The organism is Candidatus Avelusimicrobium sp., from assembly GCF_051874775.1.
Classification (GTDB): Bacteria; Elusimicrobiota; Elusimicrobia; order Elusimicrobiales; family Elusimicrobiaceae; genus Avelusimicrobium.
On record NZ_JBJEGE010000024.1, the window covers coordinates 6,995 to 48,220 of the forward strand.

At 49.1% G+C, this 41,226-nt stretch carries 52 protein-coding genes, 1 tRNA gene and 1 pseudogene; 48 read left to right on the forward strand and 6 right to left on the reverse strand.

Annotation, left to right across the window (positions count from 1 at the left end):
• The 29 genes from rpmC to ACI351_RS04780 all read left to right on the forward strand — a co-directional run.
• The coding region (gene rpmC, locus ACI351_RS04640; protein WP_439734127.1) for a 50S ribosomal protein L29 at positions 1-130 on the forward strand (130 nt) is incomplete at its 5' end.
• A gap of 11 nt (positions 131-141) precedes the next feature.
• Positions 142-411, forward strand: coding sequence for a 30S ribosomal protein S17 (gene rpsQ, locus ACI351_RS04645; protein ID WP_439727006.1), 270 nt, complete (start codon positions 142-144; stop codon positions 409-411).
• Positions 412-439: 28 nt separating this feature from the next.
• Positions 440-808, forward strand: a complete 369-nt coding sequence (gene rplN / locus ACI351_RS04650; RefSeq protein WP_428048667.1) for a 50S ribosomal protein L14 — start codon at positions 440-442, stop codon at positions 806-808.
• A gap of 1 nt (position 809) precedes the next feature.
• Positions 810-1,118 carry a 50S ribosomal protein L24 gene (gene rplX, locus ACI351_RS04655; protein ID WP_439734084.1) on the forward strand — a complete coding sequence of 103 codons (309 nt, stop codon included), beginning with the start codon at positions 810-812 and terminating at the stop codon, positions 1,116-1,118.
• 63 nt (positions 1,119-1,181) lie between these two features.
• A complete protein-coding gene (gene rplE, locus ACI351_RS04660) occupies positions 1,182-1,727 on the forward strand; it encodes a 50S ribosomal protein L5 (protein WP_439734128.1) in 546 nt (181 codons plus the stop codon).
• 18 nt (positions 1,728-1,745) lie between these two features.
• Positions 1,746-1,931, forward strand: coding sequence for a type Z 30S ribosomal protein S14 (locus ACI351_RS04665; RefSeq protein WP_087289315.1), 186 nt, complete (start codon positions 1,746-1,748; stop codon positions 1,929-1,931).
• A gap of 73 nt (positions 1,932-2,004) precedes the next feature.
• Positions 2,005-2,397, forward strand: coding sequence for a 30S ribosomal protein S8 (gene rpsH / locus ACI351_RS04670; protein WP_439727009.1), 393 nt, complete (start codon positions 2,005-2,007; stop codon positions 2,395-2,397).
• Between the two features lie 9 nt (positions 2,398-2,406).
• A complete protein-coding gene (gene rplF, locus ACI351_RS04675) occupies positions 2,407-2,958 on the forward strand; it encodes a 50S ribosomal protein L6 (RefSeq protein WP_439734085.1) in 552 nt (183 codons plus the stop codon).
• Positions 2,959-2,960: 2 nt separating this feature from the next.
• Positions 2,961-3,326, forward strand: coding sequence for a 50S ribosomal protein L18 (gene rplR / locus ACI351_RS04680; protein ID WP_439727011.1), 366 nt, complete (start codon positions 2,961-2,963; stop codon positions 3,324-3,326).
• Positions 3,327-3,343: 17 nt separating this feature from the next.
• Entirely contained in the window at positions 3,344-3,943 is a 600-nt protein-coding gene (gene rpsE, locus ACI351_RS04685; protein WP_439734086.1) for a 30S ribosomal protein S5, read from the forward strand.
• Between the two features lie 19 nt (positions 3,944-3,962).
• Positions 3,963-4,424 (forward strand): 50S ribosomal protein L15, encoded by a 462-nt coding sequence (rplO, locus tag ACI351_RS04690; RefSeq protein WP_439734087.1) that lies wholly within the window; start codon positions 3,963-3,965, stop codon positions 4,422-4,424.
• A complete protein-coding gene (gene secY, locus ACI351_RS04695; protein ID WP_439734088.1) occupies positions 4,424-5,761 on the forward strand; it encodes a preprotein translocase subunit SecY in 1,338 nt (445 codons plus the stop codon). The genes rplO and secY overlap by 1 nt, the downstream gene beginning before the upstream one ends.
• A 237-nt stretch (positions 5,762-5,998) precedes the next feature.
• A complete protein-coding gene (locus ACI351_RS04700) occupies positions 5,999-6,637 on the forward strand; it encodes an adenylate kinase (protein WP_439734089.1) in 639 nt (212 codons plus the stop codon).
• Positions 6,634-7,386, forward strand: a complete 753-nt coding sequence (gene map / locus ACI351_RS04705) for a type I methionyl aminopeptidase (protein ID WP_439734090.1) — start codon at positions 6,634-6,636, stop codon at positions 7,384-7,386. The genes ACI351_RS04700 and map overlap by 4 nt, the downstream gene beginning before the upstream one ends.
• A gap of 71 nt (positions 7,387-7,457) precedes the next feature.
• Positions 7,458-7,670 carry a translation initiation factor IF-1 gene (gene infA / locus ACI351_RS04710; protein ID WP_439734091.1) on the forward strand — a complete coding sequence of 71 codons (213 nt, stop codon included), beginning with the start codon at positions 7,458-7,460 and terminating at the stop codon, positions 7,668-7,670.
• Complete coding sequence (gene rpmJ / locus ACI351_RS04715) at positions 7,671-7,784, forward strand: 50S ribosomal protein L36 (protein ID WP_177746066.1); 114 nt, start codon at positions 7,671-7,673, stop codon at positions 7,782-7,784. It begins immediately after the preceding gene.
• 21 nt (positions 7,785-7,805) lie between these two features.
• A complete protein-coding gene (gene rpsM / locus ACI351_RS04720; protein ID WP_439727017.1) occupies positions 7,806-8,180 on the forward strand; it encodes a 30S ribosomal protein S13 in 375 nt (124 codons plus the stop codon).
• A gap of 22 nt (positions 8,181-8,202) precedes the next feature.
• Positions 8,203-8,625 (forward strand): 30S ribosomal protein S11, encoded by a 423-nt coding sequence (gene rpsK / locus ACI351_RS04725; protein ID WP_439734092.1) that lies wholly within the window; start codon positions 8,203-8,205, stop codon positions 8,623-8,625.
• Positions 8,626-8,630: 5 nt separating this feature from the next.
• Entirely contained in the window at positions 8,631-9,260 is a 630-nt protein-coding gene (rpsD, locus tag ACI351_RS04730; RefSeq protein ID WP_439734093.1) for a 30S ribosomal protein S4, read from the forward strand.
• A 15-nt stretch (positions 9,261-9,275) separates the two neighbouring features.
• Entirely contained in the window at positions 9,276-10,274 is a 999-nt protein-coding gene (locus ACI351_RS04735; protein WP_439734094.1) for a DNA-directed RNA polymerase subunit alpha, read from the forward strand.
• A gap of 34 nt (positions 10,275-10,308) precedes the next feature.
• The gene (rplQ, locus tag ACI351_RS04740; protein ID WP_439734095.1) at positions 10,309-10,653 is read left to right on the forward strand and encodes a 50S ribosomal protein L17; all 345 of its coding nucleotides are present in this window, start codon (positions 10,309-10,311) and stop codon (positions 10,651-10,653) included.
• 14 nt (positions 10,654-10,667) lie between these two features.
• Positions 10,668-11,711, forward strand: coding sequence for a rod shape-determining protein (locus ACI351_RS04745; protein ID WP_439734096.1), 1,044 nt, complete (start codon positions 10,668-10,670; stop codon positions 11,709-11,711).
• Between the two features lie 190 nt (positions 11,712-11,901).
• On the forward strand, positions 11,902-12,756 hold the full coding sequence (gene mreC / locus ACI351_RS04750; RefSeq protein ID WP_439734097.1) for a rod shape-determining protein MreC: 855 nt from the start codon (positions 11,902-11,904) through the stop codon (positions 12,754-12,756).
• 6 nt (positions 12,757-12,762) lie between these two features.
• The gene (mreD, locus tag ACI351_RS04755) at positions 12,763-13,257 is read left to right on the forward strand and encodes a rod shape-determining protein MreD (RefSeq protein WP_439734098.1); all 495 of its coding nucleotides are present in this window, start codon (positions 12,763-12,765) and stop codon (positions 13,255-13,257) included.
• A gap of 8 nt (positions 13,258-13,265) precedes the next feature.
• The gene (mrdA, locus tag ACI351_RS04760) at positions 13,266-15,098 is read left to right on the forward strand and encodes a penicillin-binding protein 2 (RefSeq protein WP_439734099.1); all 1,833 of its coding nucleotides are present in this window, start codon (positions 13,266-13,268) and stop codon (positions 15,096-15,098) included.
• The gene (locus ACI351_RS04765) at positions 15,085-16,425 is read left to right on the forward strand and encodes an FtsW/RodA/SpoVE family cell cycle protein (RefSeq protein WP_439734100.1); all 1,341 of its coding nucleotides are present in this window, start codon (positions 15,085-15,087) and stop codon (positions 16,423-16,425) included. The genes mrdA and ACI351_RS04765 overlap by 14 nt, the downstream gene beginning before the upstream one ends.
• Positions 16,426-16,458: 33 nt before the next feature.
• The gene (locus ACI351_RS04770; RefSeq protein ID WP_439734101.1) at positions 16,459-17,127 is read left to right on the forward strand and encodes a DUF2344 domain-containing protein; all 669 of its coding nucleotides are present in this window, start codon (positions 16,459-16,461) and stop codon (positions 17,125-17,127) included.
• A 39-nt stretch (positions 17,128-17,166) separates the two neighbouring features.
• Positions 17,167-18,621, forward strand: coding sequence for an Rne/Rng family ribonuclease (locus ACI351_RS04775; protein WP_439734102.1), 1,455 nt, complete (start codon positions 17,167-17,169; stop codon positions 18,619-18,621).
• Positions 18,622-18,663: 42 nt separating this feature from the next.
• On the forward strand, positions 18,664-20,358 hold the full coding sequence (locus ACI351_RS04780) for an N-acetylmuramoyl-L-alanine amidase (protein WP_439734103.1): 1,695 nt from the start codon (positions 18,664-18,666) through the stop codon (positions 20,356-20,358).
• Between the two features lie 75 nt (positions 20,359-20,433).
• Here ACI351_RS04780 and ACI351_RS04785 read toward each other — a convergent pair whose 3' ends face one another.
• Entirely contained in the window at positions 20,434-20,886 is a 453-nt protein-coding gene (locus tag ACI351_RS04785; protein ID WP_439734104.1) for a hypothetical protein, read from the reverse strand.
• Positions 20,887-21,083: 197 nt separating this feature from the next.
• On the opposite strand from ACI351_RS04785, the gene ACI351_RS04790 reads away from it, so the two are divergent.
• The 3 genes from ACI351_RS04790 to ACI351_RS04800 all read left to right on the forward strand — a co-directional run bounded on the left by ACI351_RS04790 (position 21,084) and on the right by ACI351_RS04800 (position 22,992).
• Positions 21,084-21,629, forward strand: coding sequence for a chromate transporter (locus ACI351_RS04790; RefSeq protein ID WP_439734105.1), 546 nt, complete (start codon positions 21,084-21,086; stop codon positions 21,627-21,629).
• Positions 21,626-22,150 (forward strand): chromate transporter, encoded by a 525-nt coding sequence (locus ACI351_RS04795; protein WP_439734106.1) that lies wholly within the window; start codon positions 21,626-21,628, stop codon positions 22,148-22,150. The genes ACI351_RS04790 and ACI351_RS04795 overlap by 4 nt, the downstream gene beginning before the upstream one ends.
• Positions 22,151-22,284: 134 nt before the next feature.
• Positions 22,285-22,992, forward strand: a complete 708-nt coding sequence (locus tag ACI351_RS04800) for a hypothetical protein (RefSeq protein ID WP_439734107.1) — start codon at positions 22,285-22,287, stop codon at positions 22,990-22,992.
• A gap of 138 nt (positions 22,993-23,130) precedes the next feature.
• Here the strand turns inward: ACI351_RS04800 and ACI351_RS04805 are convergent, their stop codons facing one another.
• Positions 23,131-23,772, reverse strand: coding sequence for a M48 family metallopeptidase (locus tag ACI351_RS04805; RefSeq protein ID WP_439734108.1), 642 nt, complete (start codon positions 23,770-23,772; stop codon positions 23,131-23,133).
• A 31-nt stretch (positions 23,773-23,803) separates the two neighbouring features.
• Positions 23,804-24,322 (reverse strand): type IV pilin protein, encoded by a 519-nt coding sequence (locus ACI351_RS04810; RefSeq protein WP_439734109.1) that lies wholly within the window; start codon positions 24,320-24,322, stop codon positions 23,804-23,806.
• Between the two features lie 355 nt (positions 24,323-24,677).
• Between ACI351_RS04810 and gcvT the strand changes: the two genes are divergently transcribed.
• The 10 genes from gcvT (at position 24,678) to ACI351_RS04860 (ending at position 35,504) form a co-directional block, all read left to right on the forward strand.
• Positions 24,678-25,757, forward strand: a complete 1,080-nt coding sequence (gene gcvT / locus ACI351_RS04815) for a glycine cleavage system aminomethyltransferase GcvT (RefSeq protein WP_439734110.1) — start codon at positions 24,678-24,680, stop codon at positions 25,755-25,757.
• A gap of 24 nt (positions 25,758-25,781) precedes the next feature.
• Complete coding sequence (gene gcvH / locus ACI351_RS04820) at positions 25,782-26,162, forward strand: glycine cleavage system protein GcvH (RefSeq protein ID WP_439734111.1); 381 nt, start codon at positions 25,782-25,784, stop codon at positions 26,160-26,162.
• A gap of 63 nt (positions 26,163-26,225) precedes the next feature.
• Positions 26,226-27,554: an aminomethyl-transferring glycine dehydrogenase subunit GcvPA gene (gcvPA, locus tag ACI351_RS04825; RefSeq protein WP_439734112.1), complete on the forward strand. Its 1,329-nt coding sequence runs from the start codon at positions 26,226-26,228 to the stop codon at positions 27,552-27,554.
• 1 nt (position 27,555) lies between these two features.
• Positions 27,556-29,004, forward strand: coding sequence for an aminomethyl-transferring glycine dehydrogenase subunit GcvPB (gene gcvPB, locus ACI351_RS04830; protein ID WP_439734113.1), 1,449 nt, complete (start codon positions 27,556-27,558; stop codon positions 29,002-29,004).
• A gap of 326 nt (positions 29,005-29,330) precedes the next feature.
• Positions 29,331-30,029 (forward strand): lipoate--protein ligase family protein, encoded by a 699-nt coding sequence (locus ACI351_RS04835; RefSeq protein WP_439734114.1) that lies wholly within the window; start codon positions 29,331-29,333, stop codon positions 30,027-30,029.
• Entirely contained in the window at positions 30,029-30,712 is a 684-nt protein-coding gene (locus tag ACI351_RS04840; protein WP_439734115.1) for a M50 family metallopeptidase, read from the forward strand. The genes ACI351_RS04835 and ACI351_RS04840 overlap by 1 nt, the downstream gene beginning before the upstream one ends.
• A gap of 3 nt (positions 30,713-30,715) precedes the next feature.
• Complete coding sequence (locus ACI351_RS04845; protein ID WP_439734116.1) at positions 30,716-33,010, forward strand: DUF748 domain-containing protein; 2,295 nt, start codon at positions 30,716-30,718, stop codon at positions 33,008-33,010.
• Positions 32,997-33,575 carry a phosphoribosyltransferase family protein gene (locus ACI351_RS04850; protein WP_439734117.1) on the forward strand — a complete coding sequence of 193 codons (579 nt, stop codon included), beginning with the start codon at positions 32,997-32,999 and terminating at the stop codon, positions 33,573-33,575. The genes ACI351_RS04845 and ACI351_RS04850 overlap by 14 nt, the downstream gene beginning before the upstream one ends.
• A gap of 4 nt (positions 33,576-33,579) precedes the next feature.
• Positions 33,580-34,752: a class I SAM-dependent rRNA methyltransferase gene (locus ACI351_RS04855; protein ID WP_439734118.1), complete on the forward strand. Its 1,173-nt coding sequence runs from the start codon at positions 33,580-33,582 to the stop codon at positions 34,750-34,752.
• A 275-nt stretch (positions 34,753-35,027) separates the two neighbouring features.
• On the forward strand, positions 35,028-35,504 hold the full coding sequence (locus tag ACI351_RS04860; RefSeq protein ID WP_439734119.1) for a pilin: 477 nt from the start codon (positions 35,028-35,030) through the stop codon (positions 35,502-35,504).
• A gap of 225 nt (positions 35,505-35,729) precedes the next feature.
• On the opposite strand, the gene ACI351_RS04865 is transcribed toward ACI351_RS04860, so the two are convergent.
• Positions 35,730-35,801: transfer RNA gene (locus ACI351_RS04865), tRNA-Phe, on the reverse strand.
• 168 nt (positions 35,802-35,969) lie between these two features.
• Between ACI351_RS04865 and ACI351_RS04870 the strand changes: the two genes are divergently transcribed.
• The 5 genes from ACI351_RS04870 (at position 35,970) to ACI351_RS04890 (ending at position 39,336) form a co-directional block, all read left to right on the forward strand.
• Positions 35,970-36,176 (forward strand): 4Fe-4S binding protein, encoded by a 207-nt coding sequence (locus ACI351_RS04870; RefSeq protein ID WP_439734120.1) that lies wholly within the window; start codon positions 35,970-35,972, stop codon positions 36,174-36,176.
• A gap of 21 nt (positions 36,177-36,197) precedes the next feature.
• On the forward strand, positions 36,198-37,361 hold the full coding sequence (vorB, locus tag ACI351_RS04875; RefSeq protein ID WP_439734121.1) for a 3-methyl-2-oxobutanoate dehydrogenase subunit VorB: 1,164 nt from the start codon (positions 36,198-36,200) through the stop codon (positions 37,359-37,361).
• Positions 37,362-37,364: 3 nt separating this feature from the next.
• Positions 37,365-38,108: a thiamine pyrophosphate-dependent enzyme gene (locus ACI351_RS04880; RefSeq protein WP_439734122.1), complete on the forward strand. Its 744-nt coding sequence runs from the start codon at positions 37,365-37,367 to the stop codon at positions 38,106-38,108.
• Positions 38,108-38,641, forward strand: coding sequence for a 2-oxoacid:acceptor oxidoreductase family protein (locus ACI351_RS04885; RefSeq protein ID WP_439734123.1), 534 nt, complete (start codon positions 38,108-38,110; stop codon positions 38,639-38,641). Before ACI351_RS04880 ends, ACI351_RS04885 begins: the two co-directional genes overlap by 1 nt.
• Positions 38,642-38,841: 200 nt before the next feature.
• Positions 38,842-39,336 (forward strand): type IV pilin protein, encoded by a 495-nt coding sequence (locus ACI351_RS04890; protein WP_439734124.1) that lies wholly within the window; start codon positions 38,842-38,844, stop codon positions 39,334-39,336.
• On the opposite strand, the gene ACI351_RS04895 is transcribed toward ACI351_RS04890, so the two are convergent.
• On the reverse strand, positions 39,333-40,526 hold the full coding sequence (locus tag ACI351_RS04895) for a spinster family MFS transporter (RefSeq protein ID WP_439734125.1): 1,194 nt from the start codon (positions 40,524-40,526) through the stop codon (positions 39,333-39,335). The genes ACI351_RS04890 and ACI351_RS04895 overlap by 4 nt on opposite strands.
• Positions 40,527-40,609: 83 nt before the next feature.
• On the opposite strand from ACI351_RS04895, the gene ACI351_RS04900 reads away from it, so the two are divergent.
• Entirely contained in the window at positions 40,610-41,071 is a 462-nt protein-coding gene (locus tag ACI351_RS04900; RefSeq protein ID WP_439734126.1) for a type IV pilin protein, read from the forward strand.
• Between the two features lie 51 nt (positions 41,072-41,122).
• Here the strand turns inward: ACI351_RS04900 and ACI351_RS04905 are convergent.
• Positions 41,123-41,226, reverse strand: a pseudogene (locus tag ACI351_RS04905) (tRNA (uridine(34)/cytosine(34)/5-carboxymethylaminomethyluridine(34)-2'-O)-methyltransferase TrmL); the annotation flags it as partial.

Below are 41,226 nucleotides of genomic sequence, written 5' to 3' on the forward strand. Positions count from 1 at the left end.
GGAAAAGAAATTTAATCTTCTTTTCAAACACAGCACCACCCCCATCGCCAACCCGATGGAAATCAGAGCTGTAAGACGCGAAATTGCTCTTTTGCAAACGCTAATCAACCAGAAGAAAGAGCAAAAATAGAGGTTTGAAAAATGGAAAATCAAGAAACCCGTGCCAAAAGAAAAGTTCTGAGCGGCGTAGTGGTGTCCGATAAAATGGACAAAACCCGCACCGTTAAAGTGGAACGCTTAGTTCACGATGAACGCTATGGCAAAACGCTCAAAAGAGCGGCCAAATTCCACGCTCACGACGAAGCCAACGAAACTAAAATTGGCGACAAAGTGGAAATTATGAGCACCCGTCCCGTTTCCAAAACGACGAAATGGCGCATTTCCAAAATCGTGGAAAAAGCCAGAGCTTAGTTTTTAAAAACTACGGAGTTACTAAAGTATGATTCAATTAAGAAGCATCGTTAATGTGGCCGACAATTCCGGCGCGCGTAAAGTGCAGTGCTTTAAAGTGCGCGGCGGCCACCATCGGGATATCGCGACTTTGGGAGATGTTATTATGTGCTCTGTTAGAGACGCGATCCCTACCTCCGCCATTAAAAAAGGCGACGTGGTCCGTGCGGTAGTTGTGCGTGTGGCCCGCGAAAAAAGAAGAAAAGACGGTTCCTATATTCGTTTTGATGACAATGCTGTTTGCATCATCAACGATAACGGAGAACCCAAAGGCACCCGTGTATTCGGCCCGATTGCCAGAGAGCTGCGCGAAAAGAATTTCTTGAAAATCATTTCCTTGGCTCCTGAGGTGGTATAGTATGAACATTAAGAAAAAAGACACCGTTTTAGTGTTGTCCGGCAAGGACAAAGGCAAGAAAGGCGAAGTGAAATCCATCAACCCGTCTAAAAACAAAGTAGTGGTAACGGGCGTGAATATGATTTCCAAACACGTGAAGCCTTCCCAAAACAAGCAGGGCGGCATTATACAGATGGAAGCCGCGTTGGACGCATCCAACGTAGCGGTAGTCTGCAGCAAATGCAAAAAAGCGATGACGCCCAAAGTGCAAATCTCGGCCGACGGCACCAAAACGCGCGTCTGCCGCAAATGCAACGAGCCGATCATTTAATCAGGTACCGTTAAAATGACTAAAAAAGAAACTAAAAACGAAACGAAAGTGCCCGCCGGCTATATGCCGAAACTGCAGGCTCTTTACAGAGAAAAAGTGCTTCCGGCCTTGCTTAAAGATATGAATGTTAAAAGCCCGATGGCTGTGCCGAAAATGACGAAAATTGTCATCAATATCGGTGTGAAAGAAGCCCGCGAAGACATCAAAGCGTTGGAAACGGCCAAAGAAGATTTGACCGCCATCGCCGGTCAGGCTGCCCAAGTGCGCCGCGCTAAAAAATCCATCTCTAACTTCAAACTTAGAGAAGGTATGCCGATTGGCGTGCGCGTGACACTGCGCGGTGCCAGAATGTATGAGTTTATGGAACGCTTCATCTGCATCGCCTGCCCGCGCATTCGCGACTTTCAGGGCTTTAACGCCAGCTTTGACGGCAAAGGCAACTTGAACTTGGGTATTAAAGAACATTATATTTTTCCGGAAATTGATGTTGAAAAATCTCCCAAAGCCCACGGTATGAACATTACGTTCGTTACCACCGCCGAAAACGACGAAAGCGGTCGTATGCTTATGAATTATATGGGTATGCCGTTCCGCAAATCGGCCAAATAATAGGAGTTAGAAAACTTTATGGCTACTAAAGCTTGGGTTGCAAAAATGGCGAAGGATCAAAAGTTCGCCGTGCGCTATCACAACAGATGCCAAATCTGTGGGCGCGCGAGAGGTTACTACCGCGACTTCGGCCTCTGCCGTATCTGCCTTAGAAAAATGGCACATCAGGGTCTCATCCCTGGTCTTAGAAAATCGAGCTGGTAATTTACAGGAGGAGGTACCTTTTTCGGGCCAACTCCGTTAAACGGAAAGTGGTTTGGAGAGGTTGCCTATATATATGGATCCAATTGCAGATTTCTTAACCAGAATAAGAAACGCCAATATGAAGAAAAAAGAAAAAGTGGATATTCCTTTTTCTAAAATCAAAACCGAAATTGCGCGCGTACTGAAAGAAGAAGGTTACATTGCCAATTTCAAAGCCGTCCATAACGAAACCAAAGGCGGCGTGGTAAGAGTGTTTTTGAAATATACGCCCGAAAACGAATGCGTCATCCAAGGTTTGAAACGTATTTCCAAACCAGGGTCCCGCGTTTACAGCGCCTATAACAACATTCCGAAAGTGCGCGGTGCCTTCGGCATTACCATTCTTTCCACATCTAAAGGTTTAATGACCGACGCGCAAGCCAAAGCCGAAAAAATCGGCGGCGAACTCTTGTGTCAGGTCTGGTAAGGGGGGAATATGAGCAGAATCGGTAAAAAGATTATCAACGTTCCCGCCAAAACCAAAGTGGAAATCAAAGACAGCGTCATTACCGCCACGGGCGCGCTTGGCACTTTGTCTTACTCTATTCCGGAAGGCATTACGCCCGAACTTAAAGACGGTGTGTTGACCTTCTCCGTCGCTGAAAACCGGATCAAAGAACTCAACGCTTTGCACGGAACGACCCGCGCCAATGTTTTCAACATTATTGAAGGCGTGACAAACGGTTTTTCCAAAGTGTTGGAAATCAACGGTTTGGGTTACCGCGCCAACGTGGCCGGCACCAAACTGAACCTGGAACTCGGTTTCTCCCATCCCGTGAATTTGGATATCCCCGCGGGCCTTACGGTCACGGTGGATCCGAAATCCGGCTGGGTAACGATTAAAGGCAGCGATAAGTTCAAAGTGGGCGATTTCGCGGCCAAAATCAGAAGAATCAGACCTCCGGAACCCTACAAAGGCAGCGGTATTAAATACCAGGGCGAACATATTGTTCGCAAAGCCGGTAAAACTGCGGCGGGAGGCAAATAATTATGGCCACTAAACAAGAAAGATATCAGTTCAGAAAAGACCGCAGCCGCGGGCACCTTTTGAAAAACGGTGCACACCGTCCGAGACTGTCCGTCTACAGAAGCTTGAAATATATTTATGCCCAAATTGTTGATGACAACACGCACAGCACGTTAGTGTCTGCGACTACGTTGTCCAAAGAATTTGAAGGCAAATTTGAAGCTTCCGCCAAGAGCATCGAAGCCGCTAAAGCTTTGGGCGCTGCGATTGCCAAGAAAGCGCTCGAAAAAGGCATCAGCGAAGTGATGTTTGACCGCGGCGGACGCGTCTACCACGGCAGAATCAAAGCGCTTGCGGATTCCGCCAGAGAAGCAGGATTGAAATTCTAAGGTCACAGGTGAATTTAATGTCCAATGAAACGCTAGTAAAAAGCGATAACAGAAAAGAAGCGAAAGGCAAAAGAGCCGAGTTTCAAAAAGCAAGACCGGCGGCTGAAGGCAAAACCACGGTTATCCACGTAGCCAGAACGGCCAAGGTGGTCAAAGGCGGTAAACGCTTTGGCTTCCGCGCGCTTGTTGTAGTCGGTAACGGTATGGGCAAAGTGGGCGTTGCTATTGGCAAGGCAAATCAGGTTCAGCTGGCTATCGCCAAAGCTGAATCTCACGCTCGCAAACATATGATCACGTTCCCGATCGTGGGCGAAACTATTCCGCACGAAGTCATCGGCAAATTTGGCGCCGCTTCCGTATGGATGAAACCCGCCGCCCCCGGTACCGGTGTAATCGCCGGCTCCGGTGCGCGCCTCTTGTTTGAAGCTGCGGGGATCAAAGACGTATTGGCCAAAAGCTTGGGAAGCAGCAATCCCTGCAACTTGGTTTACGCCACGATGGAAGCTTTCAAACAGCTGAAAGCCAAAGAAGCCGTGAACGTTATGCGCGGCAAAGCCGCTCCTGCGGCCGAAGCCCCTAAGGCGGAAGCGAAAGCCGAACCCGCCAAGGCCGAATAGTTTTGTGGAGAGATAAAAAATGGTAACTTTAAATAAACTTTTCCCTAAACACGGGTCCAGAAAAGAAAAAAGACGCTTGGGTCTTGGCCCGGGTTCCGGTTTGGGTAACTACTGCACCAAAGGTATGAAAGGGCAGACTTCCCGCTCCGGTAACTCCCGCAAAGAAAGCAAAGAAGGCGGCCAGATGCCCTTAATCCGCCACACGCCGAAAAGCGGTTTTTCCAATAAAGATTTTGCCAGACGTTTTGACTACGTTAACGTCGGCTCGTTGGAAAAAACTTTTGCGGCCGGTGCGGAAGTAACTCCCGAAGCTTTGAAAAAAGCCGGTATCATCCACGATGTTACCCGCGTCAAAGTGTTGGCTAACGGATCTTTGACCAAAGCTTTGAAAGTGTCTGCCCACGGTTTTTCTGCCACTGCCAAAGCGGCGATTGAAAAAGCCGGCGGCACCGTAACCGTGCTTGAACAGAAGACCAAATAATGGCTAACAACACAGTTGCAAATATCTTTAACGCCCCCGAACTCAAGAAGAGATTGCTCTTCTTGATCGGGGCGTTGGCTGTTTTCCGGATTGCGGCCGCAATCCCAATACCCGGCATTAATACGGAAGTCTTAAAGCAAATGTTTGCCGCGCATCAAAACGGTATTCTGGGATTCATGAATATCTTTTCGGGCGGTGCACTGGGCAGATTTTCGATTTTGGCCTTGGGTATTATGCCGTACATTAACGCTTCCATCATTATGGGGTTAGTGCGCGGTGCCCATATTTTCCCTGCGTTGGACCGTATGCATAAAGAAGGGGAATCCGGCAGAAGAAAAGAAAACCAGATCACCCGTATTTTTGCACTGTTCTTGGCATTGCTGCAAGGCTCGATGATGACGTTCGCGATTACGCGCATTGAAGGCGCGGGCGGCGTTTCTGCGGTGGTAAACCCGTCGTTTATGTTTTTTGTTACCACGGTGGTGACGTTGGCCGCCGGCACGATGTTTGTGATGTGGCTCGGTGAACAGATTACGGAAAAAGGGGTGGGTAATGGTATTTCGCTCATCATTTTTGCCGGTATTGTGGACCGCTTGCCCAGCGCGATTATGGAAGTGATTAAACGCGTACAGACAGACGAGATGGATTTCTTTATGGCGCTTGTTATCTTCGGCGCAGCGCTTGTTATTACGGCTTTAGTGGTGTGGTTGGAAACGGCGCAGCGCCAAATTCCGGTACAATACGCCAAACGTCAAGTGGGGAATAAAACCTACGGCGGGCAGGTTAGCTATTTGCCGCTTAAGATTGACCAGAGCGGTGTAATTGCGGTAATCTTTGCTTCATCCGTTATTTCCCTTCCGCTGACGATTGCCAGCTTCAATCAAGAAGCCCCTTGGGCGCAGAAACTGTTGGAGTCTATGAATCATAGCAGCATTCTTTATATGTTGCTGTTCTCGGCCCTGATTATTTTCTTCTGTTATTTCTACAATTCAATGACGATTAACCCGTCCGATTTGGCGGATAATATGAAGAAATGGGGTGGTTTTATCCCCGGTATTCGTCCCGGCGAACCCACAAAAAATTATATTGAGTGGGTAATGAACCGTTTGACGTTCTGCGGTGCGATTTTTGTCTGTTTAATCGCGGTCCTGCCGGACTTCTTCCGCGCGCAGTTCAACGTAGACTTTTACTTCGGCGGTACGGCTTTGCTGATCGTCGTGGGTGTTGCGTTGGATACCGTTGGCCAAGTACAGGCGCACCTGTTGGCCCGCAATTATGAGCCTTTGATGAAAGGCTCCAAACGGATTAAAGGCCGCTGGTTCAACGTCGGACAGTAATTTTTACGGATTTTGGGGGATTTCGTTGTTGCAGTTTTCCTCGCATAGCAAATAAGTATGCTTCGGAAACCTGCGCCTAGAAATCCCCACAAAATCCTAGAAAATTATTTCTACTGTGATAAATTAGTTTTCCTTAAACTTAAAGATTTTTGACAATTTGCACAAATTATTTTGCGTTTGAATCTTACGGGGGTCAAACGCAAAGTTGTTTGTATTTTGAAAGGTAGGTTTACAGAAGTGAACATTGTTTTAATGGGCTGCCCGGGGGCTGGAAAAGGCACCCAGTCGGCCAAATTGCAGCAGAAGTTTGATTTGTACCACATCTCCACGGGGGATGTTCTCCGGGCGGAAATCGCTTCCGGTTCGGAGTTAGGCAAAAAGATTGCCGCCATTATCAACGACGGTAACCTGGTGCCCGATGAACTGATGGTTTCCATGTTGGAAAAAATCGTCAGTGCGACAGATAAAGGCATCATTTTCGACGGTTTCCCGCGCACCGTTGCGCAGGCCGAAGCGTTGGACGCTATGATGAAACGCTTAAACCGCGAAATTACCGAAGTCGTAATGATTGATTTGCCGGAAAGCGAAGTCGTCAGCCGCATTTCTTCGCGCCGCCAATGCAAAAAGTGCGGAGCGATTTTACACGTAGATTTGAATGCGCCGCTGACTGCCTGTCCGGCGTGCGGAGGGGAACTCTATTCCCGTGCGGATGATACGCCCGAACGCGTTAAACACCGTTTAGAGGTGTATCACCACGATACGTTGCCGGTAAAGAATTATTATCAAAATAGCGGCAAGTATGTGGAAGTCAACGGGAATCAAAGCCCCGAACAAGTTTTTGAGGACATTTCAAAAGTCCTTGAGAAGGTAAAATGATTGAAGTAAAAAACGAACAAGAACTCCAACGGATGCGTGCAGCCGGAAAAGTTACTGCGGCGGTCCTCAAACTGATGACCGAAATGGTACGTCCCGGCATTTCCACGCTGGAGTTGGATTCTGCCGCGGAAAAAACGATTCGTTCCTTTGGGGCGACTCCGCTTTTTCTGGGGTATTACGGGTTTCCGGGTAGTATTTGTGCGTCGGTAAATGAAGAAGTTGTGCACGGAATCCCAAAAAAAGCTAGAATATTAAAGAGTGGTGATATTATCAGTATCGATACAGGGGCCCGCCTTGACGGCTTCTGTTCAGACGCCGCTGTCACCCTCGGCGTGGGAAAAGTTTCCGACGAAGCCCAAAGACTGATGGATGTAACCAAGAAGTCTTTATATAAGGCAATCGGGCAAGTCAAACCGGGCAAACGTCTTGGCGACGTGCAGCACGCGGTGGAAGCTTTTGCCAAGCTGCATAACGTAGGCGTCGTGCGCGATTATTGCGGGCACGGCATCGGACGCAATATGCACGAGGAACCCAGTATTCCGAATTTCGGCACGCCTGGGACCGGCCCCGTTTTAGAAGCGGGGATGGTGCTTGCGATTGAGCCTATGCTTACTGCGGGAAGTTATAGAGTCAGGGAGCTGGATGACGGTTGGACCGTAGTCACGCGTGACGGCAGTTACGCCGCGCATTTCGAACATACGGTGGCCGTAACGGCTAACGGCAGCGAAATTTTTACTGCCTTTGAATAAGATACCCCGCGCGTTGGAAGGATAGACGCAGAGGGTGTTTGTTCTGTGATTTAATCCGAACTCGGAGTTGTATGAGCGATAAAATCGAAATTGAAGGTAAAGTCTTGGAAGCCCTGCCCAATGCAATGTTTAAGATAGAAATCGCGGGCGGGAAAGTAATTCTGGGGCACATATCCGGCAAAATGAGAGTTCATCATATAAGAATTCTTCCGGGCGATAAAGTAAGATTGGAACTTTCCCCTTACGATTTGACCCGCGGCAGAATAACTTATAGGGAGAAATAAATGAAAGTTAGAGCCAGTGTTAAAAAGATATGTCAAAAATGCAAAATCATTAAACGCAACGGCGTAGTACGCGTGGTTTGCGAAGTCGCGAAACACAAACAACGCCAAGGTTAATTTACAGGAGTTTTATAAGATATGGCTAGAGTCGCAGGTATTGATTTACCGAAAAATAAAAGAATAGATGTCGCGTTGGAATACATTTATGGCATCGGCAAGAAAAATGCGAAAGAAGTGCTTGCCAAACTGGAAGGGCAGATTGACCCCGCCACCCGCGTCAAAGATTTGACCGAACAACAAGCCGGTTTGCTTAATACTCTTTTGCAAAAAGAATACAAAGTGGAAGGCGAACTTCGCCGCGAAGTGGCGCAGAATATTCACCGTGCCATTGAAATTGGTTCTTACAAAGGGCAGCGTCACCGCCGCAACCTGCCGGTCCGCGGCCAGCGCACCAAAACCAACAGCAGAACCCGCCGCGGCAGAAGAAAAACCGTGGGTTCCAAAACCAAATAAATTTTAGAAGGAATTTAACTATATGGCAGAAGAAAAAGTGACAACGACCGCGCCGGCCCAAACGCCCGCGGCGAAAGGCAAAAAGAAAAATTCAAAAGCGCCCGTTTTTGGCGTGGTGCACATTTACTGCTCGTTCAACAACACTATTGTAACAGTGTCGGACGACAAAGGCAACACGGTTGCTTGGTCCACGGCCGGTTCTCACGGCTTTAAAGGCACCAAGAAAAGCACCCCGTTCGCCGCGCAGATTACCAGCAACAAAGCGGCCGAAAAAGCCGTGGCAATGGGTATGCGCGAAGTGGCCGTAAAGGTCTGCGGACCCGGTCAGGGCCGCGAAACGGCCGTCAGAGCCGTACAGCAAGCCGGACTTACCGTGTCTTCCATTAAAGACATCACCCCCATCCCCCACAACGGATGCAGACCGCCTAAAGCCAGGAGAGTATAAGATTTATGTCTAGATATACAGGACCCAGCTGCAAAAAATGCAGAAAATTAGATTGCAAACTTTTCTTAAAAGGAACCAAGTGCTATACCAACTGTGTCATTGACAAGTTGGCTGCTGTTACCAAACGCGGCGGCAAAGTCAGAAAAGCCAAAGTGTCCGAATATGGCATCCGCTTGCAGGAAAAACAGAAAGCCAAATTACAGTCTGGTATGTCGGAAATTCCGTTCCGCAATATGTTTGACTCTGCAGCCAGAGCCGAAGGTCAGACGGGTGAAAACTTCTTGCGTAAATTGGAAACCCGCTTGGATAACATCGTGCGCCGCCTTGGTTTTGCGGTGTCTTTGAAAGCGGCCCGCCAAATTGTTTTGCACGGATATGTAACGGTCAACGGCAAAGCCGTCAATGTTCCTTCCTACCAGCTTCGTTTGGGCGATAAAGTAACTCTGAAAAAATCTTTGGCGGAAAACGTCCAAGTCAAACAGGGTCTTACGGAAGCCGAAAAACGCAACCAACGCCCCAGCTTTTTGGAATATGACGCGGAAAAGATGACCGGAAAACTCTTAAGATGGCCCGACAGAGCGGAAATGTCCTACCCTGTCAACGAGCAGCTCATCGTCGAATACTATTCTAAATAGTTTTGGAGGCTTATAATGGCTTTAACAGAGATTAAACTTCCCCAAGCGATTCAACTGGAAGAAAAAACCGCGTCCGACTTTTACGGCAAATTTATTGCCGAACCGTACGAAAGCGGTTATGGTCATACGGTGGGAAATTCCTTGCGCCGGATTTTGCTGTCCGGTATGGACGGTGCTGCCGTTACCGCAGTCAGAATCGCGGGGGCCGTGCACGAATTTAGTACTATTCCCAACGTTCGGGAAGACGTGATCAACATTTTGCTTAACCTGAAAAACCTTCGTGTGAAAATGGAAAGCAAAACCCGCGAATATCTGCAGCTGCACGCCGATAAACCCGGCGTAATTACCGCTGCGGATATTGAAGAAGTCGACGGTGTGGAAATTGTCAATAAAGACCTGGAACTGGCTACGCTCGAAGTGGGCGGCAGCTTGGAAATGGAGATTGAAATTTCCCGCGGCAAGGGTTACGGCCCCGCCGAAGAACAGGCCAAAGTTCAGCGTCCGGCCGGATTTATTCCGGTAGATGCGCTGTTTTCCCCGATCGTGAAGGTGCACTATGACGTGGAACCTGCGCGCGTCGGCCAGAAAACGGACTACGACCGCTTGATTTTGGAAATCACCACCGACGGCACGCTGGCTCCCGCCCGTGCGTTGCACCGCGCTGCTGTGTTGCTTTCCAACTCGCTCCATATTTTTACGATTGAAGGCGAAGAGGATTGCGTTGCTACCACGAGTGACGAAGTGCCAGAAGAACCTATTTCTTCCGCGGCCTCCGCACAAACCGGCGGTGCCAACGCTAAACAAGAGGAGCTTTTGAATCAGTCCATTGAGTTTATCGAGCTGTCCTCCCGCTCCATCAATTGCTTAAAGTCGGAGAACGTCAATACGGTGCGAGATTTGGTAAAAATGACCGAAGATGATTTGAAAATGATCAAAAATTTCGGTGCCAAATCGATGGATGAAATTAAAGAAAGACTTGCCGAGATGAATCTTTCCCTCGGTATGAAATTTTAAGGGCATTGCCCCCTTACAGGAGTAGTTTTAGAGTATGATTAAAAATACCGGATACAGAAAACTTGGCAAGACTGCGTCCCATCGCAAAGCTATGCTGAACAATATGGCCACCAGTATTATTCTTCACGAAGAAGTGAAGACCACGCTGCCCAAAGCCAAAGAAGTAAGACGCGTGGTGGAAGGCCTTATTACCTTGGCCAAAGCCAATAACGAACGCGCCGCTAAAGATACGGTGAAAGACGCGGCCGCCGTTAAAAAATTGTTTGAAGTGTTAGCCACCCGTTACGCTAACCGCGCCGGCGGCTTCTGCCGCATTTACCGCGCGGGCGTGCGTCAGGGGGACAATGCTGAAGTAGCCATCGTTAAATTGGTTGACTAATATAGGGGACTGAAATGGTAATAGACTATCTCGGAGGCCTGTTTTCTTCCGACTTGGGTATGGATCTTGGCACGGCCAACTGCCTTATCTACGTCAAAGACAAAGGCATCGTTCTGCGCGAACCTTCGGTGGTTGCGGTGGAAAGAGAGACCGGCGAAGTCAAAGCTGTGGGAGTCAAAGCTAAACAGATGTTGGGCCGTACTCCTGCTAACATCGTGGCCGTTCGCCCGATGAAAAATGGCGTTATCGCGGATTTTGAAGTAACACAGGAAATGATTCGTTACTTTATCCGTAAAGTACACAGCCGAAGCAGTCTGTTACGTCCTCGGATAGTCATTGGCATCCCTTCGGATATTACCGGCGTGGAACGCCGTGCGGTGGATGACGCTGCGCGTCAGGCCGGTGCACGGGAAGTATATTTAATCGAAGAGCCTATGGCTTCGGCTATGGGCGCGGATTTACCGATTGCGGAACCGCACGCTAGTATGATTGTAGATATTGGCGGCGGCACGACGGAAGTGGCAGTCATCTCGCTGGGCGGGATGGTTGTGGCGAAGTCTATTGATGTGGCCGGTGACGAGCTGACCGAGTGTATCGTGCAGTATTTCCGCAAGAAATACAATCTGATTATCGGTGAAACGACCGCCGAAGAAGTCAAGATTAACTTGGGTTCCGTTTACCCCTTGAAAGAAGAAAAATCTATGGAAGTGAAAGGACGCGATCAGACGCAAGGTCTGCCCCGCACACTGACGGTAACTTCGGAAGAAATCCGTCAGGCGCTGATGGAGCCTGTGCGTTTGATTATAGACGTTATCAAAAGCACTTTGGAGGAAACTCCGCCCGAATTGGCCGCGGACCTCGTGGACCGAGGTCTTGTGGTGGCCGGCGGCGGCAGTCTTTTAAGAGGAATTACCGAACTCATCCGCAAAGAAACGGACATTCCCGTCCACCGCGCCGCAGATCCCCTGAGCTGTGTGGCGTTGGGTACGGGTAAGTTCTTGGAACAATTAAACGAAAAAGGATCCCGCTTCTTCGGTTCCCGCGGTAAATCTTACTAATCTGGCTGCTGATTCTATTTGGCGGACATAGTTCTTGAAAAGGGACCGTGTCCGCTTTTTGTTTTTTACGGTCCGCGTGCGTTTGTGCGGAAGTGTCGTCCGGCTGTGCGGCCGGAAGGTCTATGGCCACTGGTTTTACACGGCCTGTTTATCGGAGCAAAACCAAGCCGTCAATCTATTTTTAAATTTTATGCTGCCCAACAGAACTAAACAACATAAAAAATACGCTGCAGGGACGAAAAGACGCTTTCTCTTGCCTGTTGTGTTCTTGTTGCTTGCTTTTTTGCTTATGATTTTGCCGCTTGAAGGGTTTGTATCCTCGGTTAAAGCGGTACTGTCATATATTTTTATTCCGCAGGTGCGTTTGGCGCACGGAACGGCCAAGTATGTGCAGAACGTCAACGAAACGGTGCGGGAACTTTTAGATACCCACCGAGAAAATCGCGAACTTAAACAGCAAATTGAGATGACCAAATTGCTCGCTTCACAGGCGGAATCTGTTTTAGATGAAAACGGCCGTTTGACAGAAATTTTACGTTTAAATCCGGCCCGCCGCTGGCAGGGTGTATGGGCCAAAGTGGCATATCGGGAACCTTCGCAGTGGAACTCGGTGATTATTGATAAGGGGAGCGCTGCCGGAATCCGAGAACGCAGTGCGGTGCTATCGTTGGAAGAAGGGACGGAAGGATTGGCCGGAGTAGTGACGGAAGTGACGGAAAACACCTCTAAAGTGTTGCTTATCAGCGATGAGGATTTTATGGCTGCTGTTTCGCTGGAACGCGGCGGAGAGGAAGGTTTGCTAACGGGCGGGGGACGCCGGCCGGTGCGTTTGAAATACATTCCGTTGCTGGCGGACGTACGCAAAGGAGACAAAGTGTATACGTCCTCAGCCAGCAGTATTTTCCCTGCCGGCATATTGGTGGGCAGCGTCAGCGGGGTGCGTAATGATGAGAGTTTCCAAACCGCACTTACGGTGGAGGTAGACCCACAGGTGCGTTCTTCGGCGGTAAAAGAACTTTTTGTAATTACGGACGGGAGGAAATAACCGTTTATGCTGGCGTTTATTAAACTCATTTTTTTATTTGTATTGGCGACGGTGTGCCATTGGTGTTTAGTGACGATGTGTTCTGTATGGGGCCTAAGTGTGAACATTATGTTGGCGTTTGTTGTGGCGTTTTGTACAGTATTAAAACCTGCGTTCGGGTATCCTGCGGTATTTTTGTGCGGGCTGTTTTTAGATTTTTTCGGTACTAAATTATTCGGCAACAACGCTTTTACGTTTACCGTGGCCGCGTGTGTGGTGTATGCGCTGGCGGAACGGTTTGATTTTGACGGTATTTTTCCGCAGATTTTTACGGTATTCGGGCTGACTTTTTTAGTCGGCGCGCTCAACAGCTTGCTTCTGGTGTGGTTTACCTCCGCTTCTATGTGGCCCGGATTTTTTAGTTTGCTAGGTGGTTCGTTGTTGGGGGCGGCACTGTCTCCTGTCGTATTTTGGGTAGTCCGCCGTGTATTGGGTAAGGGGGCTGTCTGCCGGCAGGCATAGGGTAAAAAATGGCCGTTACCAAGATTTTTTTTAACGCGCGTTTAAAAGCAATGATGGGACTAGCCGTCGCGGCCGGAGCCGTGATTGCACTTCGTTTGGTGGATATTCAGGTGCTTCGTCATAACGCATATTTGCAAATGGCGGAACGAAACCGCACGCAAGTGTTGTATCAGACAGCGCCGCGCGGCCGCGTATTTACGGCTGATGGCATAGCGGTAGCTTCTAACGAGCCGTCTTTCAGTTTGTATTATTTGGGCGGGAACCAAGATGCGGCATATCTGGAGCAGTTGGCGCACGATTTTGCCCCGCGGCTGCGTTTACCTGCCCCACAGTTGCTGGAAAAACTCCGCTTGGGTGCAAAAAGCGGGAAAGCGACGCTGCTGGCCGAAAATTTATCTACCAAAAGTACCGTTGCTCTTCAGGAACTGCAGTTGTATTATCCCGGGATTTATCTGATTGAAGAAACCAAACGCAGCTATCCGTATGGTGGTTTTGCCAGCCATTTGCTCGGTTATTTGGGCAGTATGGACGATCACACTTGGCGTACGCGCGATTTAAAAATGGGATACCGTTTAAACTCTAAATTGGGGAAGAACGGAATTGAAAAGAAGTTTGAAAAAGAACTCAAAGGCACAGACGGCGGCGTGTATCTGGAAGTGGACTACCGCGGCCGCGTAAAGAGCATTATTGAAGATAAAAAATGGGCCGCTGGAAGCGATGTTTATTTAACCCTTAATTTTGCGGTACAAAGCGCGGCCGAGGAAGGACTTAAAAAATCCAAAACGGGGCGCGGAGCGGCCGTGGCGCTTGATCCGCGTACGGGCGCTGTTCTTGCCTTGGCGAGTGCACCGTCCTTCGACCCGAATATCTTTGTGCCGTACAGCGATGCCGAAAATCCCGCCCATTCCAAGAAAATCAACGAATACAATTTGGCAGTACAGGGTATTTATCCGCCGGCTTCCACTTTTAAAATTATTACCGCGGCCGCAGCTCTTGAGGACGGACATCTAGATGTAAAACATAAAGTGAATTGCACCGGTCATTATGATTCGGGTCCGCGCGTGTTTAAATGCTGGGGAACGCACGGGCCCGTTGATTTTTTTGACGGAATGAGTAATTCCTGTGATGTTTATTATTATACCGTGGCGTCGCAGGTGGGGTCGGCAACTATTGAGCGTATTGAGCGCAAATTTATGTTTGGCCGCCAAACGGGGATTGACCTGCCAGGTGAAAAAGCGGGAAATCTCTACGGTCCCACACGACGCGCGCGTAACAAAACCTATTGGTTTATCGGGGACACGCTGAATTTGTCTATCGGGCAGGGAGAACTGCTTGTTACGCCTTTAAAAATGGCGCAGTTCGCGGCCGCCGTGGCCAGCCGTGGCAATGTGTACCGTCCGTATTATGTGGATAAAATTGTCAGCAACCAAACGGGTAAGACGCAACAGGTAGGCAAAACGGAGATTTTGCAACAAGCCGATTTAAAGCCCGAAACATACGATTTGCTTTTTAAAGCTTTAAAATATACTGTGGATAACGGTACGGCGCGCCGTGTCAAAATTAAAGGACTCGATGTTTATGGCAAAACAGGAACGGCCCAAAACCCGCACGGGCCGGACCACGGTTGGTTTATGGCATTTGCGGGCAGAGAGGGAGAGGAGCCGTCTATTGCTGTGGCCGTATTTGTGGAATTTGGCGAAGGCGGAAGCTCCGCCGCGGGACCGATTGCGCGTGCTATGCTGGAGGCTTATTTCGGCTTGGGAGCGTTTGCGCCCAAACCACGCCCAGACGAAGATTATAAAGAACTTTTACCGGAGGAGAGTGCACGTGGCGGCGTTTAAATTTGTTGCTTCATCCGGCCGCAGCCGGCTGGATTATTTATTGTTGGGGGCGATGATCGGCCTTGTGCTGTTGGGCGCACTGTGTGTAATGTCTGCCGTGAACAGTCTGTCGCTTTCCAGCAGCGTGGTGCGTACGCATTTGGTTGCACTTTTTGTGGGCGGTGCCGCATTTTTTGCAGGGTGGAGTTTTAACTACCAGATTTACGATGAGCAGTGGAAAGCCGTATACGGGTTTATTCTTCTCTTATTGGTAGGCGTTTTGTTGTTTGGATCGTACCAGCGCGGATCGCGTTCGTGGTTTGTTTTTCCGTTTTTTTCAATGCAGCCGTCCGAAATCTGTCGCGTATGTACGATTTTGGTAGCCGCCGCGTTTTTGGACCGCCGCGGACGGCGTATCCGCGACGTGTCCACCCTGTTCGGGTTAAGCTTGCTGCTTGTCCCTGTGTTCGGCCTGATTATGATGCAGCCGGACTTTTCGTCCGTGGTGGTGACGTTCCCCGCGCTGTTGGTACTTTTGTATTGCACGGGGGTAAACGTATTTTATTTGGGGTTAATCGGCCTATTTGCGGGGGTGACGGGCTTTTTTACCATTACGTGGACGTATATCTATCTTCATCCTGAGCTGGCTGATTATTGGCTTATTAAAGCGTTTTATGAACTAGCTCATAACGGGTGGTATATGGCGGGCTTTTCAGCGTTGGTTATTTTGGCGGGATACGGTGCGTGGTGGTTTTTTAAGCAGCTGCGTATTTTCTTGCCGTCGTTCTATTTTGTATTGGCAACGGTAGTAGTGCTGGCTGGGCTTTTCGGCGGGATTTTTGTAGATCATCAGATGAAATACCATCAGCGAAAACGTATTGAAACATTTCTGGCTCCTAAGTCTGACCCAAAAGGCGCTGGCTACAACGTACTTCAGGCGCAAATTGCAATGGGTGCCGGCGGGGTATTTGGCAAAGGGCTTTTTTCGGGGACGCAATCTCGTTTGGGTTTTGTGCCGGAAAGACATACGGACTTTATTTTAGCTGTTGTGGGCGAAGAACTCGGTTTGTGGGGTACGCTTTCAATACTGGGGCTGTATTTGCTGATGCTGTGGCGCATTATTGTAGTAGCGTACAGCTCAAGCGACCGGTATGGTTATCTGATATGCTCCGGCATTTTTGGAATGTTCTTTACATATATGTTGGTAAACTTTGGTATGCTTATCGGCATTGTACCGGTGGCGGGGATTCCGCTGCCGTTTATCTCCTACGGGGGATCAAATCTAGTGGCGAGTTTACTCGCCCTCGGAGTGGTGCAGTCTGTATATGCACGGCGCATCAAGGCGTAAAAAAGTATGATAAACCTTCCAAAAATTTATAAAATGCGTATAGTGTTCCGGTTCGCCAAAAAGACGGCCGGACAGCGTAATGTTTTTAACGCGGTAAGAAAGATGGTACTCGCGTCCGGTTTACCCTTTGAGCCGGCCAAAGTAAACGCAAATTGGCCGCGCCTTTCGTACGGCCCCGCTCCCGCACAGGGCCAGCGGGCGGAAAAGGAGTATCTGGACGTTTATCTGCATAAATCCGTTGTGGCGGAAGAAGTACGCCGCGCACTGTTGGCGGCAGCTCCTATAGGGCTGGAAATCACCAGTGTAGTGCGGGTGCCGTATCCGCTGCCTTCCGTGCAGAATCTGGCCGCCGCGGCCCGATACCGGATTCAGGGAGATTTCGCTTCCTTGGGAGCCGGACGGAAGTTGGAAGAATTTGTAAATGAAGCGCGGATAGATATTGTGCGCCGTGCAGAAAACGGGCTTGCGTGCATTACAGATGCAAAACCGTATATTCTGTCGGCCAAAACCGCCGCGCCGGACGAAGTGGTCCTGACGCTTCAAAGCGTGCAGAACAAATGGGTCAAGCCCGAGTGGATTGTGGCTTCTTGGCTAGGAATGGAAGTCCCTGCGGAAGAAGAAGCATTTTCGGTGGACGGCATAACCGTTACGCGGGAATGTTTGCTGTGGAAAGATTCACAAGGTTTGTTCCACCCGATTTGAGTTTTGAGGCTTTTTTAAAAGCCCAAGAGAGGATTTTATATGAGTAAGAATTTAGAAGAATTACCCAGCGTGGAAGTGCTGGTAAATACATCGTTTGAAGAAACACGTATCGCCATTTTGGAGGACAACCGCGTTAACGAACTGATTTGGCAGCGCCGCGGCGCCCTCAACATTGTAGGTAACATCTACAAAGGTACGGTGGAAAACGTACTGCCCGGTATTTCAAGCGCATTTTTGAATATTGGTTACGAAAAAAACGCCTACCTGTATATTTCCGATGTCATCGGCGGAGATAAGAAAAACATCGACAAAGTGCTTCATAAAGGGCAGGAAGTGATGGTGCAGGTAGTCAAGGACGCTATCAGCACCAAGGGAATGAAAGTGACGATGGACGTGACGCTGCCGGGCCGCTATTTAGTGCTTACGCCGCACCAGAGTTTTGTGGGCGTTTCTAAAAATATAGAAGATTCCGAGGCTCGTCATAAACTCAACGATATTATGCAGGAATTGGCCGCCAAACACTTAAACGGAATGGGGTGTATCGTCCGCACGGAAGCTGAAGAAGCCAGCAAAGACGAACTGGAACGCGAAGTAAAATACTTATACCGCCAGTGGCAATCTATTTTGAAAAAATTTGAAACGTCTCGTTCTCCGCGTCTGTTGCACGAAGATATGGACGCGGTGTTGCAGGTCGCGCGGGACGTGCTGTCTGAAAATGCAAAAGTCTATTTGCTCGATAATAAAAAAGATTATGAACGCGTGCTTGATTTCGTGGAAAAGAACTCGCCCGATTTGGCGGACCGCGTGAAACTCTACAAAGGCAAAACGCCGATTTTTGAGGCTTATAATATCGAGCCGGAAATTGATAATTTGCGTAAAACCAAACTGCCTCTTCCCAATGGCGGAAGTATTATTATTCAGGAAGCCGAATCACTTTGCGCTATTGATGTAAACACCGGTAAATTTACCGGTAATAAATCACAGGAAGAAACCGTTACGCAGACCAATATAGAAGCAGCGGGTGAAATTGCTCACCAGCTGCGTCTGCGCAACATCGGCGGGATTATTGTCATCGACTTTATTGATATGCGCAAAGCTTCCAGCCGCCACCGCGTGGTGGAGGCACTTGCCAAAGCCGTCCACGGAGACCGCGCCAAAATCCGTATTTTACCCATTACGCGTTTGGGCCTTGTGGAAATGACGCGCGAGAGAAAACGCGCCAGTACCGGTAGCTTTATCAGCGAGGAATGCCCGCAGTGCCACGGTTCCGGCCGCGTGCTTTCCACCGAGAGTATGCGTATTAAAATCCAACGCGAAATTTACGATCTTACAAACGGCCGCCCGGGTGGTAATTTGCGTGTAGTGCTTCATCCGGTATTGGCCGAGGCTATTAAACAGCGGCAGGATGACATTGAACAGAATATCCACCGCACGCTGAAAATCCAAGCCGATCCGCAGCTGGCTTGGGAAGATTACAAAATAGTTTTGGAGTAACCGTTTGCGCCCGCTTTTTATGGCGGGCGCATTCTCTCGCTTATGAAACGTGTGTGGGCGGCTGTTTTGGTTTTTGCCAGTATGCTTTTTTCCGGTGTGTTGTTTGCACAAGGAAAGGCGGAGGTTATTATCTCCGGCCGGAAAGCCGGCGTTGTGCCTGCGCTGGAGGTAAATGGCGTGATGTATGTGGATGTGCAGGCCGCCGCGCGCAAATTCGGCGCAGCGGTGGAGTTGTTTGCACAGTCCAAACAAGCCAAAATTACCGCCAAAGGTTTTTACGGTATTTTGACTGCGTCCCTGCCGGACATTATTATTAACGCCCGCGCACAGACGCTTTCTTCTCCCGTATTAGTTCACGGCGGGAAAATAATGGCTCCCACGGAGTTTTTTCTGCTTTCCTCCTTTCAAAAGGCTGTTGGTAAACGTATTTTGTTTCAAGACGGTGCGTTTTTGGTGGAGCGTCCGTTTGATTTTGCCCGTACGGAAAATCGTTTAAACAAGCAGGATACTCTTTTAGTGTTTGAAACGGAAAAGGAGATTGCATTTTCCGCCAAGCAGATTAATGCTCATACCGTTGAGGTTTCCTTTCCGTCTGCCACAGTAAAACGAGATGAATTTTTCCGCTTAAAAACGCCTTTTATTGCATCGGCGGAAATTCGCCAGTCGCGTGAAAATGCCGTGTTAAAAGTGATTTTGGGCAAAGATGCCAAAGACTGGAGTTTTACCAAAATTGACGGGCGGTTGGTCTTTCGCGCGGGCGCAAAAGCAGCCCCCGCTGTGCTTGAGGAGCCTAAACCTGTTTTATCGCCTGAACCGAAAGAAGCTTCGCGGATGCAGACGCAAGACGTGAATCCTGATCCTAATAGGGAGTCTCCCGTCAGCCAAAAACCTTCTGTTTTGACTGAGGACGACGGTTTTGTGGAAATGTTTCCCGAGCCGGGACCCGTTATCAAAGAAGCGCCCGCGCAGGATTCTAAACCCGCTGCGCCCGTAAAAACCTCGCCCGTTATCAAACAGGAACCGCACCCGTTGGCGGTCTCTCCCGCGCATAAAAAGATGCGGATTGTGGTGGACCCGGGGCACGGCGGTAAAGACCCGGGCGCCGTGCGCAGCCGTCTGCGCGAAAAAGATTGGAATCTGGCGGTGGGTAAGGAGTTGTCCATACTCTTAAAAAAAGCTGGATTTGAGGTAAAAATGACGCGCGATGACGATACGTTTATCCCGCTGTCTGACCGGTCTAAAATTTCCAATAATTTTAAAGCGGATTTGTTTATTTCTGTGCATACCAACGCGTCTAAAAACAAAAACGCGCACGGATTTCAGGTATATTTCCGCTCCGAAAAAGCTACCGACAAAGAAGCTGCCGATGTGGCCGCTATGGAAAACGAAGCGATGCAGTATGAAGAAGTCCACTACAATTTTGTGGACGCGCTCTTGCAATCCTTGGCCAAAAATGAATTTGTAAACGAAAGCTCAAAACTGGCCGGCTATGTGCGTAATGCCGTGTACAAACAACCCGGTATCGGCATTGCAGTCAACCAAAACAGCAGCGTGCGCCAAGCCAATTTCTACGTGTTAAAAGGCGTAAACAGTCCCGCCGTGTTGGTGGAAATGGGGTACATCAGCAGCCCCAAAGACCGCGCGCGGCTTTCGCAAAAAGCAGTGCAAAAGAAAATGGCACAGGGGATTTTTAACGGCGTGCGCGATTACGCCAAAAAAGAAGGCTGGATAAATTAGTATTTCGTCTGATTAAAACGGCCAAGGAATTTTGGTTCCGTGGCCGTTTTCATTTTGCCGTATTTAAAGCAAAGACTAAAGGTCGTTGGAACTATTTTCTTCTTCCGTTTCATCCTCGTATCTCGCTTGTTCCCATACTCCTTCGGGCAGAATCCAATTTTTCCGAGTACATAAGTCGTTAATTGCCTCCGTTGCAAGGATGCTGAAATCATCTTTTTTTGGCCTATGTTCTATATACATCATCCCCGTCGGTTTGCCATGAACAAGCACTTCAAGTAGTACCTTTTGCCTTTTCCCTTTTCTAAAAGTTTTAATAGTGGTTACATAAGTTTGATTGGAACATGTAAAAGTTTCTTTTTTAATTTCATATTTTGGAGATAGGGGTTTTTCTTTTGGAGATATGGCTTCTTCCAGCAAACTTGCAGGGTCTGTTTCGGGGTTTTCAATAAAAGGCTCTTTTTGGTCTTCAAAAAAGACTGCCTTTAGTTGCGGGCTTTTACAGCTATGGCATTCAGTTCCGTCGTCCATAATGTCTTTTTTGCAGCGCAAAGTGTGCCCCATAAAAGAAAAAGTTAGGTTTTCGCTGTCAGTATTTTTGGTTGCGTGCGCGCAGGGATCGCAACGTGGCCGTCCTCAATTTACGCAAAATCGCCGCAGGGCTTGGGGTGAGCGTAGGGGATTTATTTATGCAGCCTGCCAAAACGTCAAAATAGTAAAATATCCGTATGAAAACGTGTTTGTATTTATTTTGGGCGTTTGCCAAAATCGGCCTGTTTACGCTAGGAGGTGGTTACGCTATGCTGCCGCTTATCGAGCGGGAAATCGTCGACCGCGGAAAGCTGATTGGCCGCAAAGAGTTTTTGGATATGGTTGCCGTTGCGCAGGCCGCTCCCGGGGTAATGGCAATTAATTTATCCATTCTCTCCGGATACAAAGCGGGCGGTTTTTTGGGCTGTTTGTTCGCTGCTGCGGGAGCGGCTTTTCCGTCATTTATCATCATTTTGTTGATTGCCGTTTTTTTTCGCGGGTTTCAGGATAATCCTATTGTCAGGCGTGTATTTATGGGGATTCGGCCCGCCGTGGTCGCGCTGATTGCCGTGCCCGTTTTTAATTTAGCTAAAACCGCCGGTATTACGTGGAAAAGCGTATGGATTCCCGTAAGCTGTGCGCTGTTAGTGTGGTTGTTAAAGGTATCTCCTGTTTATGTGGTTTTGGCGGCGGGACTTGGCGGATTTTTGTATGGCAGCGTATACAAGCGGGGTAAAAAATGATTTATTTAAAACTATTCTTTACGTTTTTTAAGATCGGACTGTTCAACTTTGGCGGCGGGTACGCAATGATTTCTTTCATTCAAAACGAAGTAGTGTTTAAAAACGTATGGCTAACATCGGGCGAGTTTACCGATATCGTAGCCGTTAGTCAAGTTACTCCCGGGCCGATTGGAATTAATTTGGCTACATATACGGGTTATACCGCGGCGGGTAATTTTTGGGGGAGCGCGGTAGCTACCTTTGCGGTATGCCTGCCGTCTTTTCTCTTGATGCTTTTGGCCAGCCGGTATTTTTTGAAGCACCAGCACGCCCGTCCGGTAGAGGCCGTATTTGCGGGGCTGCGTCCGGCAGTGGTGGGGCTGATTGCGGCGGCCGCTCTTGTGCTGTGTAATGCGGAAAATTTTGCGGATTGGAAAAGCCTCGTTTTATGCGCAGGCGCATTTATGGCGGTTTGGAAATTTAAAACCGGCCCGATAACCGCTATTTTGTGTGCGGGAATTTTGGGATTGGTGCTGTATTAGTAGGCAAGACTAATTATATCTTAAAATAATAACTCCGTTTTTTACGACGGAGTTATTTTTTGTAAAAACAATATTGTTAGTTTAATCTAACTTTTATATAATAATTCTATCCAAGTAATATCTAAGGAGAAAAAATGAAAAAAAGTTATGTAGTTGTGGTACTGTATATGTTGTTTGTTTTTGCCGTTCCCTCTTTTGCGGAAACAACCCTCTATAACCAAGTGGAGCGGGAAGTAAGTGCAGCGCAGTTCGCGCGATCTGCGCGCGTTGATTTAACGTTTGAATATAAAAAAGATTTTTGGCTGTCCGATTATGTTCACCGGCGCCGCCCCGGGTTTCGCAATGTAATCGTTAAAACGGAAATGAAACAAAAAAAATGTGTCGGCGTTTTATTGAAGGATTTGCGCGTGGCAACGCTCTCGGAATGCGCTAAATATAAAGATTTTGAACTGGTAGAGGTACGGGTTTCTTTGTCTAACGGCCAGACGGGCAGCGGTAAGGCGGGGGCTGTATCCGTAAACGACGATATCGCTTATGTCCGCGTATCCTCTTCTTTAACAAAAGGGCTCGGCGGATTGGAGGTAACCTATATTCCCCAGGGAAACACCCTTCAGGATGTATACGGTTCGGATTTCGGAACGAAATTGCAATCCTTTTTAGCTGGCAGAGGGGTTGTGACGCGCAAAGCGCGGTTAATGGGGCACCGTCCCCAGCTTGAAAAAGGAGAACCTTTCATTTGGAAAGGCAAGGTAGTGGCCTTATTTAACAGCGTTCCCAGTCATTTGCCTGTTTCTTTGTTCGGTCAGATTTCGGAAGATTATTTATCCGTATTCCGTGCGTAACTTTAGCAGTAACTCTGCCACTTTAGAGCCAAAGGTGCGCAGAGAGCAGTCTCCTATACGAAAACGAACCGCCGGAAATTCTTACCGGCGGTTTTTTGCTGTTGCAGGGGATTTTGTTGATAAGAGAGATAAATATACTTAGACGGCTTCTTCCTGCGGTTCTTCCTTATACGTCAGTTCCACTTCGGCGAATACAGAGCCTTTGTTTTCGTTGAGCCATCGGCGGTGGTGTTTATAGTCGGGGCAGAATTGCGCCACCAACGCCCAGTATTCCTGCCCGTGGTTCATATGCACCAAATGGCAGAGTTCGTGCACCATCAAATAATCCTGTACGGCTGGCGGCATTTTGACGATACGGTACGAATAATTGATGTTCTTCTTGCCCGAGCAGCTGGCCCAACAGGTGCGTTGGTCCTTGATAACGATGTTGTTAAATGCCACGCCGATTTTGTCCGCCCATTCTTTCGTTTTGGCTTTCAGCGTTTCGTTAGCTTTGTTCCTCAGCCACGCGGTAACGAGCGCGGACGGATCGGACTTTTTTTCTTTTAAATAAATATGGAAAACGGCGCCGTCAAATGCCACGCCTTCTTCCTGGTCCGGCGTAAGATACATACGGGCTTCTTTCAGGTCTCCGTTATAGAGCACCTTGTTTTCGCCCGCAGAGGGGGTTCCCTCCGTTCCGGTCTGCGCCTCCGCGCCGCCGAACACTTCGGGAAGTTCTTTTTTTAACCGCTCGATAAAAAGTTTTACGTCGCTTACGACGCTCTGCGTATCTGCCATAATTATATTATAGCAATTCCCGCACAGCGGGCTAGGGCAGTTCGTACAGGTTACAGGCGGTTGAATAAGTGGCGGTGAACAGGGTAGTAGTGTAAGCGGTTCCGCCCATACTTTTACATACTTTGTTTGCGGTCGGGCTGTCCGTGCGTGCGGCACAATAGCTTTTGCCCGGTTTGGCGGAATTATCCAAATACATCCCGTAGCTGATTAGAATTCCGTTTGAATCCCGAACGTATCCCATAACGTCGTTACCGCGGTCAATAGCGGTAATCGTATCATAACCCGTTTTACCGTCTGCGTAATGCCCGGCCCCAACTTTTTGGAACCCGGTTAAATCAAACGTTAGTTCGTCAAACGTATCGTTTAAATATACGCCGTTGGCCATAAAATACTCTTCTTGTGCGTTTTTTAGTGCGCGCACGTTGGGGATTACCCCCGCCAAACGGCTTTTGAGCACTGCCACTTGGTACTGCGGCAGCGCGGCGGCGGCCAAAATCCCGATAATTAATACGACTACCAATAATGCAATCAGCGTAAATCCCTGCTTCATTTTTTTGCTCCTATAGTTGCCCGAGCCCGAATTTGCGCATAAAAAACGGCCGCAAACCCGGGCTAAGCAGAGTAACGCCCGAATAAACAGCCGTAGTTTACCGCCAAAAGGCGATAAACGTTCGGCGCAAAAGAAACGGGTAATTAGGCCGTTTCTCTTGCGCCTCAAACAAGTGTTTTTGAACTCTGCTTATGCGGCGGTAAATCCGCCGCGATTTCAAAAACAGCTTAAATGGTGGACGGGCCTTGCGCGGTCCAAAAAAATTCTCCCTAAAATAATCTACTGTCGGTTTAGCATTTTCCCGCTTTTTCCGGCTATTATTTTATACAATAAACGTATACTTTTTGGAGGGGTTATGACCCACAGCGAACTAAAAAAAACGCCGCTTGCTTCCCGTTGCGAGAGTGCCGGCGGGAAAATGGTGGACTTTCACGGTTGGCTTTTGCCCGTGCAGTTTGACGGCATTATCGCCGAACACAAAGCCGTGCGCGAGGCCGCCGGAATGTTTGACGTTTCCCATATGGGGCAGATTTTTGTGGAAGGCAAAGACGCGTGGCCTTTTTTGCAGTACATCAACTGCAACAACATTAAGAATGCGCCCGCGGCCGGAACGTATTCCCATATTTTAACGGAAAAGGGAACGATTATTGATGACGCCATTTCCTTCTGCCTGACGCCGGAAAAATTCCTGGTGGTCGTCAACGCCGCTTGCATCAGCGAAGATTTTGCGTGGTTCCAAAAACAGGCCGCCAATTTTAACGTGTCCGTTCGCAACGAAAGCGCGGACTGGGGCATGATTGCCGTGCAGGGGCCGCAAGCCTTGGAAAAAGTTTCTAACCTAATTTCGGACGTGCGGGATTTGCCGCGCTTCCATATAAAAGAGATAGAGCTGTTCGGCGCGAAAGGGTACGTTACCCGCACGGGATATACAGGGGAAGACGGCGTGGAGATTATGCTTCCGGCCGCGTATATCGGGAATCTGTGGGACGCACTTTTAAATTTAGGCGTAAAGCCTTGCGGTCTCGGCGCGCGCGACGTACTGCGCTTAGAAGCGGGGTATCTTTTAAACGGCGCGGACGCGGACCAAACGCGTACGCCGTATGAGGCTAATTGCGGGTGGGTGGTAAAACTCGCCAAAGAAAATTTTGTAGGAAAAAACGCGCTTTCGGCGCAGAAAGCACAGGGATTGAAAGAAAAATTAACTGCCTTTGTGTTAAAAATGTCAGGCGTGCCGCGCGCGGGATGTAAGGTCTATTCCGGTGCGGAAGAAATCGGGGTACTGACCAGCGGAACATATTCGCCTTTGTTTAAAGGAATTGCCGTGGGCTATACGCGGGCGGATGTGGCCGTTGGGAGCGAAGTGGAAATTGAAATACACGGCAAAAGGGTCAAGGCCGAAGTGCTCAAAACGCCCTTTTACAAAAACCGCGTATAATTAAAATTTAAGGAGAATAAAACTATGCATACCGAAGAAAACAGCCGTTTTGCCAAAACTCACGAATGGGCCCATACGGAAGGCGACATCGCCACTGTGGGCATCAGCAACCACGCGCAGGAAGAAATCAGCGACATCGTGTTTGTGGATCTTCCCAAAGTCGGACAACAGGTAACTGCGGGCCAGAACTGCTGTGTGATTGAATCCGTCAAATCCGCGTCCGAAATTTATGCGCCCGTCAGCGGCGAAATCGTGGAAGTAAACGAAGCCTTAAATGCGGACCCTGCTCTTGTGAACCGCGAACCGCACGGCAACGGCTGGCTGTTTAAAATCAAAATGACGGCTCCCGCCGAGTACGAAAACCTGCTCGATCTGTCCGCTTACAAAGCCACCATTCAAAAATAGTGTGTTTGATTCGTCCCCCGCTTGCGGGCGGGGGATTTTCTTTTACGATGAGGATTTTTTACTATGTTTACCCCTAATACTCTTGAGGACCAACAAGAAATGCTTGCAGCGGCCGGTGTTTCATCGGTGCGGGAACTGCTTTCCCAAATCCCGCAGAACCTTTTATACCCCGCTTTAGATTTGCCCAAAGCTTTGACGGAACAAGAACTTTCCTCCCATCTGCACCAGCTGGCGGCCAAAAATAAACCGCTCAAAAATTTTATCGGCGCGGGAATGTACGAACATTTTATTCCGTCGGCGGTAAACGCGTTATCGTCGCGCGGGGAATTTTTAACCGCTTATACGCCCTACCAGGCTGAAGCCAGCCAGGGCACCCTGCAAACGATTTACGAATTTCAGAGCTGTATCTGCGCGCTGTTTGATATGGACGTGGCTACCGCCTCCCATTACGACGGCGCCACCGCTCTCGCCGAATCTGTTTTGGCCTGCATGCGCGTCAACGGCCGCAAAGAAGTGTTAATCCCTGCCGCGCTTCACCCGCATTATAAAGAAGTGTTAAAAACATATCTACGCCATTTTGAAGGCGTACAGCTGTGTGAAATTCCTTTCGGCGCGGACGGCGCGCTTGATATGAACGCGTTCAAAGAAAAACTGTCGGACAAAACGTCTTGCTTTGTCCTTGCAAACCCGAACTTTTTCGGATCGCTAGAGGACGCGCAGGCTGTTTCCGCACTCGTGCACGGCGCGGGCGCGCTGCTTGTTGCGCTTGTGAATCCGATTTCATTAAGCGTGGTACAGACAGCCGGATCGTACGGTGCGGATTTTGCCGTGGCCGAAGGCCAGCCGTTGGGAAACGCCGTTAATTTCGGCGGCCCGGGGCTTGGGATTATGACGGCCAAAAAGGCGTATATGCGTCAGCTGCCGGGACGCATTGTGGGGATCGCCAAAGATCACGACGGCAAACGCGCATTCGTATTGACGCTTCAGGCGCGCGAACAGCATATTCGCCGCGAAAAAGCGTCGTCCAACATTTGTTCCAACGAAGCGTTGTGCGCGCTGAACGCCGTTATTTATTTGACGCTCCTCGGCCCCAAAGGCCTTAAAGAAGCCGCTCTCTTAAATTTGGAACGCGCACATCAACTGGCGGAATTAATCGCCGCCGTGCCCGGGTTTAAAGTGAAATTTACGGCTCCTTTCTTTAATGAATTTGTTGTCGAATGTCCGGTTCCGGCGCAGACGGTTGTAGATAAATTGGCGCAAAAAGGAATCGGCGCGGGCTACGCGCTCGGCAAAGATTTTAAAGGAATGGAAAACTGCCTTTTGGTTTGCGCCACGGAAACCAAAACTCCGGAAGATTTAAAGGCGTATGCGGACGCGTTGAGGGGGATTTAATATGGAAGAAATTTTGAAAAACAGTGAGTTATCTATTGAAAAATCCCGCGCGGGCCGCCGTGGCGTGCAATTTGTAAAAACGCAGAAAAAGGCGGAAGATTATCTGCCCGCGTCTTATTTGCGTGCGTACGAGCCGCGTCTGCCGGAGATGAGCGAGTTTGACACGGTGCGCCATTTTACGCGTTTGTCGAGGCTAAATTACTGCTTGGACGCGCAGTTTTATCCGCTCGGCTCCTGCACGATGAAATACAACCCCAAAGCGTACGATACCCTGTCTGCCTTGGAACCGTTTTGCGCCGCTCATCCGTTTGCGCCCGAAGAAGCCGTGCAGGGTACGCTTCAGGCCGTGTACGAAATGCAGGAACTGCTTAAAAAAGTGACGGGTCTTGCCGCGTTTACGCTTCAGCCCGCCGCGGGCGCGCACGGGGAGCTGACGGGTATTTTAACCGTCCGCGCGTATCACGACGCGCATAAAGATTTCGCCCGCAGCGAAGTCATCGTGCCCGACACGGCGCACGGCACCAATCCGGCCACGGCCAATATGGCGGGTTACACGGTGGTGAACATTAAATCGGCTGCCGACGGCTGTGTAGACAAAGAGGCACTCCGGAAGGCCCTGTCTGAACGCACCGCTGCCGTTATGCTGACGGTTCCCAATACGGTGGGACTTTTTGAAAAGGACATCTGCGAAATTGCCGATATGGTTCACAAGGCGGGAGCTCTGTTGTATATGGACGGAGCCAATTTTAATGCACTCATTGGTCTTGCCAAGCCGGCGGACTTTGGAGTAGACGTTATGCATCTTAACCTGCATAAAACGTTTGCTGCTCCGCACGGCGGCGGCGGACCGGGGTCCGGCCCTGTGGGAGCGGCCGCGCACGTAGCGCCGTTCCTGCCCAAACCAATGGTGGAATTCAAAGACGGCAAGTATACGCTTTTGGGTTCTAACCTGCAAAGTTTAGGTAAAATGAAAGCGTTTTATGGCAATATCGCCGTTGTACTGCGCGGGTATTGTTATTTGCGCCAGTTTGATGGCGAAACGCTAAAACGCATTGCCGAAAACGCGGTGCTTAATGCCAACTATGTCCGTGCGCGTTTGAAAGGTAAGTTTAATGCGTTTTTCGATCGTGTGTGTATGCACGAATGTGTGCTTTCCATTAAACCGGCCGAGATGAACGGTGTGCATACGACAGATGTGGCCAAGCGGCTTTTGGACTACGGTTTTTACGCGCCGACCATTTACTTCCCGCTTATCGTACCGGAAGCGATGATGGTGGAGCCGACCGAAACCGAAAGCAAGGATATGCTTGACGCGTTTGTAACCGCGCTGGAAAAAATTTACGACGAAATCCAGACGGAGCCGGAGAAGGTAAAGGGTGCGCCTCATACGCAATGCGTGGGGAGGATTGATGAGGTTTCAGCCGCCCGACAGCCGAATTTGAGGTGGTAAGATTAACGGCGTTTTTGCGTAAGCCGTGAATTTTAACGGGCGGCTATTTCCCAAATTCACGCTGCATTTGCATTGCTTGTTACCCGAGCTCCGTTAGGTACACCAAGCGGTAAGGGAACGCAAAGTTAGCCGAATTTAGGAAATCAGCAATGTAGCGCAACGTTAATAGGGAAAGTACCCTGCCGCGTAGATTCCCATAATAAGATTTTGATGCGGATATTTTTAAGTCTCTGTGGTCGGTTTATGAAATGTCCGGCTAAGCCGCTCAAAATTTTTTATAGACGGGTATAAAGCGGCCGTATTGGACCAGAATTTTTGTTAAAAATATGAATCTGCTTGTTTCTACTCCGCCTTTAAACGTGTTTGAACAGATGGCATTTGACGAACAAACGGTTCATCTCCGTCCGTCTGCCGTTACCCTGCGGTTTTACCGTTGGACGGACAGTCCTGCTGTTACGTTTGGTTATGCCCAATTTTTAAGCGAAGTGGATTGTGCTCTTTCGACGCAGCGTTTTGCCGGTCCGCGCGTGCGCCGCCCGACGGGAGGAGGCATAGTATTTCACGCAGACGATTTAACTTTTTCCCTCGTGTTCCCATATAAGGATCGTCCGGCGGAAATTTACCGCAGTTTGCACAGGTGCATTTTGGCGCAGTTGGAGCGGGCGGGGCAAACCGTCCGCGCATTTGATAAAACGCTTCCCGCTGTCGCATATGCGCCCAGTATTAATCATTCCGCCAATGCGTGTTTTATAAATCCCGTAGAGAACGATTTGATCGCTGCGGACGGACATAAAATTTTGGGTGGTGCTTTGCGCCGTTTCGGAGAATGGGTGTTGTATCAAGGTTCTTTGCAGCTGCCGTGTGCGCGGACAAATCCGCTCTACAGAAGGGCCGTTACGGAAGCGGTGCGTACCTTTTTTGCTGCGGATTTCCGGCCGTGCGGGGCAGACGCAAGTTGGCTGGAAAGTGCGCGCCGCTTAGCGCAAACACAATATAATACCGCGGCTTGGATAGGAAAATTTTGATGAAACCGGTTAAACTGTTATGTGCGTGTTTATTGCTCCCCACGGCGTTTTTTGCGCTCACTGAAACGGGTCTTATTTTGCTGGCTGCGCTTGGGCATTTAAATACGGCGGTAAGTTTTGTGGCAGGTGCGCTTGTTTATATGGGGATTCATTACGGGTATTATAATTTTTCCCGTCCGTATGTTTTTATGCACGAAATGACGCACGCTGTGGCGGCACTGTTGTGCGGATGTCGCATTAAAGATGTTTCGGTGCGGGAGGACAGCGGATACGTAAAAATGGACCGCTGTAATGCGTTTGTCGTGCTTGCGCCATATTTTATTCCCGGATATGTGATTTTAACGGTGTCGGCTTATGTTATCGGGGATTTATTTGCAGATTTGACGCCGTACCGGCAAGTATTTTTGTTTTTGGTCGGTTTTTTTACCACATTTCATTTTGTGCAGACATTTAAAACACTTTTTGAAGCGGACCAGCCCGATTTAAAACTGGCCGGCGGAAAACTGTTTTCCGTTGTTATGATTGTGCTTTGCAATTTAATGGTATTGGCCCTTTTGGTAAAAGGGTTGTTTCCGGAAACAGTATCGCTCTCCCGCGCGGTCGAGCGCGTATTTTGGGGAACCGTCAACGTGTGGCGAATTTTAGTAAACTATATAATAGACCACATAGTAAACGCAGGATAAGTTATGGTTAAAAAGAAAAAACGAACCTTCTTTTGGTGGGTGCGGCGGTTTATCAAATCGTGCTTTTTTTTAACGCTGCGTACATCGCTGTTTACTGTTATGCTGCTGCTGCTTATTGCTTCGGCCGTGTGGCTGGTGTTTCTGAAAACATTTAATGCGCAGCATATCAGCGAGCTGATTACAGACGAGCTGCAGAAAAGGTTGGACCGTCCCGTTGCCATTTCCTCTTTAGACCTTAAATTCATCAATACTGTGGAACTGAAAGGATTTACTGTGCTGGATACCGAAGGAATGGCCGGCCAAGCACTTTTGTCGGCTGATTCGGTAACCCTGCGTTTTGAACTGCTTCCTTTATTGGAACAACAACTGGTAATTGACGAAGTGTCTCTGCACGCTCCGCGTTTTAGCATTGTGCGCGGCGTGAACGGCGAATACAATATCCCGCGGGTTAAACCGTCCAAAGAACGGTCCGTTTATATCAGCGAAGCAACGGGGAAAACCTTTACCGTAAGCGTGGAGGACTGGACGGTAAAAGACGGAGTCATTAGCTATAAGGATCTTGCTTCCGGTGTTACGCACGCCGTGTATAAGCTTAATTTGCACTTTGAACGGCTCCGGTTTGACGAGCTCTCCCGTTTTACGGCCGATATGGTGTTGCGTAATAAGTGGGGGGATAACATCTCCGATATGGAAATTAAAGGTTCTGGTCACGTAAATTTTGCGGGATTTAACTGGAACGATTTTGCCATACGCAGCCTGCGCGCGCAAGTATTCCTGTTCCGCAAGCCGCTTTCCGTACTGCTTGATTTGGATAACTTGCGTACGCCTTATTTCAATGCGCGTGTTTCCGTGCCGGCTTTTGAATCGAAAGATTTGTCCTTGTTTCAAACGGCTGGAGTGGATTTTGCTGTTCCCAAAGCCGAAGTGACAGCCAAAGGAATGCTTGATAAAAATTACCGTTTGGTGCGCATTAATCAAGCGGGAGTAGCGGCGGCCGACGTAAAACTGGACGCGCGCGGTACGCTAGATTTTTCGTCTCCCGCGTATACGGCGGATTTGAATGTTTCTTCCAATTATTTTAGTTTGGCGGGGAAAAACCGTTATTATGCACCTATCGGCAAATATAAGCTGACGGGACAGGCCTCTGTTTCCGGCCGTATAACGCGCGCGGACGGAAAGTATGCACTGCCGCTGTTTACCGCGCAGGTAAAAGACGCTTCGGGCGATTTATACGGTTTTAAGGCAGAAAACATAACGGGCGAATTCCAAGCTAAAAAAGATTTTTCCGATTTATACGCAGCTACTACCGCCGGAAAGGTGACAGTGTCAAAATCCGTATTTGACAAGTTAAACTTAAACGCCAGCTGGCGCAAAGGTAACTTATATGCGTATATTGCGTCTACAGATTTGAACGGAATTCCGTTTAAAATGAGTTTGTCCGTAAATAATTTAAAAAGCCCGCGCCGCCATATTCGTACATCCGTTTATCTCAAACACTTGGACCCGATGGCCTTTATCGGGGTAGTCCGCGATTTTGTGGATGTTATTGTTCCGCTTATTCCGCGCGGCGTGAAGTTTAAAGCTCCCGTAGAAGGAGATTTGGCTTGGCTGCGCAATTTTAGGGATCGGCTGCCTGCGTTTATGCCCAATTTAGCGGGAACTTTGTCGGCTGATACATTTTCCAGTCAGGTGCTTTCGGGAAACCGTTTCAGCGCGGAGTTTGATTTTACGGGCATGCGTGCCGGAATGAAACAGCTGACAGGTACACTGGAGGCACGCTTGGAAGGGGGTGTTATTCACCAGATGGAAAAACTGGCCGAAGAACAGCGTGCACTTAACGTAACTTTCCAACCGTTTATCATTATGCACCGTATGGAACGGGCGGGCAGCTTTAAGGTGGGCCAAGTGCTTAAAGACGTTTCGTTTACCGAAATGGCCGTCTCCGGACATTTTGCCAGCGGGCGGATGCAGATAAATAACGCGTATGTTGTAGGGCCGACTATTTCAGCTGTAGTGAGCGGTTGGACCGATTGGGTAAACGAAAATTTTGATATCATAATAGGGACGATGTTTTCCAATACGTCGCGCTCCGGTGCGCTGGCGGAGAACTTGACGGATGAGTCCGGTAATCCTGCGCTGTCGTTTCGGGTGTCGTCATCGATGTTAAAACCCAAATTGGAAATGCTGCGCGCCAAGAAAACGGGCGAAACCATACGCGCCGCTCAAACAAAAGGACTGCAAACGGATTTTAAGACGGGACAGGAATTTATTCAAGGAGATTTCAATGCCAAGAAATAATATGGACGTGCTGTGCCTCCTGCAAGAACACGGGGCAATTTTAGAAGGACATTTTGTAATGCCCTCCGGCTTTCACAGCCAGACGTACATTCAGACCACGCTTTTGATGCAGCACCCCAATTTGGCCCAAAAAATTGCGGGTGCGCTGTCAGAAAAATTTTCTAAACCGGCCGATGTGGTAATGGCGCTTACGCCTTCGGATTCCATTTTGGCGCAGGAAGTGGCCCGCGTACGCGGCATACGTGCGATTTTTGCTTCTAAAGACGATAACGGCCAGATGATTTTAAAACACAGTTTTAACATTAAAGAAGGAGAAAACGTGTTGATTGTGGACGATGTAGCCGTTTCCGGCCGCAAAATCAATAAAGCCATCGAACTGGTAAGCAAGTTGGGCGGAAACGTCATCGGCGTGGGCGTGATTGTGGACCGCTCTATGGGATATCTGCCCTTAACCGTGCCGCTTCGCGCACTGTTGTCGTATCCGATGCAAACTTTTACCGCCAAAGAATGTCCTCTTTGTGCGGCCAACATTCCATTTACGGAAGTAGAAGGATTGAACAAATAAATTTATGACGGAAATTAAATTAAAAGCAAAAGAAGAAAGACGTTTACAGGCGGGGCACTGGTGGGTGTTTTCCAACGAAATTGACGGACTTGATACCTCCATTGAACCCGGAACCTTGGTGCGCGTGGTAAACCACGAGGGTAAACAAGTGGGAATTGGTTGTTTTAATCCGCACAGTTTAATTGCGGTGCGCTTGATTTTAAAGGGCGAAGGTGCACTTTCGGACAATTTCGTGTTTGAACACTTGGACGAAGCTTATACTCGCCGCAAAGAAGTCGGCGTGCGCAAATACGGGCGTATGTGCTACGGCGAAGCCGATCATTTGCCCGGCCTTGTAATTGACCGATACGGCGATGTGTTGGTGATCGATGTGCTGACTGCGGGTATGGAAAAATTAAAACCCGAAATTACCAAAGCCGTCCAGAAAATCTTTAAGCCCAAAGGAATTTATTACAAAAATGACAGCGCATTCCGTGCGCTGGAAGGCTTAACCAGCACGCCCGAAATCATCGGTGACGTGCCGGAAGAAGTGGAAATTGAAGAAAACGGCGTGAAATATCTGGTTCCTTTGCGCGGCGGGCAGAAAACCGGCTTCTATTTTGATCAACGCGAAAACCGCGAATTTTTAAAACCCTACTTTAAAGAAAAACTGGTGCTCGATTTGTATTCGTACATTGGTTCTTTCGGCCTGACCGCCGCACTGGCGGGGGCAAGTCAAGTGTGGGGATGCGATTCTTCCGCCGCTGCCGTGGAATACGCCAAGAAAAACGCGGAGCTTAACGGGGTGTCCGATATCGCAGTCTTTCACCGAGATGACGCGGAGCGCTTGCTTTCCGCTATGAAAAAAGGCGAACTGCCCGACCAGCCTGATATCGTCCTTTTGGATCCGCCCGCTTTCGTAAAAAGCCGCAAAGCTCTTCCTCAGGCCGTGGGACTTTACGTAAAGCTTGTCAAAATGGCGTTGGAAGGATTGAAATCCGGCGGTTATTTGGCGTTTTCCACCTGTTCGCATCACGTGTCTCGTGAACTGTTTATGGACATTATCCGCCAAGGGGCCAGCAAGGCGGGCCGCGAGGCCGTGCTGGTAGAACTGCGCGGGCAGGCCAAAGACCATCCCGTTTTGATTGGGATGCCGGAGACGGAGTATCTTCACTTTGCCCTGGTGCAGGTGAGATAGGAGGAAAAGTACCCCGCATTTGCGGAAAATATAACTGATTTATCTGTTTTTGGAACCATATACGGATATGGTGTTACCGCTAAGGCGGTATGCAAACAGGCCAAAAACAGTCGTTTTAGGCGCCAAATAAAAGGACTAATTACCCTTTTGTTTGGTGCCGAGTGTTTTCCGCTCTTTGGAGCGGCAAGCCACGGCTGTTTCATTGGGCTACCTGTTTGCAGCCCCGTGAAAACGGCCGTTTTTTTATGCGCGGGGCCGGGAAATAGGAGTATATTATGTTCAAGCATGCAGGTTTCACGCTTATAGAATTGTTAGTGGTTGTGTTGATTATAGGTATTTTGTCAGCTGTTGCTCTTCCGCAATACCAAAAAGCGGTGGTGAAGGCCCGGTTTTCGGAGGCGTTGGTGTTGTTGAAATCCCTTAAGCAAGCTAAGGACGTATATATGCTTCAAGATGGCGCAGTTAGTAATCCAGGGTTGGAGGCACTTGATGTGGAGATCCCGGAAGAAACGGCGTATTTTTACTTTTTTGAATTTGACCCGCAAAGTGGTGGTTACGGTCCCAGCGTAGGATATAAAAAAGAACAAGTATGTGTGTGCTATTATGATGAAGCTGACGAAAATGGGCCAAATGGAAAGCTCGTCCTTTCTCAAAACCATAGTTGGAGTTGTTCAGATAAACCCGCCAGTTTAGATTATGCCAAGCTATTAAACCTCCCCGAAGTTTCTAGCGATGAGTGTGGATGTTGTTAGGAAGCGATTTGCGCTTGAGGGATAAGAAAGAAATTTCTTATCCCTTGTTGTTTGTTTTGGCTGCCTAACTGGAAGGGGTGTCACCCCGTAAGGTTGTAATATGGGGTCTAGTTATAGGGTTTCAGAATCCAGATATATCGGTTTTTTGTTTCGCACGGCAGGAAGGCCCCTTATAAAAAATCCCCGGGCAAAAAGCCCGGGGACTTAACAATATAAAAAACGAAATGCCGAGGGACAGGATCGAACTGTCGACACCTGGTTTTTCAGACCAGTGCTCTACCACTGAGCTACCTCGGCATTACTCGTATATAATATCAAATTTATTTTGTGCGGGCAACAAAATTTTTTCTCAGGAGTTTTTCCCGCGGCAACACATCGTATTTTTTATTGCGTACCCGCCCGCAAAAGACATATACTTTATGTATGGGTTTACCGGTTTTTGTCCCCGGACCCGATAGGAGAATTATGCCAAGAATTGAAGTGGACGCCAACAGGTGTAAGGCTTGCTATTTGTGCGTCAGCGCCTGCCCGAAGAAATGTTTGGGCAAATCCAAAACCATTAGCAAAAAAGGATATTTCCCCGCTAAAATGGAACACCCCGAAAATTGCATCGGCTGCACGATGTGTTATATGATGTGCCCCGATATTGCCATTACGGTAATTAAAGAATAACAATTTTAAGGATTTTATATTATGACCGAAAAAACATTAAGAAAAGGCAACGAAGCGCTTGCCGAAGGCGCCATCCGCGCCGGAGCACGTTTTTTTGCCGGATATCCCATTACGCCGCAGAATGAAGTTCCCGAATATATGTCTGCCTATATGGCCGACAACGGCGGCGCGTTTGTGCAGGCTGAAAGCGAAGTGGCTGCCATCAATATGGTCTACGGTGCGGCGGCTACCGGCACGCGCAGCATGACGTCCTCGTCCTCCCCGGGTATCAGCTTAAAGCAGGAAGGTATCACCTATTTGGCCAGCGCGGATTTGCCGTGCTTAATCGTAAACGTGATGCGCGGCGGGCCCGGTCTGGGCAGCATTGCGGGAGCGCAGGGCGATTATTTCCAAGCCACGCGCGGCGGCGGAAACGGGGATTACCGCGTTATCGTGCTGGCGCCGAACTCGGTGGAAGAGCTGGGCAATTTCCCCAAACTCGGTTTTGAACTGGCGGAAAAATACCGTATGCCCTGTATGATTTTGGCCGACGGCATTTTGGGGCAGATGATGGAAAGTATGTCTTTTAATTTTGAACCTGTGGACCCCAACAAGTTGGGTAAATTCGGCTGGGCTGTGGATATCCATAAAAACGGCCGCGCCAAAAGCAAAGTGTTTTCCTACAAGGGCGACAATTTAATTGCCGATGTGGTGGAACGCGCCAAACGCTATGGTTTAATCGAAAAGACCGAAACCCGCTGGGAAGAGCGCGATACCGAGGACTGCGATGTTCTTTTGGTTGCCTACGGATTATCTTCCCGCGCGTGTTTGGAAGCGGTCAATAAGGCCAAAGAAGACGGGTTAAAAGTCGGGTTATTCCGCCCAATTACGCTGTGGCCGTTTCCGTCCAAACGCTTGGCGGAGTTGGCGTCCAAAGCCAAAGCCGTGCTGTGCGTGGAACAAAGCTTAGGTCAGCTGGTGCAGGACGTAAAACTGGCTGTTAACGGCAAAACCCCCGTCTGTTTAAATGCTTATCCCGCCGGCGGACAGCCGGACGGTAATACAATTCTTACTGCCGTGCGTTCCTGTTTGAACGGAGGCAAAGAAGGGTTATTTGACCTTCAGGAACACGCCGCCGGTTTTTCCTACGACTGCAAGCGCGACGAATCGCTCGGTATGCAGGGCGATTTGAAAGGAGGAAAATAATTTATGACTATTCTTGCTAAAAAACCGCAGAGTATGACCGATAAGCCTATGCACTACTGCCCGGGCTGCGGACACGGCATTGTGCACCGTTTGATGGGTGAAGCGTTTGACGAACTCAACATTGCAGACCGCGTGATCGGAGTGGCTCCGGTAGGCTGTGCGGTTTTTGCCGACGATTATTTCACTTGCGACACGGTACAGGGCGCGCACGGGCGCGGGCCGGCCATTGCCACGGGTATTAAACGCTCCAAACCCGGCGCCATTGTGTTTTCGTACCAGGGCGACGGCGATTTGGCTTCCATCGGTATGGCGGAAATTGTACACGCCGCCGTCCGCAGCGAAAACATCACCGTCATTTTTATCAATAATGCCATTTACGGGATGACCGGCGGCCAAATGGCCCCGACGACGCTTGTAGGCCAGGTGGCCACCACAGCCCCCAAAGGGCGCGACCCCAAACTGCAGGGCTGGCCGATTAATATGTGCGAAATGCTCGCGCAGATTACCGGTGCCAAATACTTGGAACGCGTGGCTGTAGATACGCCCCAAAACGTAATGAAAGCCAAAAAAGCCATTAAAAAAGCGTTTGAAAACCAGGTGAAAGGCGTTGGGTTTTCGATGGTGGAAGTGTTATCCCAGTGTCCGACCAACTGGCACGCCAATGTGCCCCAGGCCCTGGAATTTGTGCGCACCAAAATGATGCCGCAATATCCGCTGGGCGTATTTAAAGACGAGGGGGCCAACTAATGTACCAAGGTATCAGAATCGCCGGATTCGGCGGACAGGGTGTTATTTCCGCGGGTATTTTGCTCGCGCAGGCGGGGGTGGAGGGCAAAAAGAACGCCAGCTGGCTTCCGTCTTACGGCCCCGAAATGCGCGGCGGTACGGCCAACTGCTCGGTAGTGGTGACGGACGGCGAAGTGTATACGCCGATCGTGTCTGCGCCGGATACGGTTATCGTGATGAACGAGCCGTCCCTGCCCAAGTTCGAGCCGCTCCTTAAAAAAGGCGGGCTTATGATTATTAACAGCTCGCTGATTAACTCCCGCCCAACGCGCACGGATATTAAGGTCGTGTGCGTGCCGTGCAACCAGATTGCCGAAGGGTTGGGAATGGACCGCATCGCCAACTTGGTGGCGTTGGGTGCGTTTATTAAGCTGACGGGTGCGGTAACGTTAGAGAGCGTGGCCGACGCGATGAAGAAAGTATATAAACGCGCGAAACCGGAGATGTTGGAGCTGAACAAGAAAGCGCTCCAAGCGGGTTTTGACGCGGTATAATAACAGCTGATGTTAACTTTCGTAATACGCACGAAACGCAAAGAAATTTTCTTTGCGTTTCGTTGCTTATTAGGACCAACAATTTGCTAAATTCTGTTATCTTGTGCGTGCCTCGGCCTTGAACCGTTTTTTTTTTTTGATATATTAAGAATAATTCCAATTAACATTTATTTTGTGATATCGGTTTAAGGGATAATCTTATGAATCAAAAATGCGGGTTTACGCTTATAGAGCTGTTAGTTGTCGTTTTAATTATTGGTATTTTGTCGGCGGTAGCTCTGCCGCAATATGAAAAAGCGGTGAAGAAATCGCGCTTTATGCAGATTGTTACTACCGCGCGCAACTTGTCTGATGCGCAGCAGCGGTATTATATGGCCAACGGCGCTTATGCAATGAATTTAGATGAATTGGATATTAGTTTTGCCAATACCACCCAAGACAAAAGCCAAAGTGTTCTTTTGAAAACGGGACGCTGTTCTTTAAACTATGATAATCTCGATACTCCGCCAAACAGGGTGGGGTGCTGGGATTCTTACGTAAGCATTTTTTACGAGATACGCTTTTCCACTCAAAAAGCAGCTTGCTGTGCTTATGCGGCATATAATTACAAAAATTCTGATCTGTGTAAGGGTTTGTTTGGTGGTGAAGGACAAAGTGCTTGTAGCGGCTCCTGCCGGTGCTGGTCGCAAAATTAATGTTTGGCGCGTTGCTCGTTTGCGGACAGCGCGGTAAACAATAACCCTGGCAGCAGCGTGGCGCAGGCCAGCAGCAGCGCGGTTTTAAGCCCCCACGCGTCCGAGGCGCGCCCGATAAGTACAGGGGATAAAGCGTCCCCCAAGGCGTGAATGATAAAAATGTTAAACGCAAACGCCATGGAACGCACAGACGGTTTGCTTAATGCCACCAGGGCGGCCGCTACCGGGCCCATCGGCAGGAAAATACATAATACCGCTAGGCTGATAAAAAGAACGCCCAGCGTACCGTTCGGCGCGTACAAAGCGGCCACGGCGCAGGGGAGCATAAGTAAAATCCCCGAAAAAATAGTGATAAAATACGCTTTCGGTGTTTTGGTAAGCAGACGGTCCGCCAGCTTTCCGCCCAAAAACGTGCCTGCCGCACCGCAAATGACGACAATCGCCCCGAATACGGTACCCGCCTGGGCGACGGTAAAGTCAAAATAACGGTGGAAATACGTCGGCATCCACGCGGAAAGCCCCCCTTGCACAAATGTAATCATTGCGTGCGCCAGACAAATCCACAAAAAGGCTTTGTTGAAAAGAAGCGCCAGATAGTCGGCCAGTCGGGGCCGTTTGGCGGGGGATAAGCGTTGGCGCGCCGAATCTGTTAATTGCGTCCACGCCAAAACGCCTAAAACCATACCCGGCGCGCCCGCCAACATAAAAGCCGCCCGCCAGCCCCAGTGCTGACCAATGAGCCCTCCGAAAAAGTATCCCAGCGCACTTCCAGCCGGCAATGCCAGTCCGAAAAGAGCCAGTGCAGTGGCGCGTTTTTTGGCGGGATAATACTCCGCTAAAAAAGGCTGGGCGATAGTGGTAAATCCGGCCTCTCCTGCACCGATTAGGCTGCGGGAGAAGAGTAAGCCTCCATAATTTTTTGCCGCGGCACACAAGAGTGTAGCCGCGCTCCACAGAAACGCTCCGGCAGATATTAATTTCGGGCGGGGAAAACGGTCTGCCCAATATCCCGCTAGCGGCGCAAAGCCCATATACACCAGCATAAACGATGAGGCCAGCGAGCCTAATTGCAAATCGCTCAGCGCCAAGTCCTGCTGTAACAGTGGAAAGACGGAGTAGAGTACTTGGCGGTCAATGTAATTAAGCAGGTTGAGAAAAAATAAAATCCAAAACAGCTTTTTGGCGTTCATACGGATATTCTATAAAATAAAAACTCCTGTACTGTTAAAAATGGGAGCAAATTTATATAATAAAGTATCTTTCGGGAGGATTTATGAAAAAGGGATTTACGCTTATTGAATTGTTAATTGTAATGGTGTTGGTGGGTGTGCTGGTGACGATTGCGCTGCCGAAGTATTACGCTTCTATGGAACGCGGCCGCGCAATGGAGGGCGTGACCAATTTACGCGCGGCGAGTGATTTTGTAAATGCGCGCTATATTATAAATGGCAACAGCTATCCGTCTTATACGGTGGGCGCACATTTAGCAGGAGATTTTACAAAATCCACTTATTTTTCCGATCCAACGGTGGCGAGCTCTTCCGGTACAACAGTAGTTGTCTCTCTTGCGCGCGACAGCGGAGAATATACGCTCCGCGCAACGAACACCGACGGAGAATTAACAAAAATGACTTGTGTTCCGACTTCTGGATCAGATTTGACCGAAAACCAAAAACTTTGTGAAAATATTGGCTTTGAGTCTTCCGGTTCGGAATACGTGATGGCGTTAGATTAAATTGTTTTCCTCAAAAAAAACCGCTTCATAAGAGGCGGTTTTTTTTGTCAGTCAATTTGTTTTAACGCGGTTTTGACGGATTGCTTCGAAAAGTACGATGGCGGCCGAGGAAGATAAATTGAGCGATCGTACGGGTCCGCTCATCGGAATGGTAA

What these genes read in the sequence shown, in the direction of transcription:
- ACI351_RS04800 (WP_439734107.1), top strand. Translation starts at nt 22,285, where the DNA reads ATGAAAAAAAGTTATGTAGTTGTGGTACTGTATATGTTGTTTGTTTTT.
- ACI351_RS04790 (WP_439734105.1), top strand. Translation starts at nt 21,084, where the DNA reads ATGAAAACGTGTTTGTATTTATTTTGGGCGTTTGCCAAAATCGGCCTG.
- ACI351_RS04805 (WP_439734108.1), bottom strand. Translation starts at nt 23,772, where the DNA reads ATGGCAGATACGCAGAGCGTCGTAAGCGACGTAAAACTTTTTATCGAG.
- ACI351_RS04850 (WP_439734117.1), top strand. Translation starts at nt 32,997, where the DNA reads ATGCCAAGAAATAATATGGACGTGCTGTGCCTCCTGCAAGAACACGGG.
- mrdA (WP_439734099.1), top strand. Translation starts at nt 13,266, where the DNA reads ATGGCCGTTACCAAGATTTTTTTTAACGCGCGTTTAAAAGCAATGATG.
- rpsK (WP_439734092.1), top strand. Translation starts at nt 8,203, where the DNA reads ATGGCAGAAGAAAAAGTGACAACGACCGCGCCGGCCCAAACGCCCGCG.
- ACI351_RS04745 (WP_439734096.1), top strand. Translation starts at nt 10,668, where the DNA reads ATGGTAATAGACTATCTCGGAGGCCTGTTTTCTTCCGACTTGGGTATG.
- ACI351_RS04810 (WP_439734109.1), bottom strand. Translation starts at nt 24,322, where the DNA reads ATGAAGCAGGGATTTACGCTGATTGCATTATTGGTAGTCGTATTAATT.
- gcvH (WP_439734111.1), top strand. Translation starts at nt 25,782, where the DNA reads ATGCATACCGAAGAAAACAGCCGTTTTGCCAAAACTCACGAATGGGCC.
- ACI351_RS04770 (WP_439734101.1), top strand. Translation starts at nt 16,459, where the DNA reads ATGCGTATAGTGTTCCGGTTCGCCAAAAAGACGGCCGGACAGCGTAAT.
- rplO (WP_439734087.1), top strand. Translation starts at nt 3,963, where the DNA reads ATGGTAACTTTAAATAAACTTTTCCCTAAACACGGGTCCAGAAAAGAA.
- gcvPB (WP_439734113.1), top strand. Translation starts at nt 27,556, where the DNA reads ATGGAAGAAATTTTGAAAAACAGTGAGTTATCTATTGAAAAATCCCGC.
- rplX (WP_439734084.1), top strand. Translation starts at nt 810, where the DNA reads ATGAACATTAAGAAAAAAGACACCGTTTTAGTGTTGTCCGGCAAGGAC.
- ACI351_RS04840 (WP_439734115.1), top strand. Translation starts at nt 30,029, where the DNA reads ATGAAACCGGTTAAACTGTTATGTGCGTGTTTATTGCTCCCCACGGCG.
- rplE (WP_439734128.1), top strand. Translation starts at nt 1,182, where the DNA reads ATGCCGAAACTGCAGGCTCTTTACAGAGAAAAAGTGCTTCCGGCCTTG.
- secY (WP_439734088.1), top strand. Translation starts at nt 4,424, where the DNA reads ATGGCTAACAACACAGTTGCAAATATCTTTAACGCCCCCGAACTCAAG.
- mreD (WP_439734098.1), top strand. Translation starts at nt 12,763, where the DNA reads ATGCTGGCGTTTATTAAACTCATTTTTTTATTTGTATTGGCGACGGTG.
- gcvT (WP_439734110.1), top strand. Translation starts at nt 24,678, where the DNA reads ATGACCCACAGCGAACTAAAAAAAACGCCGCTTGCTTCCCGTTGCGAG.
- rplR (WP_439727011.1), top strand. Translation starts at nt 2,961, where the DNA reads ATGGCCACTAAACAAGAAAGATATCAGTTCAGAAAAGACCGCAGCCGC.
- rpsE (WP_439734086.1), top strand. Translation starts at nt 3,344, where the DNA reads ATGTCCAATGAAACGCTAGTAAAAAGCGATAACAGAAAAGAAGCGAAA.
- rplF (WP_439734085.1), top strand. Translation starts at nt 2,407, where the DNA reads ATGAGCAGAATCGGTAAAAAGATTATCAACGTTCCCGCCAAAACCAAA.
- ACI351_RS04665 (WP_087289315.1), top strand. Translation starts at nt 1,746, where the DNA reads ATGGCTACTAAAGCTTGGGTTGCAAAAATGGCGAAGGATCAAAAGTTC.
- ACI351_RS04885 (WP_439734123.1), top strand. Translation starts at nt 38,108, where the DNA reads ATGTACCAAGGTATCAGAATCGCCGGATTCGGCGGACAGGGTGTTATT.
- gcvPA (WP_439734112.1), top strand. Translation starts at nt 26,226, where the DNA reads ATGTTTACCCCTAATACTCTTGAGGACCAACAAGAAATGCTTGCAGCG.
- rpsQ (WP_439727006.1), top strand. Translation starts at nt 142, where the DNA reads ATGGAAAATCAAGAAACCCGTGCCAAAAGAAAAGTTCTGAGCGGCGTA.
- infA (WP_439734091.1), top strand. Translation starts at nt 7,458, where the DNA reads ATGAGCGATAAAATCGAAATTGAAGGTAAAGTCTTGGAAGCCCTGCCC.
- ACI351_RS04860 (WP_439734119.1), top strand. Translation starts at nt 35,028, where the DNA reads ATGTTCAAGCATGCAGGTTTCACGCTTATAGAATTGTTAGTGGTTGTG.
- ACI351_RS04895 (WP_439734125.1), bottom strand. Translation starts at nt 40,526, where the DNA reads ATGAACGCCAAAAAGCTGTTTTGGATTTTATTTTTTCTCAACCTGCTT.
- rplN (WP_428048667.1), top strand. Translation starts at nt 440, where the DNA reads ATGATTCAATTAAGAAGCATCGTTAATGTGGCCGACAATTCCGGCGCG.
- vorB (WP_439734121.1), top strand. Translation starts at nt 36,198, where the DNA reads ATGACCGAAAAAACATTAAGAAAAGGCAACGAAGCGCTTGCCGAAGGC.
- ACI351_RS04900 (WP_439734126.1), top strand. Translation starts at nt 40,610, where the DNA reads ATGAAAAAGGGATTTACGCTTATTGAATTGTTAATTGTAATGGTGTTG.
- rpsD (WP_439734093.1), top strand. Translation starts at nt 8,631, where the DNA reads ATGTCTAGATATACAGGACCCAGCTGCAAAAAATGCAGAAAATTAGAT.
- ACI351_RS04795 (WP_439734106.1), top strand. Translation starts at nt 21,626, where the DNA reads ATGATTTATTTAAAACTATTCTTTACGTTTTTTAAGATCGGACTGTTC.
- rpsM (WP_439727017.1), top strand. Translation starts at nt 7,806, where the DNA reads ATGGCTAGAGTCGCAGGTATTGATTTACCGAAAAATAAAAGAATAGAT.
- rplQ (WP_439734095.1), top strand. Translation starts at nt 10,309, where the DNA reads ATGATTAAAAATACCGGATACAGAAAACTTGGCAAGACTGCGTCCCAT.
- ACI351_RS04835 (WP_439734114.1), top strand. Translation starts at nt 29,331, where the DNA reads ATGAATCTGCTTGTTTCTACTCCGCCTTTAAACGTGTTTGAACAGATG.
- ACI351_RS04880 (WP_439734122.1), top strand. Translation starts at nt 37,365, where the DNA reads ATGACTATTCTTGCTAAAAAACCGCAGAGTATGACCGATAAGCCTATG.
- ACI351_RS04845 (WP_439734116.1), top strand. Translation starts at nt 30,716, where the DNA reads ATGGTTAAAAAGAAAAAACGAACCTTCTTTTGGTGGGTGCGGCGGTTT.
- ACI351_RS04870 (WP_439734120.1), top strand. Translation starts at nt 35,970, where the DNA reads ATGCCAAGAATTGAAGTGGACGCCAACAGGTGTAAGGCTTGCTATTTG.
- mreC (WP_439734097.1), top strand. Translation starts at nt 11,902, where the DNA reads ATGCTGCCCAACAGAACTAAACAACATAAAAAATACGCTGCAGGGACG.
- rpmJ (WP_177746066.1), top strand. Translation starts at nt 7,671, where the DNA reads ATGAAAGTTAGAGCCAGTGTTAAAAAGATATGTCAAAAATGCAAAATC.
- ACI351_RS04855 (WP_439734118.1), top strand. Translation starts at nt 33,580, where the DNA reads ATGACGGAAATTAAATTAAAAGCAAAAGAAGAAAGACGTTTACAGGCG.
- ACI351_RS04785 (WP_439734104.1), bottom strand. Translation starts at nt 20,886, where the DNA reads ATGGACGACGGAACTGAATGCCATAGCTGTAAAAGCCCGCAACTAAAG.
- ACI351_RS04775 (WP_439734102.1), top strand. Translation starts at nt 17,167, where the DNA reads ATGAGTAAGAATTTAGAAGAATTACCCAGCGTGGAAGTGCTGGTAAAT.
- map (WP_439734090.1), top strand. Translation starts at nt 6,634, where the DNA reads ATGATTGAAGTAAAAAACGAACAAGAACTCCAACGGATGCGTGCAGCC.
- rpsH (WP_439727009.1), top strand. Translation starts at nt 2,005, where the DNA reads ATGGATCCAATTGCAGATTTCTTAACCAGAATAAGAAACGCCAATATG.
- ACI351_RS04735 (WP_439734094.1), top strand. Translation starts at nt 9,276, where the DNA reads ATGGCTTTAACAGAGATTAAACTTCCCCAAGCGATTCAACTGGAAGAA.
- ACI351_RS04780 (WP_439734103.1), top strand. Translation starts at nt 18,664, where the DNA reads ATGAAACGTGTGTGGGCGGCTGTTTTGGTTTTTGCCAGTATGCTTTTT.
- ACI351_RS04890 (WP_439734124.1), top strand. Translation starts at nt 38,842, where the DNA reads ATGAATCAAAAATGCGGGTTTACGCTTATAGAGCTGTTAGTTGTCGTT.